This window comes from Collinsella sp. TM09-10AT (genome assembly GCF_003436275.1).
Classification (GTDB): Bacteria; Actinomycetota; Coriobacteriia; order Coriobacteriales; family Coriobacteriaceae; genus Collinsella.
In genome coordinates this window covers 1-57,671 of record NZ_QSOP01000002.1, presented here as the reverse complement: position 1 = coordinate 57,671, position 57,671 = coordinate 1, and the positions used below count along the sequence as shown (strand labels likewise).

53 protein-coding genes and 1 riboswitch (1 of these 54 running past the window's edge) are annotated in these 57,671 nt (G+C 59.1%); of the genes, 28 read left to right on the top strand and 25 right to left on the bottom strand.

Features of this window, described 5'->3' with window-relative positions; translation table 11 throughout:
* Nucleotides 1-1,110 carry the 3' portion of a hypothetical protein gene (locus DXD77_RS01225; protein ID WP_117647425.1) on the top strand. Its footprint begins 579 nt before the window's first position, so the window shows 1,110 of its 1,689 coding nt (coding positions 580-1,689); its start codon lies beyond the left edge, outside the window; it ends in the stop codon at nt 1,108-1,110.
* A gap of 207 nt (nt 1,111-1,317) precedes the next feature.
* Nucleotides 1,318-1,983: an alpha/beta hydrolase gene (locus DXD77_RS01220; protein WP_117647423.1), complete on the top strand. Its 666-nt coding sequence runs from the start codon at nt 1,318-1,320 to the stop codon at nt 1,981-1,983.
* A gap of 61 nt (nt 1,984-2,044) precedes the next feature.
* Here the strand turns inward: DXD77_RS01220 and DXD77_RS01215 are convergent, their stop codons facing one another.
* The 4 genes from DXD77_RS01215 to DXD77_RS01200 form a co-directional block, all read right to left on the bottom strand.
* Nucleotides 2,045-3,379 (bottom strand): uracil-xanthine permease family protein, encoded by a 1,335-nt coding sequence (locus DXD77_RS01215; protein WP_117647422.1) that lies wholly within the window; start codon nt 3,377-3,379, stop codon nt 2,045-2,047.
* Between the two features lie 123 nt (nt 3,380-3,502).
* Nucleotides 3,503-4,636, bottom strand: a complete 1,134-nt coding sequence (locus tag DXD77_RS01210) for a 5-methyltetrahydropteroyltriglutamate--homocysteine S-methyltransferase (RefSeq protein WP_233506682.1) — start codon at nt 4,634-4,636, stop codon at nt 3,503-3,505.
* A 155-nt stretch (nt 4,637-4,791) separates the two neighbouring features.
* Nucleotides 4,792-5,688 (bottom strand): LysR family transcriptional regulator, encoded by an 897-nt coding sequence (locus DXD77_RS01205; protein WP_117563541.1) that lies wholly within the window; start codon nt 5,686-5,688, stop codon nt 4,792-4,794.
* A gap of 10 nt (nt 5,689-5,698) precedes the next feature.
* Nucleotides 5,699-6,607, bottom strand: coding sequence for an HAD-IIB family hydrolase (locus tag DXD77_RS01200; protein WP_158549063.1), 909 nt, complete (start codon nt 6,605-6,607; stop codon nt 5,699-5,701).
* A 163-nt stretch (nt 6,608-6,770) separates the two neighbouring features.
* Nucleotides 6,771-6,881: riboswitch (TPP riboswitch) on the top strand.
* Between the two features lie 51 nt (nt 6,882-6,932).
* Here DXD77_RS01200 and thiM point away from each other — a divergent pair.
* The 3 genes from thiM to DXD77_RS01185 are packed head-to-tail and all read left to right on the top strand — an operon-like array spanning nt 6,933 to nt 8,809.
* Nucleotides 6,933-7,772 (top strand): hydroxyethylthiazole kinase, encoded by an 840-nt coding sequence (gene thiM, locus DXD77_RS01195; RefSeq protein ID WP_233502662.1) that lies wholly within the window; start codon nt 6,933-6,935, stop codon nt 7,770-7,772.
* Between the two features lie 3 nt (nt 7,773-7,775).
* Nucleotides 7,776-8,117: a thiamine-binding protein gene (locus DXD77_RS01190; RefSeq protein ID WP_233502661.1), complete on the top strand. Its 342-nt coding sequence runs from the start codon at nt 7,776-7,778 to the stop codon at nt 8,115-8,117.
* Nucleotides 8,114-8,809, top strand: coding sequence for a thiamine phosphate synthase (locus DXD77_RS01185; RefSeq protein WP_006234517.1), 696 nt, complete (start codon nt 8,114-8,116; stop codon nt 8,807-8,809). The genes DXD77_RS01190 and DXD77_RS01185 overlap by 4 nt, the downstream gene beginning before the upstream one ends.
* Before the next feature lie 101 nt (nt 8,810-8,910).
* On the opposite strand, the gene DXD77_RS01180 is transcribed toward DXD77_RS01185, so the two are convergent.
* Entirely contained in the window at nt 8,911-9,780 is an 870-nt protein-coding gene (locus tag DXD77_RS01180; protein WP_199408980.1) for a patatin family protein, read from the bottom strand.
* Between the two features lie 324 nt (nt 9,781-10,104).
* Between DXD77_RS01180 and DXD77_RS01175 the strand changes: the two genes are divergently transcribed.
* The 7 genes from DXD77_RS01175 (at nt 10,105) to DXD77_RS01145 (ending at nt 18,701) form a co-directional block, all read left to right on the top strand.
* A complete protein-coding gene (locus DXD77_RS01175; protein ID WP_117647417.1) occupies nt 10,105-12,822 on the top strand; it encodes an EAL domain-containing protein in 2,718 nt (905 codons plus the stop codon).
* A gap of 124 nt (nt 12,823-12,946) precedes the next feature.
* Complete coding sequence (locus tag DXD77_RS01170) at nt 12,947-14,479, top strand: diguanylate cyclase domain-containing protein (protein WP_117647415.1); 1,533 nt, start codon at nt 12,947-12,949, stop codon at nt 14,477-14,479.
* 111 nt (nt 14,480-14,590) lie between these two features.
* Nucleotides 14,591-15,214 (top strand): flavodoxin family protein, encoded by a 624-nt coding sequence (locus tag DXD77_RS01165; protein ID WP_117647413.1) that lies wholly within the window; start codon nt 14,591-14,593, stop codon nt 15,212-15,214.
* Nucleotides 15,215-15,231: 17 nt separating this feature from the next.
* Nucleotides 15,232-15,573, top strand: coding sequence for an arsenate reductase family protein (locus DXD77_RS01160; protein ID WP_022093957.1), 342 nt, complete (start codon nt 15,232-15,234; stop codon nt 15,571-15,573).
* Nucleotides 15,574-15,659: 86 nt separating this feature from the next.
* Nucleotides 15,660-16,790: a GTP-binding protein gene (locus DXD77_RS01155; protein WP_117647411.1), complete on the top strand. Its 1,131-nt coding sequence runs from the start codon at nt 15,660-15,662 to the stop codon at nt 16,788-16,790.
* A 99-nt stretch (nt 16,791-16,889) separates the two neighbouring features.
* A complete protein-coding gene (locus DXD77_RS01150; protein ID WP_117647409.1) occupies nt 16,890-17,489 on the top strand; it encodes a tRNA (cytidine(34)-2'-O)-methyltransferase in 600 nt (199 codons plus the stop codon).
* Nucleotides 17,490-17,600: 111 nt separating this feature from the next.
* Nucleotides 17,601-18,701, top strand: a complete 1,101-nt coding sequence (locus DXD77_RS01145; RefSeq protein WP_117647509.1) for an AAA family ATPase — start codon at nt 17,601-17,603, stop codon at nt 18,699-18,701.
* A 42-nt stretch (nt 18,702-18,743) separates the two neighbouring features.
* On the opposite strand, the gene DXD77_RS01140 is transcribed toward DXD77_RS01145, so the two are convergent.
* From DXD77_RS01140 to DXD77_RS01125, 4 genes are all read right to left on the bottom strand, one after another.
* Nucleotides 18,744-21,239, bottom strand: coding sequence for an excinuclease ABC subunit UvrA (locus DXD77_RS01140; RefSeq protein WP_233506679.1), 2,496 nt, complete (start codon nt 21,237-21,239; stop codon nt 18,744-18,746).
* A gap of 10 nt (nt 21,240-21,249) precedes the next feature.
* Nucleotides 21,250-22,368 carry an ATP-binding protein gene (locus DXD77_RS01135; RefSeq protein ID WP_117647406.1) on the bottom strand — a complete coding sequence of 373 codons (1,119 nt, stop codon included), beginning with the start codon at nt 22,366-22,368 and terminating at the stop codon, nt 21,250-21,252.
* 93 nt (nt 22,369-22,461) lie between these two features.
* A complete protein-coding gene (locus DXD77_RS01130) occupies nt 22,462-24,465 on the bottom strand; it encodes a translation factor GTPase family protein (RefSeq protein WP_117647404.1) in 2,004 nt (667 codons plus the stop codon).
* 306 nt (nt 24,466-24,771) lie between these two features.
* Nucleotides 24,772-25,260, bottom strand: coding sequence for a GNAT family N-acetyltransferase (locus tag DXD77_RS01125; RefSeq protein WP_117647402.1), 489 nt, complete (start codon nt 25,258-25,260; stop codon nt 24,772-24,774).
* A 150-nt stretch (nt 25,261-25,410) separates the two neighbouring features.
* Here DXD77_RS01125 and DXD77_RS01120 point away from each other — a divergent pair, with 150 nt between their 5' ends.
* The gene (locus DXD77_RS01120; RefSeq protein WP_226798279.1) at nt 25,411-25,635 is read left to right on the top strand and encodes a hypothetical protein; all 225 of its coding nucleotides are present in this window, start codon (nt 25,411-25,413) and stop codon (nt 25,633-25,635) included.
* Between the two features lie 48 nt (nt 25,636-25,683).
* On the opposite strand, the gene DXD77_RS01115 is transcribed toward DXD77_RS01120, so the two are convergent.
* Together DXD77_RS01115 and DXD77_RS10330 are read right to left on the bottom strand one after the other, a co-directional pair.
* Entirely contained in the window at nt 25,684-26,388 is a 705-nt protein-coding gene (locus DXD77_RS01115) for a class I SAM-dependent methyltransferase (RefSeq protein ID WP_117647401.1), read from the bottom strand.
* 63 nt (nt 26,389-26,451) lie between these two features.
* Complete coding sequence (locus tag DXD77_RS10330) at nt 26,452-26,595, bottom strand: hypothetical protein (protein ID WP_158549061.1); 144 nt, start codon at nt 26,593-26,595, stop codon at nt 26,452-26,454.
* Between the two features lie 478 nt (nt 26,596-27,073).
* On the opposite strand from DXD77_RS10330, the gene DXD77_RS01110 reads away from it, so the two are divergent.
* The gene (locus DXD77_RS01110; RefSeq protein WP_117647399.1) at nt 27,074-27,913 is read left to right on the top strand and encodes a transporter substrate-binding domain-containing protein; all 840 of its coding nucleotides are present in this window, start codon (nt 27,074-27,076) and stop codon (nt 27,911-27,913) included.
* Nucleotides 27,914-28,098: 185 nt separating this feature from the next.
* Here DXD77_RS01110 and DXD77_RS10455 read toward each other — a convergent pair whose 3' ends face one another.
* Nucleotides 28,099-28,455, bottom strand: coding sequence for a hypothetical protein (locus tag DXD77_RS10455; protein ID WP_199408978.1), 357 nt, complete (start codon nt 28,453-28,455; stop codon nt 28,099-28,101).
* On the opposite strand from DXD77_RS10455, the gene DXD77_RS01105 reads away from it, so the two are divergent.
* Both DXD77_RS01105 and DXD77_RS01100 read left to right on the top strand, forming a co-directional pair.
* A complete protein-coding gene (locus DXD77_RS01105; RefSeq protein ID WP_199408977.1) occupies nt 28,438-31,008 on the top strand; it encodes a mechanosensitive ion channel domain-containing protein in 2,571 nt (856 codons plus the stop codon). The genes DXD77_RS10455 and DXD77_RS01105 overlap by 18 nt on opposite strands.
* 60 nt (nt 31,009-31,068) lie before the next feature.
* Complete coding sequence (locus tag DXD77_RS01100) at nt 31,069-31,467, top strand: hypothetical protein (RefSeq protein ID WP_117647395.1); 399 nt, start codon at nt 31,069-31,071, stop codon at nt 31,465-31,467.
* 184 nt (nt 31,468-31,651) lie between these two features.
* Here the strand turns inward: DXD77_RS01100 and DXD77_RS01095 are convergent, their stop codons facing one another.
* Nucleotides 31,652-32,587 carry a LysR family transcriptional regulator gene (locus DXD77_RS01095; protein WP_158549060.1) on the bottom strand — a complete coding sequence of 312 codons (936 nt, stop codon included), beginning with the start codon at nt 32,585-32,587 and terminating at the stop codon, nt 31,652-31,654.
* Nucleotides 32,588-32,782: 195 nt separating this feature from the next.
* Here DXD77_RS01095 and DXD77_RS01090 point away from each other — a divergent pair, with 195 nt between their 5' ends.
* Nucleotides 32,783-33,184 carry a hypothetical protein gene (locus tag DXD77_RS01090; protein WP_117645806.1) on the top strand — a complete coding sequence of 134 codons (402 nt, stop codon included), beginning with the start codon at nt 32,783-32,785 and terminating at the stop codon, nt 33,182-33,184.
* 128 nt (nt 33,185-33,312) lie between these two features.
* On the opposite strand, the gene DXD77_RS01085 is transcribed toward DXD77_RS01090, so the two are convergent.
* Nucleotides 33,313-34,128 (bottom strand): putative RNA methyltransferase, encoded by an 816-nt coding sequence (locus DXD77_RS01085; protein ID WP_117647391.1) that lies wholly within the window; start codon nt 34,126-34,128, stop codon nt 33,313-33,315.
* Between the two features lie 163 nt (nt 34,129-34,291).
* Between DXD77_RS01085 and DXD77_RS01080 the strand changes: the two genes are divergently transcribed.
* The gene (locus DXD77_RS01080) at nt 34,292-35,674 is read left to right on the top strand and encodes an MATE family efflux transporter (protein ID WP_117647389.1); all 1,383 of its coding nucleotides are present in this window, start codon (nt 34,292-34,294) and stop codon (nt 35,672-35,674) included.
* A gap of 27 nt (nt 35,675-35,701) precedes the next feature.
* On the opposite strand, the gene DXD77_RS01075 is transcribed toward DXD77_RS01080, so the two are convergent.
* Nucleotides 35,702-36,541, bottom strand: a complete 840-nt coding sequence (locus DXD77_RS01075) for a LysR family transcriptional regulator (RefSeq protein ID WP_158549059.1) — start codon at nt 36,539-36,541, stop codon at nt 35,702-35,704.
* 185 nt (nt 36,542-36,726) lie between these two features.
* Here DXD77_RS01075 and DXD77_RS01070 point away from each other — a divergent pair, with 185 nt between their 5' ends.
* A complete protein-coding gene (locus tag DXD77_RS01070) occupies nt 36,727-37,629 on the top strand; it encodes a DMT family transporter (protein WP_117647385.1) in 903 nt (300 codons plus the stop codon).
* Nucleotides 37,630-37,717: 88 nt separating this feature from the next.
* On the top strand, nt 37,718-38,443 hold the full coding sequence (locus DXD77_RS01065; protein ID WP_117647383.1) for a uracil-DNA glycosylase: 726 nt from the start codon (nt 37,718-37,720) through the stop codon (nt 38,441-38,443).
* A gap of 50 nt (nt 38,444-38,493) precedes the next feature.
* On the opposite strand, the gene DXD77_RS01060 is transcribed toward DXD77_RS01065, so the two are convergent.
* From DXD77_RS01060 to DXD77_RS01050, 3 genes are all read right to left on the bottom strand, one after another.
* On the bottom strand, nt 38,494-39,174 hold the full coding sequence (locus tag DXD77_RS01060) for an SDR family NAD(P)-dependent oxidoreductase (protein ID WP_117647381.1): 681 nt from the start codon (nt 39,172-39,174) through the stop codon (nt 38,494-38,496).
* Nucleotides 39,175-39,183: 9 nt separating this feature from the next.
* Complete coding sequence (locus DXD77_RS01055; RefSeq protein ID WP_233506677.1) at nt 39,184-39,906, bottom strand: VUT family protein; 723 nt, start codon at nt 39,904-39,906, stop codon at nt 39,184-39,186.
* Between the two features lie 156 nt (nt 39,907-40,062).
* On the bottom strand, nt 40,063-41,676 hold the full coding sequence (locus tag DXD77_RS01050) for a peptide chain release factor 3 (RefSeq protein ID WP_117647379.1): 1,614 nt from the start codon (nt 41,674-41,676) through the stop codon (nt 40,063-40,065).
* Nucleotides 41,677-41,891: 215 nt separating this feature from the next.
* Between DXD77_RS01050 and DXD77_RS01045 the strand changes: the two genes are divergently transcribed.
* From DXD77_RS01045 to DXD77_RS01030, 4 genes are all read left to right on the top strand, one after another.
* On the top strand, nt 41,892-42,272 hold the full coding sequence (locus DXD77_RS01045; protein WP_117647377.1) for a GntR family transcriptional regulator: 381 nt from the start codon (nt 41,892-41,894) through the stop codon (nt 42,270-42,272).
* A 62-nt stretch (nt 42,273-42,334) separates the two neighbouring features.
* The gene (locus DXD77_RS01040; protein ID WP_233506676.1) at nt 42,335-43,177 is read left to right on the top strand and encodes an ABC transporter ATP-binding protein; all 843 of its coding nucleotides are present in this window, start codon (nt 42,335-42,337) and stop codon (nt 43,175-43,177) included.
* Nucleotides 43,174-43,872, top strand: coding sequence for an ABC-2 transporter permease (locus DXD77_RS01035; protein WP_117647374.1), 699 nt, complete (start codon nt 43,174-43,176; stop codon nt 43,870-43,872). Before DXD77_RS01040 ends, DXD77_RS01035 begins: the two co-directional genes overlap by 4 nt.
* A gap of 68 nt (nt 43,873-43,940) precedes the next feature.
* On the top strand, nt 43,941-44,816 hold the full coding sequence (locus tag DXD77_RS01030) for an EamA family transporter (protein WP_117647372.1): 876 nt from the start codon (nt 43,941-43,943) through the stop codon (nt 44,814-44,816).
* Between the two features lie 94 nt (nt 44,817-44,910).
* Here DXD77_RS01030 and DXD77_RS01025 read toward each other — a convergent pair whose 3' ends face one another.
* The 3 genes from DXD77_RS01025 to DXD77_RS01015 all read right to left on the bottom strand — a co-directional run bounded on the left by DXD77_RS01025 (nt 44,911) and on the right by DXD77_RS01015 (nt 47,330).
* On the bottom strand, nt 44,911-46,209 hold the full coding sequence (locus DXD77_RS01025) for a chloride channel protein (RefSeq protein ID WP_117647370.1): 1,299 nt from the start codon (nt 46,207-46,209) through the stop codon (nt 44,911-44,913).
* Nucleotides 46,210-46,335: 126 nt separating this feature from the next.
* Nucleotides 46,336-46,869: a TIGR00730 family Rossman fold protein gene (locus tag DXD77_RS01020; protein ID WP_117647368.1), complete on the bottom strand. Its 534-nt coding sequence runs from the start codon at nt 46,867-46,869 to the stop codon at nt 46,336-46,338.
* A 35-nt stretch (nt 46,870-46,904) separates the two neighbouring features.
* The gene (locus tag DXD77_RS01015; protein WP_035136976.1) at nt 46,905-47,330 is read right to left on the bottom strand and encodes a potassium channel family protein; all 426 of its coding nucleotides are present in this window, start codon (nt 47,328-47,330) and stop codon (nt 46,905-46,907) included.
* Nucleotides 47,331-47,569: 239 nt separating this feature from the next.
* Between DXD77_RS01015 and DXD77_RS01010 the strand changes: the two genes are divergently transcribed.
* A complete protein-coding gene (locus DXD77_RS01010; protein WP_158549054.1) occupies nt 47,570-50,374 on the top strand; it encodes a transporter substrate-binding domain-containing protein in 2,805 nt (934 codons plus the stop codon).
* A 41-nt stretch (nt 50,375-50,415) separates the two neighbouring features.
* The gene (locus tag DXD77_RS01005) at nt 50,416-50,895 is read left to right on the top strand and encodes a pyridoxamine 5'-phosphate oxidase family protein (RefSeq protein WP_117647363.1); all 480 of its coding nucleotides are present in this window, start codon (nt 50,416-50,418) and stop codon (nt 50,893-50,895) included.
* Nucleotides 50,896-50,964: 69 nt separating this feature from the next.
* On the opposite strand, the gene DXD77_RS01000 is transcribed toward DXD77_RS01005, so the two are convergent.
* The 4 genes from DXD77_RS01000 to DXD77_RS00985 form a co-directional block, all read right to left on the bottom strand.
* Nucleotides 50,965-53,157 (bottom strand): ATP-binding protein, encoded by a 2,193-nt coding sequence (locus DXD77_RS01000; RefSeq protein WP_117647361.1) that lies wholly within the window; start codon nt 53,155-53,157, stop codon nt 50,965-50,967.
* The gene (locus DXD77_RS00995) at nt 53,154-54,023 is read right to left on the bottom strand and encodes an ABC transporter substrate-binding protein (protein WP_117647360.1); all 870 of its coding nucleotides are present in this window, start codon (nt 54,021-54,023) and stop codon (nt 53,154-53,156) included. The genes DXD77_RS01000 and DXD77_RS00995 overlap by 4 nt, the downstream gene beginning before the upstream one ends.
* Nucleotides 54,024-54,165: 142 nt before the next feature.
* Nucleotides 54,166-55,380 carry a MalY/PatB family protein gene (locus DXD77_RS00990; protein WP_117635836.1) on the bottom strand — a complete coding sequence of 405 codons (1,215 nt, stop codon included), beginning with the start codon at nt 55,378-55,380 and terminating at the stop codon, nt 54,166-54,168.
* 112 nt (nt 55,381-55,492) lie between these two features.
* Nucleotides 55,493-56,230 carry a tRNA (N6-threonylcarbamoyladenosine(37)-N6)-methyltransferase TrmO gene (locus DXD77_RS00985; RefSeq protein WP_233503087.1) on the bottom strand — a complete coding sequence of 246 codons (738 nt, stop codon included), beginning with the start codon at nt 56,228-56,230 and terminating at the stop codon, nt 55,493-55,495.
* A 140-nt stretch (nt 56,231-56,370) separates the two neighbouring features.
* On the opposite strand from DXD77_RS00985, the gene DXD77_RS00980 reads away from it, so the two are divergent.
* Both DXD77_RS00980 and DXD77_RS00975 read left to right on the top strand, forming a co-directional pair.
* Nucleotides 56,371-57,198: a TipAS antibiotic-recognition domain-containing protein gene (locus DXD77_RS00980; protein WP_117647358.1), complete on the top strand. Its 828-nt coding sequence runs from the start codon at nt 56,371-56,373 to the stop codon at nt 57,196-57,198.
* A 51-nt stretch (nt 57,199-57,249) separates the two neighbouring features.
* Entirely contained in the window at nt 57,250-57,495 is a 246-nt protein-coding gene (locus DXD77_RS00975; RefSeq protein WP_117635838.1) for a glutaredoxin, read from the top strand.
* Nucleotides 57,496-57,671 lie beyond the last annotated feature (176 nt).

Genomic DNA, 57,671 nt, shown 5'->3' with positions numbered 1-57,671 from the left:
AGCGGAGCCGTCACCGCCAGGGCTACCAAGGACAAGGGTATTGGAACCGACAAGAACCTCACCATAAAGGGTGGCGGGGCAGTCGAGGCAAGCTCAGCCGATGGTGAGGCCCTTTGGAGCGGCGGCAATATCAACATCTCGGACGGCAGCCAGGTCAAGGCAAGCTCCGAGAAAGACGCTGCCATCGAGGCCAAGGGCAGCCTCGCAGCCACAAACGCCTCCCTCAACGTAAACGGTGTTGAATATGGCGTCTATGCCCACAAGGGCATCACCCTCGATCATGCAAACGTGACGGTCCGTGCAAGTAAAGGCAGATACGGTGGCGCCATCGCCCTCTTCACCTACCAGGACGACATCGTCGTCAAGAACGGCTCCACCGTGGACGCGTTTGCGGAAGGCGAGGTTTCGGCTGCATTCTCCACCAGAAACGATCGACCCAACGAGAAGGGTGGCCACATCTACATCAGCGACTCCGTTGTCAAGGCCATAGCCCGCTATGTCGAGAACGGCGACGGCCCCATCCCCTACAGCGAAAACCAAGATGGCGAGACGAGGCGCGAACCCCAAGGCGAGAACATCGGCATCATCGCCCAGACCAGCGAGGGCGTCACACCCGCAGTCATCTCGATCATCCGCAGCAAGGTAACGGTCGAAGGAGATACAGCGGCAATCTTTGCCCGTGCCATGAGCGCTGACGGCAAGACAATCGGCACCATCAAGATTGAGAACGCCGCCATCCAGACGCCCGAAGGCGGCAAGGTCATTGACTATCGCAAGCTCCGTGACGGCATCTACGAAGCAGGCCAAGCCATCGGCACGGGCGACGCCACGGTCGACTCCCTCTATATCAAAGCAGTCGCCAAAAGCACGACCATCGCACCTCCCGAGGTAGCCAAGCCGGAAGACCCCAAGCCCGACGAGACCAAGCAGAACCCCAAGCCTGAGGGCTCAAAGCCGACCAAGGCCGTTGCGGCTTCAACCACGAAAGCCAAGACTACCGGCGTGCTCGCGGCAACCGGCGACACCTCGGGTGCGGCCATCGTGGCAACCGTCCTTGCGGGAACAGCCGCTATCGCCGCAGGCACCATGGCGAGCCGTAAGCGCTCTTAGACGCCTCTGCGCACATGGCAGCTCCCGCGAAGGCCCCGAGCCCCAGCACCGTTTAACAACGCCACCGCCGAGCTCCCCTCCGGCGGTGGCGTTTTCCATATGCGTCCGCAGGGGATGCACGAGATTGTCTTTGGTCTAGCCCAACCGGCATACGCTGGCGTGCGACAATTGGGGCTGCCGATATCACAACACTGAGAGAAGCCCGTCATGGAAGCGCATCAAAAGCAGATAACCGTTCATGCACAGCATGCCGAAAGCGCACCAGTCATCTATCTTCCCGTGGTCATGGGCGACGGCACGGAGGTTTATGAACGCTGCCGAGAGCTCGACTGCCCGCCGTTCACCCTTGTCGCCATTGGAGGGCTCGATTGGAATCACGAGCTGAGCCCCTGGGAATGCGACGGAACTATACGAGATGCCGAGCCCTTTGGCGGACAGGCTGCTGGTTTTCTTGACGAGTTGTTGAAGCAGATAATCCCAGAGGCCGAATCATCGCTCCCGCAACCGCCCGCCTGGCGCGGCGTTGCCGGCTACTCCTTGGCGGGTCTTTTTGCACTGTGGGCACTTTGGCAAACAGATGTCTTTGAGCGCGCGGCAAGTGCATCGGGGTCGCTGTGGTTCCCCGGCTTTATCGACTACGCGCGCGAGCGCACGATGACAGCTACGCCCGACGCCGTCTATCTGTCGCTCGGTAAAAAGGAGACCAAGACTCCCAACCGCATGATGCGGCACGTACTCGACGATACGCGCGCAATGGAAAAGCTGCTCGGCGAACGTGGTATTCCCACGACGCTGGAGCTCAACCCCGGCAATCACTTTTCCCAGACCGACTTGCGCATGGCCCGCGGCATCCACTGGATACTGACGCATTAAAAATGGTGCCCACGCGCATATACGCATGGGCACCATATCTTGTTTTAGCTGGACGCAGTTGTTACTCAGCAGCCTCCTCAAGCTCGGAGACGTCAAACTCAAAGTCGTTACCCGGCAGGATGGCGTTGAGCACGATGCCCACCAGCGAGCCCACGGCAAGGCCGGAAAGCGAAATCGTCACGCCGCCCAGCTCAAGCACGATGGCGCCGGCGGTGCTGTACGCAATGCCGAGCGAAAGCACGAGCACCAGGGCGGCCACCAGCACGTTGCGGTTGTTTTGGAAATCGACCTGGTTCTCGATGAGGTTGCGGACGCCCACGGCGCTGATCATGCCATAGAGCACGAGCGACACGCCGCCGATTACACACGCCGGCATGGCCGCAATGACAGCCGCGAACTTGGGGCAGAACGAGAGCGCAATGGCACAACATGCGGCAATGCGAATCACGCGCGGGTCAAACACACGCGTTAGGGCAAGCACACCGGTGTTCTCGCCATAGGTGGTGTTAGCCGGAGCGCCAAAGAGCGATGCGAGAATGGTCGCCAGGCCGTCGCCAAGCAGCGTGCGATGCAGGCCAGGATCGGCGATGTAGTTACGCTCGCAAGTGGAGCCGATAGCCGAGATGTCACCGATATGCTCGATCATGGTCGCAAAGGCCAGCGGCATAATGGTGATGATGGCCGTCGTGGCAAGACCGCTATCGAACTGCGGGCCAAAGAGCGCAAACACGGTGTTATCCCACACGACGGGCAAGCCAACCCAGGGAGCGGCTGCGACGCCCGAGAAATCAACCTCGCCGAGCGCAGTCGCAACGGCATAGCTCACCACAACGCCCAGCAGAATCGGCACGATCTTGACCATGCCACGGCCCCAGATGTTGCAGATGACGATCACCGCCACAGCGACAACGGCAACAAGCCAATTGGTCTGGCAGTTGGCGATGGCAGAGCTTGCCAAGATCAGGCCGATGGAAATGACGATGGGGCCAGTCACTACCGGCGGGAAGAAGCGCATAACGCGCTTGGCACCAAACGCGCGAAACAGGGCCGCCAGCACCGGATAGAGCAGGCCGGCACAGGCTACACCTAGGCAGGCGTAGGGCAAAAGCTCGGCCTCGCCGTTGGGCGCGATGGCGGCATAGCCCGCGATAAAGGCAAACGAAGATCCCAAAAACGCTGGCACCTTGCCGCGCGATAGGAAGTGGAAGAGCAGCGTGCCCAGGCCGGCAAACAAAAGGGTCGCCGACACCGAGAGACCGGTGAGCACGGGTACGAGCACCGTGGCACCGAACATCGCGAATAGATGCTGCAGACCGAGTAGGAACATGCGCGGGCGACCGAGCGACGACGCATCGTAGATGGCATCGGCGACGGCGGGCGTCGAGGATTGGGACATGGATGTCCTTTCATAATGGAAGGGCGCTCGGGCATATCGGATTACCTGCCCGAACGATACGATCCGAACCATTGTACGCGATGCATGCCGCTCCGACCACGACGCCCCCTGCGAACGGCAGCACTACTTCCAGATGCGCTCGGCGATGCGTTTGACCAGGGCGATCTTTGCCCACTGCTCGTCCTCGGTCAGCTTGTTGCCAATCTCGCAGCTGGCAAAGCCGCACTGGGGAGACAGATACAGGTTCTCGAGCGGCACGTACTTTGCGGCTTCGCGGATGCGCTCGACGATAACATCCTCGTTCTCGAGCTCTGCCGCCTTGGTGGTCACCAAGCCCAGCACGACCTTCTTGCCGGGAGCAACGTACTTGAGCGGCTCAAAACCGCCGGCGCGCGGCGTATCGAACTCCAGGTAGAATGCGTCGACATCCTCATGTGCAAACAGGTACGGCGCGATGGGGTCATAGCCGCCCTCGAAAGCATAGGTAGAGTGGTAGTTGCCGCGGCACACGTGCGTGTTAATGACGAGGTCGTCGGGCTTGTCCTCGATGGCGGCGTTGTTGAGCGCCACGCCCAGCTCGCTCACCCTTTGCAGGTCAACCGGGCTCATGCCAGTCTTGGACACAAAGTCGGTATCGCAGTAGATGCCCCAGGTGCAGTCATCAAACTGGATGTTGCGGCAGCCCGCGGCATACAGGTCAGCAATCACGGTGCGGTATGCTGCGGCAATGGCATCGACGAGTTCTTCGTCGGTCTTGTAGACGGCGTGCAGACTCTCCTGCTGGCCATCGCAGCGGTCGAGTGTGACTTCGGAGAACGTCTGGATCGGCGCCGGAATGGTCTGGCGCGCGACCTGGCCCTCTCCCTCGAGCGACTTGATAAATTTGAAGTGCTCGACGAACGGATGATTCTCACCGCTAATGGGACCGGTTACCACGGCGGTGTCGGCGGTAGTCTCCTCATCGTGGAACATGTAGCCCGTGCGCGAGGCGCGGCGCTCAATGCCGTTGAGGCCCCACATAAAATCGAGGTGCCAGTAGCTGCGGCGGAACTCGCCATCGGTAATCACCTGCAGGCCGGCAGCCTTCTGCTTGGCCACTAAGTCGCGGATGGCCTCGTCCTCGACGGCCTTAAGGCCGGAAGCGTCGAGTTTACCCGCGACATAGGCGGCACGGGCGTCCTTTACAGCCTGCGGACGAAGAAAACTGCCGACGATATCGGCACGAAACGGCGCGTTCGGTTGAATCGAAGTGCTCATAGATATCTCCCTTTGCATTGGTTGCTTTACTGGGACAGAGTATGAGCGCTCATATGGACATCGTAAAATATGCGTTTATATCAGTTTGATATAGATGCTTCCTATATTAGTTGGGACTGCCATAAAGAGATTTGACCCGTGCAGAACGCAGCAGTCTAGATGTGCTGACGAATCGCTTCGATATAGGCCTGCCCGTAGCGCGTAAGTGTCGTGTTCTTGCGCGTGATGATGCCGATCTCCATGTACTCGTCTACATCGAGCGGAATGGAGATAATGCCGGGGCCGTTAAGTTCATGGCTGATCACGCCCGAACACACCGTGTAACCGTTAAGGCCCATAGCTAGGTTGAACAGCGTCGCACGGTCGCGCACGCGGATATTCTTGCGGCGCTCAAAGGTCGAGGTCAGCTCCTCGGAATAGTAAAACGAGTTGTAGCTGCCCTGCTCATAGGACAGGAACGGGTAGTCTTCCAAGTCCTCGAGCGTCACACTCGAGCGACCCGCCAGCGGATGGTCGGAGCACACAAAGACATGCGGCGTAGCGCAGAAGAGTCCTTCGAATACGAGCTCGTTGGCCGCCAGCATGCGCTCGATGACCTCGCGATTGTGCTCCGACAGATACAGGATGCCGAGCTCGCTTTTCATATGCGCGACGTCCTCGATAATCTCGTGGGTCTGCTCCTCGCGCAGGGTAAAGTCGTAGCGCGCGGCATCGAACTCGCGGATCACATCGACAAATGCATTAACGGCAAAGGAATAATGCTGGCAGCTCACACTAAAGTGCGGCACCTGCTCGGACGTGCCTTTGTACTTGCCCTCGAGCAGGTCGGCCTGGTCGAGCACCTGGCGCGCGTAGCCCAAGAAGGTCTCGCCTTCCTCGGACACAATGACGCCCTTGTTGGTGCGCTCAAAGATGTGTACACCCATCTCGTTTTCGAGATCGCGAATTGACGCGGTAATCGAAGGCTGCGACACAAAGAGCCGGCGCGAGGCCTCGGTGATGCTGCCGCATTCGGCAACTTTGACGACATATCTGAGCTGCTGGAGCTTCATGGCTTTCTCCCTAGACGTTCGTGACGTCGAAACCCGTCGCGTCCATCTGACGCATAAACGACGGCATCTCCCCCGTCGCGGCGCAGGCGGCAATCTGATGCAGAGCCCCGGCAACCGCATCATCTGCCGCAGCGCCGATATGCCAGCGCGCGGCAGCCGTGACGGCCTCGTTGGCATTGGCGACTGCAACGGAATTGGGAACGGCATCGATCATGGGCAAATCGTTATCGGAATCGCCGAATACGGCCACCTCGTCGGGCGTCAGGCCCAAAGCGCGCGCCAGCTCCAGCGCAGCACAGCCCTTGTCCCAGCCGGTCGGAAGAACGTCGAACAGGCGCACGCGGTTGTTGGGAAACACGAGCGAGAGCTCCGGCACCTCGGCGGCAACACGCTCGCGCAGCTCGGCGAGCTCCTCGCGCGAACGGGCACTCCAGATATTCGCCTTGTATACCGGGGCATCGTCAACGACAGGGCGACAGGGAGCCTCTTCGCCCTTGAGCCACGCGTTGCCGCCTGACTCCATGGCGCGACGCACACGCTCGGGATCGCTTGTCACGCAATAGGCGTCGTTGTCCCAAAAGTCATCACCCAGACGGTAGACCTTCAAATAGGTATCGTCGGTCTCTTGCTCCAGGTAGTCGGCCAGGCGCATAAGGGCATCGTTATCAGTTGCGCGCGAGGCAACCGCCTCGCCATCGACAAACATCACCTGGCCGTTGCAAAACGCACCGGTCGAGAAGCACTCGGAGCGATTGCGGAACATCCAGCTCATCGCGGACGGCTGGCGACCCGAAACCGGGCCAAAATGCAGGCCCGCCGCCTGCATGGCATGAATGCCCTCGATGGCGCAGTCGCTGGCGCCATCGTGTCCAGCAGGAATCAGCGTATCGTCCATATCGGTCAGAACAAGTTTGATCATAAGGTCCCCTCGGTCATTCTTTATCCCGTCTATTGTAACGACCTGCCAATAAGGGACAGGTTTATCTTGGCAGGTTTTATCTGGGAAAATGCAGCGCCCCTGTTGCCACCTGCCAAAATAAACCTGTCCCATATTGGCAGGTGCGCTAGTATAGGGAACAACAGATTCGATGCGGGAGTGCCGGCGGTGCAAACCACAAGGCTGAGAGGGCATAGGGCCCAATCCTTTGAACCTGTCAGTTAATGCTGGCGTAGGGAGCATGCCGCCTTTACAGGGGCGCTGTCTATGCACAGCGCCCCTTTTCTATGCCAAGGAGGCATGTGCGGTGATTGATTCGGAACAGCTTAAGCAACATATGGTCAAGGCCGTAGAGGAGATTCGAGCCACCAATCCGATGGCCGGCTCCATCACCAACACGGTGACGATCGACTTTGTCGCCAACGCGCAGCTCGCCGTGGGCGGTTCGGCCGCCATGGTCTATCTGCCCGACGAGGGCGAGGCGCTCGTTGCCGGCGGCGCCGCCATCTATCTCAACATGGGCACGCTCTTCCCCATCTACGAGCAGACGATTCCCCGCGCGGCCAAGGCGGCACACGACGCCGGCAAGCCCTGGGTGCTCGATCCGGTGGGTCTGGGCATCGGTAGCCTGCGCACCCAGCTGGTAAACGAGCTCAAGCAGTACAAGCCCGCCATCGTACGCGGCAACGCCTCCGAGATCATCGCACTCTCCGGCCTGTGGGGTCTTGAGGGCGAGTCGGCCGATCTGAGCCGCGTACGTGGTGTCGATACCACCGACACGGTCGACGCCGCCCGCGATGCCGCCGTGGCGCTCGCTCGCTACACCGGCGGCGCCGTTGTGGTCTCGGGCGAAGTCGACCTGATTACCGACGGCACGACCGTGGCCAAATCCCACGGCGGCAGCCCGCTCATGTCCAAGATTACCGGCTGCGGTTGCTCGCAGGGCGGCGTGCTGGCCGTGTACGCCTGCGCTGCCGATCCGTTTACGGCAGCCGTCTGCGGTACCGCCGTCTACAACGTCGCCGGCACGCGTGCCGCCGCCGTCGCCGATGCCCCGGCAAGCTTTAAGGTCGCCTTTATCGACGAGCTCTACCGCGCAACCGCCCAAGACATCGCCGATAACCAACTCGAGCTCGAGGAGGCATAAGCCATGTCCGAGCCCGCAACCAATGCCGGCATGAACACGCTCGTCGCTGTGGCCATCGCCCCGTGCGGCACCGGCGATGAACTGTCCGCCGAGGTCGCCGAGGTCGTGCGCGTCATTCGCGAGAGCGGCCTTCCCAACCGCACCACCTCGATGTTCACCGAGATCGAGGGCGACTGGGACGAGGTCATGCAGGTCGTGCGCGACGCGACCTTTGTGTTAGCGAACAAGGGCATCCGAACCGAAGTCGTGCTCAAAGCCGATATTCGACCTGGATTTACCGACACCATGACCGGCAAACTCGAGCGCATGGAAGCGCAGATCAAAAAGCAGGAGGAAGCACGATGAGCATCCGCGACAACCTTGATATCTCGGCCTATCTGGTGCTCGGCCCCGAAAACACCCTCGGACGCCCCGTGGGCGATGTGGTGGCCCAGGCGCTCGACGCCGGCTTTACCTGCATTCAGGTGCGCTCCAAGGTGGCAAGCGCCCGCGAGATCATTGCGCTGACCGGCGACGCCGCGCAGGCAATCGCACAGGCCGGCAAGACCGGTCAGGTCGCCTTGCTGATCGATGACCGCCTTGACTGCGTACTCGCCGCACGCGAGCAGGGCATTGCGGTCGACGGCGTGCACGTGGGCCAGAGCGATATTCCCGTCGAGGTCTGTCGCAAGCTGCTGGGCCCCGACGCCATCGTGGGCCTTTCGGCCCGTTGCGAGGAAATGCTCGAGTACGTCAAGACCGCCGACATGAGTCTGGTCGACTACCTGGGCATCGGCCCGCTCCACGAGACCGAGACCAAGCGCGACTGCGGACGCGCAGCCGATGGCTCCATCATCACCAAGAGCTTTGAGGACCTGGCCGCACTCCACGCGGCAAGCCCCGTGCCCATCGTGGTGGGCGGCGGCGTTAAGACGGCCGACTTGCCGCAGCTTAAGGCAACCGGCGTCGACGGCTTCTTTGTGGTGAGCGCCGTCTGCAGCGCCGACGATCCCTACGCCGCGGCCAAGGAGCTTGTCGACACCTGGCAGCAGGCATAGGCATAGGCCGAACAGCTGATTCGCAGCCTCATATCTTCAGCAATGGAAAGCGCATCCCAGTTTGGGCCTCCATTCCGGGATGCGCTTTCCGTATGCGACCCTTACCCCGCCAGATACGCTTCCAACGCCGGCAAAGTCGCCTCTGCATCGTGGCGGCCGACCTGGTAGATGCGCTCGAGCTCATCCGGTTCGCGGCACAGCGACGGCACCTTCACCGATTCGCTCGGCCGCACCACAAAGACCTCGCCGGCAGCCTCTCGACGTGCCAGGTCATCGAGCGTGGCATTGTAGACCTCATGCCGATGCTCAAGCGCTGCAACAAACTCCGGATAGTGACGGAACACGCGCCGCAGCATGGGCATCACGCTGTTGGGCTGCTTCACAAAGCCCGCCGGCTGCGTGAGTACCACGATATTGCGGTCATACCCCTGCGCAAACAGCCATGCGCTGGGAATAGAATCAGCCACGCCACCATCCAGATACTTATGCCCGTCAATAGCAACGGGACGCGTCGCCACAGGAATCGCCGACGATGCCCGGATCCACTCGATATCCCGCTCGTCGCCATAGGGCAGGTCGTGGTAGACGGCCTTGCCCGTCTCGATATCGGTGCACACGCACGTAAACCGCATGGGGCAGGCGCGATACGCCTCCAGGTCGATGGGATCGCGCTCGATGGGCACCTCGTGATAGGCAAAATCGGCATTGAACATATCGCCGGTTCGCAGCCAGCTGGTCACGCTCGCATAGCGTTTGTCGGCGCAATAGGCCTTGTTATAGCGAATGGCGCGGCCGATCTGGCGCGATTTAAAGTTGTAGCCAAATGCCGCGCCCGCCGAGACGCCCACCATATGGTCGCAGGTCAAACCGTGCTCCATCCAAACGTCGAGCACGCCCGCCGTATACATACCGCGGTAGCCGCCTCCCTCGAGCGCCAGCCCCACCGTGCGCGTCATATTTGACTGTGCCATGCGACCATCTCCGTTCCTGCGTTTTAAAACGGAACAAGTATACCCATCAACAAATATCGTCTCAGTCGCATTTTCATCGAACATCGCATCGTCGTGTTACCGCTTGGCAAATAATTGTCACCCATAGTATTGGCACCCCTATATAATTTTGTACTGTTGTTTATACTACTCAGCAGTTATCAACAGCGAACATTAGCCGGCAAAGTAACCCAACAACGCCGCAAGGCGGAGGCCTGGATACACGCAATACGCTGAGCAACGACGCGTGTACACAACGAGCTCGCCCGACGCAATCCGCCCCGACCTCAGAAAGCCGCTTAGAACATGGATACTGTCAGCAATTACACCGAAACGCTCGAAAAGACCATCCGTGACCTTCTGGAGCGTCAGGACGATCTGATCAGGACCGCCTTTACCGACGAGCTCACCGGACTTGGCAACCGCGGCGGCTTTACCCGTTCCTTAGAGGAACTCTGGGAGCAGGAACTGCCCGTGACCATGGCGTTTATCGACATCGATTACCTTAAGCACTGCAACGACATCTTTGGACATGACGAGGGCAACCGCTATATCTTGCAGGTGAGCCTCTATCTCAAACTGTATATGAAGGTGGACGAGGCGGCATTTCGTCTGGGGGGCGACGAGTTCGCCATCCTATCTACGATTGCGACCGAGGACGACCTTGCCGAACGTCTGGAACACTGCCGAACGGTACTGCTCGAAAACAACGCTTCCAAGATGCCTCACTCGTTTAGCTACGGAGTGGCACACGCCGACCCCGCCCTGGGCGAAGCCCCCAATCGCTTGACGAACGATGCCGATCATCGCATGTACGACTACAAGCTACGTCATGCCGTGCACCTTGATCGACGCAATATCGCACAAGCCCACACCGACGACTTCGAAATAAGCGATCGCATTTTCGACGCCCTTTCGATGCTCAACGAAGGCCGATATTTCTTTATCGAGAACTTGGACAAACATCGAACCCTTTGGTCACAAGGCGCCTTGCGCGATCTTGGTCTTCCTTCGGAGCATATAGACAACTGCCACGATTACTGGAAAACGCGTGTCCATCCCGATGACCTTGAGGCCTATACCAACGACATCGACCAAATCTATGACGGCTCCAAACATCGCCACGTCATGCAGTACCGCGTGCGCAATGCCGCCGGCGACTACATCCTCGGCCGTGCTCGCGGGTTTCGTATCGACGGCGACGGAAATGTCCCCTCGCTCTATGTCGGCGAGCTCGTCAACCACTCGCTTGCCGAGACCGTCGACGCCGCCACGGGTCTCGGAACGCAGCGCACGCTGATCAACGCTATCGATGCCTGCCGTCGCGACCGTTGCGAGACGGGGCTTATAGCAGTGCGCGTTCGCGGCACGGCCAAGCTCAACGAGCTCTACGGGGCCGAGGCCGTCGACAACATGCTCGCCGAATACGCAGGCCGCATGCTGTCGATTACTCGCGGCAGGAGTCGCGTCTTCCGCTCACGCAACGCCCAGTTCGTCGTGCTTAGCAACAATTTGGATCACGAAGCATTCGAGCAACTGATCCAACATCTCAAAGAGGCCGTTTTCGCTCCCGTTCGAATCGCGGACGACACCATTACCCCCGTCTGTCTTGTCGTTCCGGCCTTTTACGAGCACCTGACCAATCAAACGGCCGCCGTTTTAGGCGAACTCGACCGTCGCATTCGCACGGCCGGCGGGCTTGTTCCCAACGACAGCCTCCCCATACCCGAGGTGGAGCGCAAAAGCGCCATCGCCGAACGCATCGATCCGCTCACGGGTCTCTATCGACCCAGCGAGTTTATGCGCCGCGCCAACGAATTTCTCGAGACAAGGCGCAACGGCGCCTGGTGTGTCGCCACCGTCGATATGGGACACATGCGACTGTTAAACGAATGGCACGGACAGGCCGAGGGCGACCGCATGCTCGCCGATGTGGGCACGGTCCTCAAAGACATCGAGAATGCCGACATGGGCGTCGCAGGGTACTGGGGCCAAGACGACTTTTGCATACTCATCCCCTTTGAACACGACACCGTCCATCAGATCTATAGCCGCGTTCGCCAGGCCGTGGCCAAGTATGATGACGGCGTGGGATTCTGGCCGTCCATGGGCGTCTACCCCATCGACTCCAACGAGAAAATCACCATCGATGCGCAGGCCAAGGCCATGTTTACCAATCGGCGCGCAAAAAACGACTTTAAGGAGCGTATTGCCATTTTCCGCCCCGAGGAGTACGAGCGCGAAATCGCGTTCCACCGCATGCTGACCGAATTCCAATATGCGCTCTCCAACGGCCGTATTACCTACTACCTGCAGCCCCAGGTCGACATGGAAACCGGCGAGATCATTGGCGCCGAAGCGCTCACGCGCTGGATCGACAAGGATGGCTCCCTCATTTCGCCCGCCACCTTTATCCCCACTCTCGAGGAAAGCGGTTTTGTGGTGACGCTCGACAAATACGTTTGGCAGGGCGTTGCCTTGTGGCTGCGCGAGCGCATCAATCGGGGGCTTCGCGTGGTTCCGATCTCGCTTAATGCGTCGCGCGTGGATATCCTTGCCTGCGACGTTGCCGAGCATATGGGGGCGCTCGCCGCCCAATACAACCTGCCGCCCGAGCTCATGCGCATCGAGATCACCGAGACAGCTTATACGGGAGAGTCCGAGGCCGTGAATAAACTAACGGCCGACCTGCACACCCGCGGCTTCTCGACCTATATGGACGATTTTGGCACCGGCCAGTCCACGCTCGCGATGCTCAAGAACGTCAACGTCGACGTCATCAAGCTCGATCGCACGTTTGTGCCCGATAACGGCGATGAGGGCCGCAGCGTGCAAATCATCTCATCAATGCTCGAGATGGCGCAGTCGCTCCATCTGCCCGTTGTGATCGAAGGCGTCGAGACAAATGAGCAGGCGAACATGCTGCGACAGATGGGCGCCCGCTACGCTCAGGGCTTCCTCTACTACCGCCCCATGCCGGCGAAGGATTTTGAGGCATTGCTCGATGGTGGCAATAACAACTAATACGCTCGCGCGTAAACGCCACCGTCGAGGGAGCGTTTGTTCCCATGAGCTAACTAATACCCCAATCTAAACCGAATTGGGAGTAAGATACAAACCATTGTTCCATCCAGGGAGGTCATCCATCATGAACGAGTCGTATCGCCTGGGCGAGCAATCGATTATCGCTCATCTTCAGCGACTTGCGAACGGGGCCTCAACCACCGAGCTCGATGTTGCCGCGCTGCCCCCGGAGCTGCGTGCCATCGGCGAGCAACTGCAGAAAACGCTCGCCATCCTGCAACAAGAACGCGAGCTGCTTGAGCACGGCGCCTATATCGACTCGCTCACCAATCTTGGCAACCGTGGCGGACTCGACCGCCATGTCGATCAGCTCTGGCGCAAAGGCACCCCCTTCACCTGTGCCTATATTGACATCGATCGCCTCAAGCATTGCAACGATAAGTTTGGCCACACCGAGGGCAATCGCTACATCCTGAGCATCTGCCGCGCACTCACCGAGACAATGGAGCACGATGAGTTGCTGTTCCGTATCGGTGGAGACGAATTTGTACTTATATCCCCCACGACAGACGAAGCCGAGCTCGAGCAGCGCCTGGAGCGGACGCGTGCCAATCTTATCGAGGCAACATCGGACGGCAAGGCGCCCATGATCGCCAGCTTTAGCTTTGGCTGCTCGCGCGTCGACCCACTTGCAGGCGATACGCGTCGCCAGATGACAAAGGACGCCGACCGCAAAATGTATCGCTACAAGCTCATGTACCGCGTGCAACAACCGGAAGAAGGCGATGCGCCGCAACGCCCGGTCACCGAACAACCCCCCCCCTGCAACGACCGAGTGTTCCAAGCGATCTCCATGAGCTCCGAGACGCGCTATCCGTTCATCATTAACCTCGACACCGGCGAATCGCAATGGTCGGTTAATGCCGTGCGCGATTTTGACCTACCCTCCCAGCATCCCTACAACTCGCTCGATATATGGCTTGCCCGTGTTCACCCCGAGGACCGCGACAACGTACGTGCCGAGCTCGATATGGTGGTAAACGGCACGTGGCACTTCCACTGCATGCAGTATCGCGTCATGAATACCGCCGGAAAATACGCGCTTTGCGACTGCACGGGTTACCGCCTGGACGGCACCGACACCGAGCCCAACATGTATGTGGGCATTGTCACCAACCGAAGCTTGGCAGATACGACCGATTCCGTGACCGGTCTGGGCGATATCCACGCCCTGGTCAACGCCATTGGCGAGATGCGTCGCGTGGCACGAAACGCGGGCTTGATCGCCATTAAAATCGACGACATCGCCAAGGTCAATGCCCGCTTTGGCTTTGATGCAGGCGACCGCGTTTTGGCAGAAAGCGCCGCCTGCCTCATGGATTGCTCGCGCGGCAAGGGTCGTCTGTTCCGCTCGACCGGACCGATGTTCGTGGCGCTCTTTGACGAGCTTGATCCCGAAGAGACCGACGCGGTTGCAGACGAAATCGAACGGTTCTTGGGATCGCCCGTGCTCCTTGGCTCATTTGAATATCAGCCGCCCCTTCGCGTGGCGACGCTTCATCTGGACGCCGTCGACCGACAGCCCGTTTCCATTTTGAACGAACTTAATGCGCTGATTAGAGAGGCGCCACAGGTACCGGGCACCAAGCTGGACTAGCGTTATGGGGCGCGATGCGAAACACAGCCCGTTTCGCATCGCGCCCCACGCCATCTGCCCGCTCGTGCGATAATCCTCCGCAGAAGTCACCGACAGCAGAGGGAGTTTGTGATGAAGGTTCTTTTGGTCAATGGCAGCCCCAAGGCAAACGGCAACACGGCCCGCACACTCGCCGAGGTCGCCGAGCAGCTCAACGCCGAGGGTATCGATACCGAGATGTTTCAGCTGGGCGCCAAGCCCATTCGCGACTGCATCGGTTGCGGCCAGTGCGGCAAGCTCGATTGCCGTTGCACCTTTGACGACGATATGGTCAACGAGCTGATTGCCGCTGCCGAGCAGGCAGACGGCTTTGTCTTTGGTTCGCCCGTCTACTACGCGCACCCCAGCGGACGTATCCTCTCTGCCCTCGACCGTGCATTCTATGCCGGCAGCAAGGCCTTTGCGCACAAGCCGGGCGCCGCTGTCGCCGTTGCCCGTCGCGGTGGCACGTCGACCACCTTCGATGTGCTCAACAAGTACTTCACCATCAACCAGATGCCCGTGGTGGCATCCACCTACTGGAACAACGTCTTTGGCGCCATGCCGGGCGAGGCCGCCCAGGACGCCGAAGGCCTTGCCACCATGCGAAACATCGGCAAAAACATGGCCTGGCTCCTACGTTGCATCGAGGCTGGAAAGGCCGCCGGCATCGAAGCCCCCCAGGCCGATCGCGCTAGGACCAACTTCATCAGGTAGAACGGCGGAACATAGATATGAATATTCAAATTTTTGGGACTAAGAAGTCCTTCGATACCAAGAAGGCCCAGCGTTATTTTAAGGAGCGCCGCATTAAGGTGCAGTTTATTGACCTTAAGGAAAAGGAGATGAGCAAGGGCGAGCTCACGAGCGTGATGCAGGCGGTTGGCGGCATCGACAAGCTGCTCAACCCCAAAGCCAAGGACGAGGAGACGCTCGCACTCATCCAGCACCTCACCCCCAGCCAGCGCTTTGATAAGCTGCTCGAGAACCAGCAGGTTCTGGCCGAGCCCATCGTGCGCAACGGCAAAAAGGCCACCGTCGGTTATTGTCCCGACGTGTGGGGAGCCTGGGAGTAGCCTGTGTTATTTGTCGGCGCGTGGGTATAAGAGCAGGCGTTTGGCATAAGATTCAACTGTAAGCCATGTCTAACAAAGGAGGGCACATGCCCAACAAACCCGTGAAGATCATCATGCTTACCGGATACCTCGGTGCCGGCAAGACCACGCTGCTCAACCACATCCTCGCCAACGACGGCGGCATCCGCGCCGCCGTGATCGTCAACGATATCGGCGAGATCAACGTCGACGCCAGCCTCATCGCCGACGGCGGCCTTTCCGAGACCGACGACCTTATCCCGCTCACCAACGGCTGCATCTGCTGCACGCTTTCGGACGATCTGGCCAACCAGCTGCAGGGCATCGCCGATTCGGGCAAGTTCGACTACATCATCATCGAGGCCTCGGGTATTTGCGAGCCTATCCCCATCGCCTACACCATCTCGAGCTTCTGCGACGAGGCCAAGGTGGGCGGCGAGCCCAAGCTCGCGCTCGACAACATCGTGGCCGTGGTCGACTGCGCCCGCATGTACGACGAGTTCAACGGCGGCCGCGACCTGCTGGCCGAGGATATCGACGAGGACGACATCGAGAGCCTGCTCATCCAGCAGATCGAGTTTTGCTCCACGCTGGTTCTTAATAAGACTGACACCGTCACCCCCGAGCAGATCGCAGAGCTCAAGGCCATTGTGCGCAGCCTGCAGAAGGACGCCGTGATCGTCGAAGCCCAAAACGGCGAGGTCCCCATGGAGGAGCTGCTCGACACCGGCCGCTTCGACTTTATGCGCGCCTACAACTCCGCCGCTTGGATCGAGGCCATGGAGCATCCCGAGGAGCACGACGACCCCGAGGTGCTCGAGTACGACATCGAGACCTTTGTGTACTCGCGCCGCAAGCCGTTTGACCTGCAGAAGTTCACCGATTTTGTTGAGCAGGAGTGGCCCGACGAGGTCATTCGCGTCAAGGGCCCGCTGTGGCAGACCGGCAATCCGGACATGTGCTACATGTTTGAGCAGGCCGGACACCAGATGCGCCTAATGGAGAACGGTCTGTTTGTCGATTCTGCGCCCGAGGGCGAGAAGCAGAAGATTATCGACGAGAACCCCGAGATCATGCAGATTTGGGACGACGAGACGGGCGACCGCATGACGAGCCTGTGCATCATCGGGCGTCACATGGACAAGGACGCGCTCATCGCCGCCCTCGATGCCTGCCTGGCCGACTGGCACCGCGCCTAGGTTATCAAAGCGGGCGTTTTCCGCCCACGTAACCGCCTAACCACCACGAAGGTGCCTGTCCCCTTCGTGGTGGTTTTTCATTCTGAGCCAAGGAGATTCATGTTCAATATCGTGCTGTATGCACCCGAGATTCCGGCCAATACGGGCAATATCGGCCGCACCTGCGTGGTTACTGGCGCCCGCCTGCATCTGGTAGAGCCGCTGGGCTTTTCGCTCGACGACAAGACGGTGCGTCGCGCCGGCCTGAGCTACTGGCAAAACTTGGACGTGACGACCTATGCCAGCTGGGAGGATTTCCTTGTGCGCAACGACCTCTCCCCTGCCGACGAGCGCCTGCATCTGCTGACCAAAAAGGCGCGCCGCACCTATGCGCAAAGCACCTACCGCGACGGTGACTATCTGGTCTTTGGCAGCGAGAGCTCGGGGATTCCCGAGTCACTGCTTGCCGCGGCGCCCGCGCGCTGCGAGCGCATCCCGATGCTGCGCGATTGCGACTCACTCGATAACGCCGAGGCTTGGGAAGCCCACGAGGAGGCGCTCGGGCATAGCGAGAGCGGCCACGAGGCCATCCTTCAGCAGGATATCTGCGGCAACTTTGTAGACCCGGACGACTACCGCATCAGCGCCCTCAACCTCTCCAACAGCGCCGCCATCGTCCTCTACGAGGCCCTCCGCCAGACAGGCTTCCCCGGCATGTGACAAAGGGACTGTCCCTTTGTCACATTGATGCACCAAATAACGAGCCGTCGCTTTTAATCAGAATTAACTAGAATAAAATGGAGTTAAACGGCGATGCGAAAGGAGAGCCTTGTGGAATATCTCGAGAACCCGTTTACTCCCAGTTTTGGTGAGGTTCCTGCCCATCTCGCCGGCAGACAACAGATTATTCGGGATTTGGACCGTGCCTTCTTGAGTCAGCGTAGACGCCCGGAATTGACCTCGATCTTCTCAGGCGCGCGTGGAACCGGTAAAACCGCTCTCATGTCGTCGCTCGCGACAAGGGCGGAATCTCACGGCTGGATAGCCGTAAAGACGACCGCGCTCTCGGGAATGCTTGAGGAAATCGAGTTCGGGGCGAAACGTGCCGCAGCCCATCTCATCGACTCGTCCAGCCACTTCGAAGTCACCGGTCTCGGAATTGCACCGCTCGGCAGCATCGAGGTCAATCGCGTTCACGATGCCTCAACCTGGCGTTATCGCATGAGCGACATCATCGACCAGCTCAACGAGGCGGGCACCGGCCTGCTCGTTACGGTTGATGAGGTCGACCCGACGCTCGACGAGATGATCCAGCTCGCAGCCACGTATCAGCACTTTGTGACCGATGGGAAACGCGTCGCGCTGCTCATGGCGGGACTTCCTAACAACGTCTCGACGTTGCTGAACCACAAGACGGTCTCGTTCCTTCGTCGCGCCCAGCAATATCATCTGGGGCGTATCACCGACTACGATGTACGCGAGGCCTTGATTCGCACAATCCAGGAAAACGACCGTTTGGCGGATTCCGAGGGAATCGATAAGGCCGTTCGCTCGATTTCGGGCTTTCCTTTCCTTTTGCAGCTTGTGGGTTACCGCGCCTGGGATCTCACGAGCAACTCGAGGGAAATATCATCTCGCGACTTTGACCAGGGAATCAAAATCGCACGCGATGAAATGGACGACCGAATCCTCGCAGCGACTTACCGGGAACTCACTGCAGAGGACAAGCGATTTCTCATCGCCATGCTCGATGACGAAGAAGAGTCCACCACCGCTGACCTTGTCGAGCGCCTTAAGCGTTCGCCGCAACAGGTCTCCCGCTACCGACGCCGCATGATAGACGCCGGCATCATTGGAGAACGCGGGCGCGGAATCGTCGCTTTTGAATTACCGTTCTTCCGCGACTATCTCGCCGCTCAATGCGTGAAATAGGCATCGGATGTGACAAAGGGACTGTCCCTTTGTCACATTCTGCTAGAGGTAGCGGCCAGTGATGCTCTTGGAGTAGGCCGCGATGTCGCCCGGTGTGCCGACGCAGACGATTTGCCCGCCGGCATCGCCACCGCCCGGGCCCATGTCGATCACATAATCGGCGTTACGGATAAGGTCGAGGTCGTGTTCGATCACGACAACCGTGGCGTCCTTGGCAACAAGGCCGTCAAACACACTCAGCAACACCTGAACATCGAGCGGATGTAGTCCGATTGTGGGCTCGTCGAACACAAACACGGCATCATCCTGCACGCGGCCCATCTCGCTTGCAAGCTTAAGGCGCTGTGCCTCGCCGCCCGAGAGCGCCGGCGTGGGCTCGCCGAGTGTGAGATAGCCCAGCCCCAGGTCGTGCAGGGTCTGCAGACGCGTCTGAACTTTCTTGAGTCCCAGTGTGGCATCGAGGGCCTCGTCCACGCTCATGTCCATGAGCTGCGGCAACGTAAGCAGGCTCCCGCCCCTGCCCTCACGATGGATATGCGAGGCCGCGTCTGCATAACGCGAGCCGCGACATGCAGGACAGACGATCTCGACATCGGGCAAAAACTGCACGTCAAGTGATATCGAGCCCGTGCCATCGCACGTGGGGCAACGCAAAGCGCCAGTGTTGTAGCTAAAGGCACCCGCTTTATATCCTGCCGCCTTGGCCTCGGGCGTACGGGCGAAGGCACGGCGCAGCTCATCATGGATGTCGGCATAGGTCGCTACCGTCGAGCGTACGTTGGCGCCGATGGGCGTGGCGTCAATCAGGTTGGCGCGCGCGATGCCCTCGGCATCGACCCAACGCACGTGCCTTGGCAGGCGCTCGCCGGCCGCTTGCGCCTTGAGCGCCGGGATGAGCGTCTCGAGCACCAGTGTCGTCTTGCCCGAACCCGAAACACCCGTCACCGCGACAAGGCGGCCGCGCGGGATATCGACTTCGAGTGGTTTGACGGTATGGATGGCATCGGTCGCCATGCGGATATGGCCTAGGTCGAACAGTTCGTCGTCAGCCACCTGCGGGCGCAGACGCTTGGGGTCCGAGCGCAAGAACGGCGCGATGCGGCTGCCCTGCGATTGTTCGACCTCGTCTACCGTACCGGCGGCGATTACATGGCCGCCGCCTGCTCCCGCAACGGGGCCCATCTCGACCAGATAGTCGGCTTCTGCCAGCACGCGCGTGTCGTGGTCGACAACAACCACGGTATTGCCGTCGACCACCAGATCGCGCATTACGCCTACCAAGCCGTCGACGTTCGCGGGATGTAAGCCAATCGAAGGCTCGTCCAGCACATACAGCACGCCCGTCGAGCGGTTGCGTACCACGCGGGCAAGCTGCACGCGCTGGCGCTCACCCGTGGAGAGCGTGGCACCGGCGCGGTCGAGTGAGAGGTAATCGAGACCCAGGTCAACCAGGCGACGGGCCGCGCCCAAAAACGAGTCGCAGATATCCGTTGCCATGGGCCGCATCTCGGTCGGCAAGGATGCAGGCACCCCGCGTACCCACTCAATCGCCTCACCCAGCGTCATGGCCGCGGCCTGCGCCAGATTGATACCGCTCACCCGGGGCTGGCGTGCCGCCTCGGAGAGACGCGTGCCACCGCAATCGCGGCATGGACCCTCGCGCAAAAAGCGAGCCACGCGTTTAAGTCCCTTATCGTCCTTAACCTTGGCGAGCGCATTCTCGACCGTATAGACGGCGTTGTAATAGGTAAAGTCGAGCGGCGTGGCGCCCTCGCCGTTTTTGGGAACGTAAAGAATGTGCTTCTTAACCGCCGGACCGTGGAACACGATGTCGCGCTCTTGAGATGTGAGCTGGTTAAACGGCACATCGGTACGCACGCCCATCTCGCCGGCCACCTGCTTCATCAGATCCCACATGAGCGTACCCCAGGGAAGCACTGCGCCCTCGTTGATGGTCTTTGACTCGTCGGGCACCAGGCTCGCCTCGTCCACCTCGCGCATGACACCGGTGCCGCCACAGGTGGGACATGCACCGCCGCTATTGAAAGCCAAATCCTCGGCACTCGGCGCGTAGAACTCGCGGCCGCATGTCGGACACGTGAGTGACAGGCCCGCAGCCACGTTAAGGCTCGGCTCCACACGCGCCCCGCAATGCGGGCACACGTGATGGGCGCAACGGCTAAAGAGCAGACGCAGGCTATTGTTGAGCTCGGTCATGGTGCCAAAGGTCGAGCGTACGCCTGGCACACTGGGGCGCTGATGCAACGCGAGCGCCGCCGGCACGTGCAATACCTCATCCACCTGGGCGTGCTCGGCCTGCGTCAGACGGCGACGTGTATAGGTGCTGAGCGCCTCCAGGTAACGGCGCGAGCCCTCGGCATAAAGAACTCCCAGCGCCAGCGAGCTCTTGCCCGAACCCGATACGCCGGCAATACCCACGAGCCTTCCCAGCGGAATATCGATATCGATGTCCTTAAGGTTATGGACGCGCGCGCCACGCACCTCGATAGCTTGCGGGCTCATCTTCTGTTCCGTCACCTTTATCACCCTACTCATGCCATAAAATGCGGTCGCGAATGTACTTGCTCAGCATGGGCACGGTAAACCGGACGAGACCGTATCCGGCAGCCTCGATGACGCGCTCGCGAATCAGGCTTGCGCGATATTTACTCGCCCAGCTCTGGGTACGGTCGCAGCGCTCAATGATATCCGCCATGCGCGTCGGCTTGTCCTCGTCAACCGCCATGGCCTCGATAAAGAGACGCTGTGGGGTGCGCAGTCCGTAATACAGAGGCGCGTCAACCGCTTCGTAGAACTCGGAGACGGCATCCGCATGGCCATCCTCGACATCGCGCCTTTCAATGACTTGCGAGCCACGCCGGACAGCAGACCGCCACATGTAATATCCCACCAGCTGAACCATATAGGGATGCCCCATGCTCTTGTGCGCTGCAAGGTCCGCCGTTCCCGCATCAACGCAAAGACCGGCACACTCGACCGTCTGGATATACGAATCGCGCACCTTGGGCAAAGAAATCGTCCCCAACGTACGCTGCTGGGCACGTCGCAAAAACGTCACGCTCGGCTCTTCGAGCAGATCGTCAACCATGCTGGGCAAGCCGGCAAAGACCAGCGCAAGACCGCGCTGGTCGCTATCGGGCAAGCCCGTGGCATCCTGATCTCCCAGCACCTGCTGATAAAGAACGGCAAGGGCCGCCAGCTCCTCAATAGACGCCGATTGAGCCTCGTCAATCGCAAACAGGATGCCCTTACCTGGACCGAGTTTCTTGAGACGTTCGTTGACCAGCCCTCGCAACGTCTCGCCTTTTGCCCGCGCCGCCTCAACCGACATCCGTCCAAACGATGGGCCAAACTCCATTGACGTCACAACGGGCTTATTCGAGCGGAGTGCGTCGGCCAAGCGGTCGCATAAACCAAGCGAAGCGGAATCGGAGACAACCGCCCATCCGCGCTCACTGGCCAGACGTTGCAGCTCCCGCAGGAGAACTGTTTTGCCACAGCCGCGGTTTCCTGTAATGAGCATGAGCCTGCCCGGCGCCCCGGCGCCGTTATCGAGCCCTTCCTCAAAATCTTCGATGACCGACTCGCGACCGATGAGTAGCGGAGGCCGCTTACCAGCCGTTGGCTTAAAGGGATTTGGATTCATGTCGGCCTCCTCGAATTGGCAAAGGCTGGTAATAGTTATACCAACTTATACCGAGTTACACCAACTGAATGTGACAAAGGGACTGTCCCTTTGTCACATGTGGCCGAAAAACTCGGCGTCGGCGGGGCGATAGGGGCGGAAGGTGGCGGGATCGATCTTTACGTGTGCCGCGGCGGGCACGTCGTACCATTTGACCGTATAGCCGGCGCCGTGGGCGCAAAAGACCGAATCGGGCGTGTTGGGCAGATCGGCCTCGGGCTCATAGGCGGCCGCCTCGATGACGCGCTCGGCATCATGGCAAGCCGCATAACCGGCGAACTCAAGGTACAAATGCCCGCGGCCGCTCGTGTAGGCAGCCACCTCCAGCGCGTAATCCTGCACCTCGGATACCGGCACGCGACCCACAAGCTTCGCCCGGTCGGCCGCCATCGCCGGCGGCTCGTACTCGGCGCCCATGCGCGTGACATCCGAAAGCGCCCTGCCCACGCAATCTCCCGGCACCTCGAGCTCAAAGTGGTACCACGGCTCCAACAGCACCGCCGCACCCGCCTCGCGTGCCCGCATCAAACCCTGACGAATCGCGCGGTACGTGGCCTGACGAAAATCACCGCCCTCGGTGTGTTTGGCATGTGCACGGCCACCCGTAAGCGTGATGCGCACATCGGTGATGGGCGAGCCGGTCAACACGCCCAGGTGATCGCGCTCCATGGCGTTGGTGAGCGCCAGGCGCTGCCAGTTCAGATCGAGCTCGTCAGTCGAGGTAGCGGTACCAAATTGCACGCCTGAGCCCGCCGGCAGCGGCTCAAGGCGCAGGTGCACCTCGGCGTAATGGCGCAGTGGCTCAAAGTGGCCCACACCCTCGACCGGCTGCGAGATCGTCTCCTTATAGAGAATGCCGCCGGACTCAAACTCAATCGTAAGGCCAAAGCGATCGGCCAACACCCGCTGCACGACCTCGAGCTGCACGGCTCCCATCAACTGCAAGTGAATCTGCTCAAGATGCGTATTCCAGCTTACGCCGAGCATGGGGTCTTCGTCCGCCAACTCGGTCAGTGCTTTAAACACCGCATGGACATCGTGTTCGCCCGGTAGCACCGTATAGGTGAGGACCGGCGCAATGACAGGTGCATCGCCCGCGGGCTCCGTGCCCAGGGCGTCCCCTGGGCGAACGTGCGCAAGACCCGTCACGGCGCAAATACCGCCAGCAGCAACTTCTTGGGCAAGCTCATACTTCTCGCCGTTATAGATGCGTACCTGATCGACCTTCTGTTCCCACGCCTCGGCACTGGAATGCCCGCTGATCATCTGTTTTGCGCGCAGCGTGCCGCCGGTCACTTTAACCCAAGCCAAGCGCTCGCCACGATCCCCGCGGCTGACACGATAGACGCGCGCGGCAAACTCCGGGAGCCACGCCTGCTCACGCATCAGCGCGCATATACCATCCAGTAGCTCGTCAACGCCTTGGTCCTTGAGCGCCGAGCCGGCAAAGCAGGGAAAGAGCTTGCGCTCAACAACCATGCGCGACAGCGTTGCGACAGAAAGCTCACCCGCTTCAAGAAACTCCTCGAGCGCCGCTTCGTCCAACGCAGCAGCGTCCTCCTGAACGGCGCCGCCCGCCAGCAGCTCGTTGGCATCCAGGCAGCCCTCGGAAAGACGCTGCCCAAGTTGCGCCAGCAAAACATCGCGGCCGGGATTCTCCAAATCGATCTTGTTGATGAAGATGAACGTCGGGATGTCATAGCGTGCAAGCAGGCGCCACAGGGTTTCGGTGTGCCCCTGCACGCCATCGTTGGCGCCCACCACCAGAATCGCGTAGTCCAGGGCACGCAGTGTGCGCTCCGCCTCGGCAGAAAAATCGACATGGCCGGGAGCATCCACGAGCATGACGTGGGTATCGCCGTGGTCGAGCACGGCCTGCGACGAGAAAATCGTGATGCCGCGCTCGCGCTCGATCGTGTTAGTGTCCAGATGCGAATCGCCATCGTCCACGCGACCGCGCTTGCGAATGCGGCCCGCGTTGAACAGCATGGCCTCGGCCAACGTGGTCTTACCGGCATCGACATGCGCCAAGATTCCAACGACCGCTTGCTTCGACATGGCTCTCCTCTTATTGCAAGCCCATCGCACGCGGCAACGGGCGTCCTCGTTCCACACTGGATGATACAATTTACGGGCCGGCGGGCGAAGCGGGCCCTATCCCCCGACCGAGCTCATCGCCCCGCGTTGCCGCGCGGCGATTTTCGTAGGTTCGCGCCTTGCGAAAGCCGGCACCTCCCCTTTTTGTCTGCCCGGGTTCATCTGGGGCGGTAACAATGCGAGTCCCACAACGACGCGTTTTACCAAAAATGGCCCCACTCGGGGCCATTTTTTATTTGAGCTGGGTGATGATACGTGCCTTGGCTCCTACGCCTCGCGCAGCCAATCAAACGCGACACGCGCCGTGCCGTCAGACACATAGACGATACCGACACGCTCGAACCCCGCCTTGGCGATGGCGCCCTGCATGGGCAAGTTGTCCTCGTGCGTGTCAATACGCAGGTGATCGGCACGCTCTTTGGCAAAGGCGAACATCGCAGCCGCGATACCGTGCACGGTGCCGTCGGATGCCACACGGTGCAGCACGGCGTACGGAGTGTCGCTGCGCCACCGACCGTCCTCAATGACGTCATAGCACTCGTCCGGACCCGGTAAAAAGGCAAACGTCGCTACCACGTGACCGTCAACTTCGCACACATAGCTGCCACCAGCGGCGATATCGGCAGCCAGCTGCTCGGCCGAAGGCGTGCCCTCGGGCCACTGCGTGGCGTTGCCATGCGCGCGCATAAAGGCGCGGGCCGCGTCATAGATAGCCATGACGGCGGGAATGTCGGTATCGAGGGTTTTTCTGATCATCACGCGGCGACCTCACGTTTATTGGTATCACTTTGACTGAGCAATGATACCAACGTTTGGAGAGGGGCGCGAAGCGGATGGGAAGCAAAAAGCGAGCCGCCTGGTCAAAGGCCAAAAGCGAGTTTTTTGGGCGCTGCCACCGGCGGCGATATGAGCGATCTGTTTGCGCGCGAAGACGAGCGCCGCGACGCCCTGGACGCCGAGCGCGATGAAGCCTGGCGCTACAAGTCGTGCGAACGCAAAAACCGTTACGACACGCGCGCCGAGGCCGAGGCAGTTATGGCCGACTGCGAAAACCGCGGGCGGCGCGGCCTTGCCTGCTACAAATGCGAATACTGCGGCGGATGGCATCTGACGTCGCACCCCTGGAAATAGACCCCGCATCGGCACGGCGCTGGCGAAGCGCCGGCCATCGTGCGCAAGCTACGGGCGCGGCGGCACCAAAACATCGTAGCGAACGGCCTTGCCCGCGAGCTGATAGCTCGGCTTAACGCCGGCAAGCAGCGGCCCCTTCACCGGCCGCTTGATAACGACCTTACGCGGGTGCACCGCAAGCGCGGCTTCGACCAGCGTCTCCTCATCGGCACACGGCTGTTCCAGATGATGCAAGAGTTGGAACTTCTTTTTGACCGCCGCGCTCTTGGTGCGCTCGGGAAACATGGGGTCCAGATACACCACGTCGGGAGTCGCGAGCTCGCCCCGCCCGATCAGCTCAGCTACATGGCGAAGACCAGCGATGCTGTCCTCGCCCGCATGCAAGCGCATGCGCGACACGGTAGCCGCAAGCGCCGGATCGTCTGCCGCGCGATCCAAGGCATCCTTGAGAAGCGCCGCGATCACGCAATCCTGTTCATACAGATCGACGGTAAAGCCCGCGGCCGCCAGCAGCAGCGAGTCCTCGCCAAAGCCTGCTGTGGCATCAATCGCCCATGGTTGCTCGATGCCTTTTGTGCGCGCAGCCTTCACCAGTAGCTCTTGCTGCAAACGGCCCTGCTTGAGCCGTGGAAGCATGCGGCCAAAATCGGCACGCAACTCCATCGTGCCGTCGGTGAGCGTAAGGCCCTCGGGCTTCCCGATCAGCTCAAGCCCCGCGGCCCGAGCAACAGAAAAGGGATCGACGACGCCCATGGGTACTCCTTAGCAAGCAAAGCGGATACGTGAGCGCCGCATGTGTCGGCACCCAATCGTCCGCTATTGTCCCACATGCGACATGGCCCACAGCATCCCAATGCAAAGCACCGCCATCAATCCCGTGCACACGGCAGCGATCACAGAATCGCTCATGCGCCTTCCCAACGATTGCGGCTCGCGCGCCTGCCCTGTTCCGTACATCATGGCTCCTCCTTAGACCAGCTCCTTGTTACGACTCCATCATCGCAGCGCTGCGCATGAGCTGCCATCGATTTGGCTTACGCCCGGCTTTCCTTTTTGAAAGGTTGAGGTGCGCAGGCCTAAAGCGCTTTCAGGCCGTGCTTACCCATCCCGCAATCAAGCAACTAGAAAGGGCCGATCGTGCAGCAGCGCGGTCGGCCCTTTACGTTTGCCCAGATAAAACCTGCCAAAATAAACCTGTCCCTTTTTGCAGGTTTTAGCTGTGGCGGTACTCGGCGATGATGAAGTCGATATCGGTCTGAAGGGTGTCCAGGACCTATCGTCCATCGCAGCATGCTGACATCTATTTAGCAATAAAGTGTCCGATACCGACAGATTTTACCCTCCACCTCAACCATTTGTTTACCTGCCGCTTCACGACTATTCCACAGTTACCCGTCCATATCATTAAAGAACTGGACAATCGTCGTGAGGAATGCAAATGGACCATTCAGTCACACGCCGGAATGCCTGCCGGCTGGCAATCTCGGCAACTGGAGCCGCACTTGCAGCCATGTTGCTACCAGCCTGCTCAAACAGCAATTCCGGCATGTCTGGCAAGGGCAAGCTGAGTGTAGGCGTCCGCGCGGATATCGTTGGGTTTAGCGAACGCAATCCCAACAACGGCAAGTACTACGGATTCGAAATCGACCTCGCCAACGAGCTGGCAAACCGTCTCGGTTATGGAGACTGTTCGTTTATAACCGTAACGCCCGAGACGCGCGAAGAAATGCTCTCGTCGGGAAAAGTCGATTGTCTGATCGCTTGCTACTCGATAAGCGACGAACGTAAAAAGCTGTTTGACTTCTCTCCCGCCTATTACACCGATTCGGTAATTCTTGTTGTCGAAAACACATCGCTCATTCAATCCTTTTCCCAGCTTGAAGGCGAAACAATTGGCACGGTAGCCGGAACGAACGCCGCACCTCAACTTGCCGCGAAGTTTTTGGAACTGGGACTTTCGGACGGCATACCCCGGCAACAGGATGCCGAGAGCGGCAGCATCGACTACGACACATGGCATCTAAGCCAATACGCAAGCTACGCTGAGCTTTCCCAAGCATTGGAAGCCGGCGACGTCGACGCCATGGCGACGGACGGCGCGATTGCCAAAACCTATCTCGATGGCGAGCGCACCGTCCTGCCCGATTTTGGCATCAACCCACAGCGTTATGCCGTCGCAACGCAGAAGGACTCTGAGCTTTCGCCCAAGATTGCCGCCAAAGTGCGCTCAATGCTCAAAGACAAAACAGTCGATAAGTTCATCAATAAATGGAACTAAGGGAGCCACCCATGTCCAAGCGACTAAAGAAGAAATCTATGGCGCTTGCCGTTGCCGTAACCGTCTGCGCGTTGGCGATGGGACTCCTACTCGCCTCGATGCAAACGCGTCTATCGCAAGAGGAATACGCTCTGGAATTCGATCGCGTTGCCGCCGAACTCCCCGATCTCGTTAAAATGGCTCGGTCAGAAACGGAAGACAACACCCAAACATTTGATGACCTGTATCGCACGCGCGCCGCAAGCATCGCATTTATGGCGGCCAACGATGCCGGTTATGAAGCGACCGATGTCAAAATGGCCGAGCTCAAGGACCTGCTCAAGGTCGATAACGTTCTCGTCGCCCGACGCGACGGTTCCATCATCGCCAAGGCAGCTGACACCAAAGCCGATTTTAGCCGCGCCCGCTTCAACCAGCTGCGTCAGTGCTTCGAGACCGGCAGGCCCTCCGATCCGGTTGAGGTCGATCTTCCCGATCAAGACTGGCTTATGCGATACTATGCCGCCAAAATCGATGACGACACCATGGTCATCGTAGAACAAAATCCCCAAGAGCTGCACGCCCTTGTCAAGGACACCGGATCGACCGAGAGCATGCTCAAGAACATCTCACTCGGCAGCCACGGATTTGTCCTCGCCGTATCGGCAAAAACGCATCTGATCACCTACCATCCCGACCAGAACATGATAGGTACCGATGCACTCGACAACGGCATCGACATTGACAATCTTGAGGACGGCAAGACATTCTTCACTTCCGTCAAGAACACAAGCCTGTACTGTCGCGTCAAGTTGGTCGATGACACCTATTACGTTCTCGCCATTCCCGAAAGCGACACCGCCACCGCACGCAACATCACCGTGGGTGTCATCCTCTTTGCCTTTATCTCAATCGTCGCCGCCGTGGCGCTCTATGACCTGTTTGTCCTTGCGGATGACGAGCATAACGACCACGGCGATCACGAATACGTCAAGATCGGTCGCAACCTTAGGTTTAACCCCGCCGTGGGCAGGCGTGCAACAGCCTTGTCCATTGCAGGACTCGTCTTACTTTTGGCAGTAACCTTCTATATGCAAACGCTCTTTGCCCTTTCGAGCCAAGCGACGGTCAATCGAGAGCGTGTAGAGCAGATTGATCAAACGCTCAAAAACAATGCGATGCGCGAGGATGAACTTACGAGGCAATATAGTGAGCACTACGCCACTACCTGCCATATTATTGCCTACATCGTTGAGCACAATCCAGAGCTCGCCACGCGAGCCAATCTGCACAGCTTGGCAGAAACGCTTGGCGTCGAGTCAATTTACCTCTACGACGGCGACGGCAATATGACGAGCTCGAGCACGTCACAACGATCCTATAGTCTTTCGACCAAGTACGGCGACTCCTCCTACGAGTTCCGCTCGCTTTTGGGCGGCAAGGATGAGTATATACAACCTCTCTCTATCAACAGAACCACTGGCGAGACATATCAGTACATCGGCGTCGCGCTCTACGATCAAGATGGCATTGCAGACGGAATCGCACAGATTGCCGTGCGCCCTATGCGCCTAGAGGAAATGCTCAAGAGCACCAAGATCGACGCAGTGCTCGATGGCATCAAGGCGGGCGCCGGAGGCTTCGCCTTTGCAATCGAGAAAAAAGAGGGCACCGTTGCATATCATCCCAACAATCTTCTTATGGGGAAAAAGGCGTCCGAAATAGGATTAGCCGACGAGCACCTTGCAGACGGCTTTAGCGACTTCATTTACATCGACAACCAAAAACTCTACGCCTCCTGCCTGGAGACTGGCGACTATTACGTTTACGTCGCGGCACCCGAAGACTCTTTTATGCACCAGCGCGTTCCGCTCACCATCGCAACCGGAATCATCGCCGCTATATGCTTTGTCCTCATCTACCCTCTGCTGACGCTCGACACTATAAGAGGCGAAGAAAAACGTTCGAAGCGCGAAGACGATTTCACGGCAAGACGGTACAACATCACCGTCACGACGTCCGATGGCCGTATTAAGCACAGCGAAAGTGCCATTGGCCGATGGCTCAACATCTCCTTTAAATGGGAAGACAAAACCCCCGAGCAAAAACTCGGCACAGTCCTCAGATGGTTTACCGGCATCGGAGTATTTATCGTCTTTTTGGCCGTCTTGTTTAAAGACACGCTGTTTGGCCCGCGTTCGGTATTCACCTACATCCTGGGTAATGACTGGCAGCACGGCCTCAACATATTCGCGCTCACCGCTTCAATCATGTACGCCTGTGTGGCTCTCACAGTGTGCGCAATCGTGCAGGCGCTTCTTCGTATGCTGTCCAATGTGCTTGGAGCGCGCGGCGAGACGATATGTCGACTTCTCTCGAGCCTGACAAAATACGGGACTCTCATCGCTATGCTCTATTGGTGCCTCGGTGTTTTGGGTGTCGATACCGCAACGCTTTTGGCCTCGGCAGGCATCATCACGCTCGCCGTCTCCTTTGGAGCCAAAGACCTCATCACGGATATCTTGTGCGGGCTCTTTATTATCTTTGAAGGCGAGTTCCGCGTTGGAGACGTCATCTCGGTTGGCGGCAATACCGGCACCGTTATGGAAATTGGCGTGCGAACAACAAAGATCAATGACGGCAACGGCAATGTTCTACTGCTGCGCAATAGCTCGATTTCGAATGTCACCAACATGACCAAACTTAATTCTTACGCCAGCATAGACATCACCATACCGGTGGGAGAATCTCTACCCTATGTCGAAAAGGTGCTTAAAGACGAGCTCAAAAGTGTGCATGACCGCGTTCCCGCCATTATCGAAGGCCCCTTCTACAAGGGCGTGGTCGACCTTAGCAGCACCGCTATGACCATTCGCGTTGTCGCCACCTGCAAGGAGACAGACCGCGGCAGCGTCATGCGTTCTTTGCGCCGTGAGGTAAAGCTTATGCTTTCCCGCCGCGACATCGCCCCCTATCAACTCGTTTTCGACCATTGCGACGCCGTTGAGTCCGCTCCAAGGGCGGCCACCGCCGAGGAACTCGCCGAAGCGGACGAGTTTAATGAAGAACAGGAACTCGCCTCGCAAGATCTGGGTAACGAACCCCTCAATCAGTAATTCATGGTGCCAGGCAATACGTGCACGGTGCCATAACGGCTCAAGGGAAAGGAACTGAACATGAGCAACAACCGTAAAGTCCTAAAGGTCATGTCCATCATCTATTTATTGGGAGGTGTTTTCAGCATCGCCGCAGGCGCGTTAGCGCTCACGTCGGCTTCGAGCGACGCCAGCGGCGACCTCTCGGTTTACAGCGTTGTCGTCATCGTGATGGGCGTCATCGAAATCATCGCTGCCGCGTTGGGCATCCGTGCCTCAAATAACCCCAGCAAGATTGGTATCGTTTGGGTCTGGGCTATCATTTGCCTGGTATGCGCCGTTGTGAGCCTGCTGCTTTCCGAGCCCTTCTTGGGCGGAGTCGGCACCAGCGCCACCGATGTAACCGCCGTGGTCATAAGTGCCGTGTACTTCGTTTTTGCTAACCGCGTTAAAAAGGAAAATCAGGAGCGCCTGAGCTAGGCATCGGGTCCAACTGTACAAAGCGCCACGCATAAAAAACCGCCCTCCGTTTCTCAGACAGACGAGAAACGGAGGGCGGCCTGCTATGAATGGCGCTTACATGCTGTCGAGTGCGGCACCGGCACAATCGACAGCATGTTGTCAGGCAGCCGAGCTGACAGCGACGAGCGTATCGAAGGATATGCTAGCGAGCAGCGGACCCGTTGGCGCAACCTACCATGCGAATCAAGTAATTTTCTACGACGTGATAAGCTTGGGGCTTTTCATCTTTAAGGGAAACCAAGCATACCGGAACTGTCAGGGCCCCTTCACCCACAATGGGGACAACCTCGAACCCGCTAGCAATCTGGCCGGGAACGGGAAGAATCGCATTTAAGAAAAAGCCGTGCTCTGCCGCCAAAAACGACCCAAATTGAGCGGGACCATCGATAACGCGCGTCTCACCAAGGACACCGCGGCTTTCGTACTGCCAAAAAATCGAATTATTAAAGTTATCAAACGCAGCCGACTGCCCTGCCGGATATGAACCCAGATCAGCCACAGTCACAAAAGGCCTCTTAGCGAACGGATGGTCGGCGGCGACGACAATACCCGTGGGCAAGGTTCCCAGCTGCTCGCAATCATCAGTGGTATTGTCATATGTGCCCACCGTAAGCAAGGCGTCGAGGTCGCCCTGCTCGAGCTCCTGCTGGGCAATTCCGGGATGCACGGTACAGAACTTCACGCGCACGCGGGCGCCACGCATGATAAGCGCAGACAACCCCTTATATAGCTTATCGTCGTTATCGAGTGCGGGAACGCACAGGCCAATCGAGAGCTCCGGCATCACCTGTGCCCCAGAGGCCGACAGGACGGTCAGGTCACATCCAGACGGGTCAAAGCTTTCAACCTCTCGATACGCCTCGACGGCGTGGCGAGCCTTGGCATAAAAGCTGCGGCCGGCCCGAATCGGCTTTACGCCACTATTTCCACGCTCAAAAAACTGAACGTTAAACAACTGCTCGAGCTCGCTAATTGACTTGGAAATGGCCTGGACGGTCACGTTGCACTGGTGTGCCGCAGCGGTAAAACTCTTCGTCTCAAATACGGCGATAAAATAGCCAACCTGCTTGATATTCACCATTCACCTCAAATAAATGCACAGTATGATCCAGTTAAGTAAAAACCTAGCACAACGCAAGTGCCGGCATGTCGCGAACGGAGCGTTCAACTATTGGATGAACGTACGCAGCGCCTTGTTGAATTACAATATGCTTCGCGACATGCGCCATGCATGCGCATCAAATACGTCATGTCCACTTCGAAAGGACCAGCCATGAGCTACACTCGCAAGACACTCAAAGTCCTTGCCCTCATTTACTTTGTTTTGGGCATCGCCAGCCTCGTCATCGCCGGCGTCGGCATCGCCAAGGGCAGCCTCGATTCCACGTACGGGTCGAACGCCATGCTCGCCGCGGCCGTACTTGTCATCAAGGGTCTTGTCGATCTTGCCGCAGGTGTTGCGGGCATCAAGGGCGCCAACAAGCCTTCGCAGGTGGATGGTGCGTTTAAGCTCGGCATCGTCGCCGCAATCGCCACGATTGCGCAGGCCGTGCTCACGCTTCCCGCGTTTGGCGGCGACGCCATCAACTTTGGCGCCTTTGTCATCGTGGTGTACGACCTGTTCTTTATTCAGCAGGCACACGACATTAAGGCCGAGAACAAGGACCGCCTGTAAGCGCTCGCTTCTCATAACCTTTGTAGCCAAGCAACTAAAAAGGGCCGATCGCGCATCTCCGCGGTCGGCCCTTTACGTTTGCCCAGATAAAACCTGCCAAAATAAACCTGTCCCTTTTTGGCAAGTTGTTAGCTGTGACGGTACTCGGCAATGATGAAGTCGATATCGGTCTGAAGGGTGTCCAGGTTTGCCAGGCGCTCTTTATCGGCAGGGCGCGTGCGGTAGTAGTACGGCGTCATCTGGAACACTGCCTCGATGTCGGCCTGCGTCTGGAGCGTAATGTTCGCAGATACCCGTTGCGTTCCCACCAACTCGAGCTCGGTCGTCTTCGGCAGCTTCTCATCGTTGAGATATGGCGTGTCGTAGAGCACCTCCTTGAGCCCAAACAGATGCCGAGCACCCGGCACCACGGTGTAGAGCGAGCCCTCGGGCGCCAGCACGCGGGCAAATTCGCGCTCGTTAAAGGGGGCAAAGAGCTCGGTCACCATATCGAAGGCGCCATCGGCCACGGGGATAGCCTTCATGTTGGCCACGAAGTAGGTCGCATCGCCGCGCTTGGCGGCCAGGCGCACCATCTCTTTGCCCAAGTCGAACCCGAAAGCCTCCACGCCCGGCACCGCACCCATGGCGCTCGTGTAGTAGCCCTCGCCGCAGCAAATATCGAGCAAGGTCACGGGAGCGTCCGCAGACGCCAAACGCCCGGACACCCGCTCGCGCACCAGCTCGACCATCGCATCGCGCAACGGCGCGTAGTATCCACGGTTCAGAAAGTCACGACGGCTGCGCGCCTGCGACTTGGGATCGCCCATGGAATCGCCGCTCTTAGACGAGCGCAGCAGATATAGATAGCCCTCGCGCGCACGGTCAAATCGGTGTCCGCCCGCGCATGCGGCACCGCGCTCGTCGTCCACCAACGGTTCATGGCAAACGGGACACAACAACATGGCAACTCCTTAGCGCGGACAACACAACGCCCACCATTGTCGCACGCCTTCCCCACCTAGTCATTGGGGACGTTCTTAAATGACTAGTCGATTAGGAGTATCATCGTCTGCGCAAATAAGCACGAAAGAGCATACGAAAGAGCATATTAGAGATTGAGAGCGTATGGCTGATACCGCATCTAGGCACATTGACATGACCACCGGCTCGCTGTGGCGCAATATTCCCCTGTTCGCCTTTCCCGTCGCCGCCACGAGCATCCTTGAGCAGCTGTCGAACCTCATCGCCACGGTCATCATCGGTAACTTCTCGGGCGACCAGGGGACCCTCGCCATGGCGGCGGTCGGCTCCAATGTTCCGCTTACCAGTCTTATGATCAACCTGTTTATTGGGCTGTCGCTTGGCTCCAACGTGGTCATCGCCAACGCCATCGGCCGCAACGATCAGAACATGGTCAAGCGCGCCGTCCATACCTCGATTCTGATGGCACTCGTGGGCTTTGTCGTCATCGCGCTGGGTGAGATCTTTGCCGAGCCCATGCTCACCGCGCTCAATGTCCCTGCCGAAACTATGCCGCTTGCATCGCTTTACCTGCGCGTCTTTTTACTCAGCATGCCCTCGATCTTGCTCTACAACTTTGAGGCCGCAATCTTCCGCTCCGTCGGCATCACCCGTATGCCGCTGCAGGCGCTTGCCGTGTCCACCGTCCTCAACATTGGCCTGGACCTCATCTTTGTCCCCGTGCTCCACTGGGGTGTGGCGGGCGTCGCCATCGCCACTGCCATCGCCTACACCGTCAGCGCCGTCACGCTCTTTGTCCGCCTGCTCAAGACCGACTCCGTCGTTCGTGTCACCCTGGGCGACCTGACCATCGACCCCGTCGCCCTCAAACGCATTGTCAGAATAGGCCTGCCTGCCGGCATCCAAAGCGCCGTCTTTGCCGTCGCCAACATCATCATCCAGTCCGCCATCAACAGCCTGGGTACTGAGGTCATGGCGGCATCCAGCGCCGCCATGAGCCTAGAGTATGTGTGCTACAACCTGCTCAACAGCTTTAGCCAGGCCTGCACCACCTTTGTGGGACAAAACCACGGCGCTCGCCAGATCGACCGTTGCACCAAGACGCTCAAGGTTTGCCTGGTTGAAGGCGGCATCGTTGCGCTCACCACCATCGTCATCATCGTCGGTCTGGGACGCGAGATCCTGGCGCTGTTCAACAGCGATCCCAACATCGTCTCGATCGGCTATATACGCGTGTGTTCGATCTTCCCGGCGTACGCCTTTAGCATGTTCTACGAAAACATGTCCGGTTACCTGCGCGGCTTTGGCATCTCGCTCATGCCCGCCCTTATCACCATGATCTGCGTCTGCGGCATCCGCTTCTATTGGGTATTCTGCGTGTTCCCGCACTTCCGCACCTTTGCGAACATCATGATGGTCTACCCCATCAGCCTGGGCACCACAGCATTCTTTATGGTCGTGGCGGTGCTACTTTGCCACCCGGCACGCACCTACCGTCTAGCACAAGCCAAAGCGACAGCCCGCTAATCACCACGCTCAACGTCACGCCAGTCATTAATTGACAATATGCGAGCTCATATAGTCGATAAAGTGCCTCGTGGCGATAGGCATGGTGTCCCAGCTGCGCCAGGCCGCCACTACGTCGCGCGAGGGGGCATGCACGATGGGACGTACGCGAATATCGGCCTGCATGCCCTCGACGGTACGGCGATACAGCATGCTCACGCCTAGGCCCTCCTCCACCATCGCCATGATGGTGTAGTCGTCGGTGACCTCACTCGTCACGTGCGGCGACAGCCCATGCGCGGCAAACGCATCGAGCACCAGGCTCTGCTCGCCCTCGTCCAGCAGCACAAACGGCTCGGACGCCAGGTCGGCGAGCGTCACCTTTTCCTTTGCCGTCAGCGGATGCGCGGTCGGCAGCAGCGCCACCAACTCGTCGTGATAGACCACGCGCTTCTCGAGCCCCGCGGTAAATCCGCGCGCCGTAAAGCAAAAGTCAACCACGCCATCGTGCACCCACTGGGCGTTGCGCGTGTAATCGCCCTGCTTGAGGGTAAAGTGCACGCCCGGGTGCAGGGCCCCAAAGTCGCGAATCACGCGCGGCAACACGGTACGGCTCACGTTGGTAAACGTCGCAATGCGAATATCGGTCGAGGAGAGTCCCAGCAACTCCTGGCGTTTGCCCTCGAGCTCGGCCTCGGCAGTTACGATCTGGCGCAGATACGGCAGATACTGCTTACCGTCGCGCGTAAGCGAGACACCCTGCTTGCCGCGCTCGATAATCGTGGTGCCCAGCTCGCGCTCGAGCGCCTTGACGGCCTGGCTTACCGCACTTTGCGTATAGCCCAGCTCGTCGGCGGCACTCTTAAGACTGCCGTGATCGACCACCATACAAACAATCTGATACCGCGATGCCATCGTACCTCCACATCGATGTAGCCGTAAAACGTTTTGCCAGGGCTTTTTCTTCCAACATTAGTATTTCTTAATCATACTGAAGATACATTCGCTTTACTACATCCATATCTGGGAGCAGAATCCTTTTTGCGAAACCGTTCTGTAACAAAAGGAGTCCCATGGATCGCAAAAAAGCAATCGCGCTCTCATTTTCCGTTCCCGTCGCATGGGGCTTTTCGTACCCCCTCATGAAAATCGGCATGGACAGCATGAACGCCACGAGCATCGTCGCGCTGCGCTGCATCATCGCCTTTGCGGCCTGCCTGCTGCTCTTCCACAAGCACGCGGTGCGCATCAACCGTGACCTGATGGTCCGCGCCGCCATCATCGGCGCCATCATGGCAACCGAAATCACCTGCATGTGCCTGGGCTCCAGCCTCACCTCCGCCTCCACCGCCGGCTTTTTGCAGAGCCTGACGGTCGTGATCGTGCCGTTTGCCAACGCAGCCCTGCTGCATCGCGCCCCCGAGCGCAAGGTGCTCATCGGCACCGCCATCGTCACCTGCGGCATGTTGCTGCTCTCGGGCGCCGACTTTACCAGCCTGAATCCTGGCGCGATCATCATGCTGCTCTCGGCCTTTATCTATGCCGGTCACATTATCATCGCCAAGCGCTTTGTCGAAGAAGTCGATCCGTTGGCTCTGGGCGTTTGGCAGCTGGGCTTCGGCGGCTTGTTCTCGGGTATCGCCGCATTTACCTTTGGCGGCTTCACGCTTCCCAGCACGCCGAGCGAGATCGTCGTTATCGTTGCGCTCGCACTCATCTGCTCTGCCTACGGCTTTATCACCCAGACGCTCGTACAGCCCCACGTACCTGCCGAAACCACTGGCTTCGCCTTCTCGCTCGAGCCGGTCTGCTCCGCCGTCTTCTCGTTTTTCCTGGTCGGCGAGGTCCTGAGCCCCATCGCCTTCCTTGGCGCTGCCCTCATCCTCACCGGCGTCATGGTGGCAACTGTCGAGCTTCCGCGCTTTCGCGCACATGGGCATGCTCATATGGCGGCAGCGCCCGAGCACGTCTCGTAGACCCCACTCCTCATACAGCCGCGACATACAGGCAACCGGTGCGCCTTTACAATGGATGCCGACATAGCATCTGCCCTAAAGGAGCTCCATGGACACCGCAACTCGCGACCGCAACATAGCAACTTGGTTGGGCGATGCGCCGCAGCCGGTACGTGACACGACGAACCAGCTACTCGAGCGCATCGCCCTTCTGCGTGCCGAGCAGACCATCTACCCGGCACAAGACGACATCCTCAATGCCCTCGCCTACACGCCGGCCGACCAGGTCAAGGTTGTCATCTTGGGCCAGGACCCCTATCACGAACCCAACCAGGCCATGGGGCTGTCGTTCTCGGTGCCCGCTACGCAAACCAAGTTGCCGCCGAGCCTGCGCAACATCTATAAGGAACTCAAAGCCGATCTGGACTGCCCCATTCCCGCCACGGGAGACCTAACCCCCTGGGCACAACAGGGCGTCCTACTCCTTAACACGACGCTCACCGTGCGCGAGCATGCCGCGAACTCGCACGCCAAGCTGGGCTGGAGCACGCTCACCGACTACGTTATCGAACGCTGCTGTCAGCTGCCCCAGCCGGTCGTCTTTTTGGCATGGGGCCGCTTTGCCCAGCAGATGGTCGACGGCAAGCTCGCCGTGACCGGCACAGGCAAGGCAGCCGGCAAGTTCTGCCTGGCCTCTACGCATCCCTCGCCGCTTTCGGCAAACCGCGCCACAGCAGAACTCCCCGCTTTTATGGGGTCGCGCCCCTTCTCCGCTGCCAATCGGCTACTCGAACAGCACGGCTCGACCCCCGTCAACTGGACTTGCCTCGGCTAAAAACCGATACATCAAAAACGCGCCCGACGGCTTTCCGTCGGGCGCGTTTCCTATTCGGGCCAAATAAACTGGGTGCGGCCGGCCTCGCCACCGTCAATGAGCAGACTCTGCCCGGTCATAAACCGGTTGGTCGCGCCCACAAAGTAGATCCACTCGGCGATCTCTTGGGCACTGGCCCAGCGCTTGAGCGGCGTGAGCTCCATAATCTGGTTCCACAGATGCTCGTCTTCCATCACGCAACGGTTGAGCGGCGTGATGACGCCGCCCGGGTCCACACTGTTGGCGATGGCCTGCGGCGCCAAGCGGTTTGCAAGGTTTTTGGTGTAGGCGATAACGCCGCCCTTGCTGGCAGCATAGGCGGGAAACTCCGATCCCGTATGCCCGCTCGCCGAGCCCACATTGACCACGGATTTGATAGCCGGCGCGGGCTTGGCGGCAAGTCCCTCCCCCACAAAGGCGTAGCGCTCAGTCACGTTGATGGTGCCACATAGATTAGCAGCAATGTCGTCGGCCGAATCTTGCGTACCGGCAACGTTTACGATCACCTGAGGCTCAAGGTCGTCTGGAAACGAGTCCGGCTCGCGCACATCAACGATCAGATGGCGATAGCGCTCGTGCTCGACTGCCGCCGGCAGCAGATCAAAGCCCACGACCTCGTGACCCTCGTCCAAAAAGCGCTGCACGCACGCGGCTCCAATACCACCCGAAGCACCCGTGATCAAAACCCGCATACTTGCTCCTTAGGCGATTGCGTGGCGCTCGAGGTACTCGGCGCCCACATTCTCACGCTCCCAGCCACGCACGACCTTGTAGCCCACGGGGCTCAGGAAGACCTCGCACAGCAGCTCGGCAACAGCGCCGGTCAGCGAGCACATAAGGACCTGTACCCAGGTCCAACCAAAGAACGTGTGGCTCACCACAATGGCAAAGACCAGGTTGTCGATAAACTGGCCAACACCCGTGGACACATAGGAGCGGAAGGCAAAGCTCGCAAAGTTATTCTTTTTGAGCACACGGCCGAGCGACTGGTTGAGCGTGGAGTTGACCACGGCAGAAACGAGCATGGCGAGCGAAGAGCCCAGCACCACGTACCAGGTGCCGCCGATGGTGGCGTTAAGGGCGGTGTTGACCTCGATCATGCCCGTGTCATAGTAGGCGCCCCACATGCCAGGCGTGAGCGAGCATGCCCAAAAGCACAGGCTCACGGCCAGGTTGACCAGCAGCGCGAGGATAGAGATTTTGATGGATGCCTTGGCGCCAAAGCGCTTGCAGATCATGTCCTGGCACAAAAACGAAACCCAGCTCACCACAAAGCCGCAGTCGAGCGCCAGATATGGCAGGCTGATAAGCTCTTTGTTGGCCAGCAAGTTCATCATGATGACGCTCACGAAAAACAGCGAAACCGTTGCCGCGGGAATGCTCCGCAACAGGACCTTGTAGTCCTCCATGACCTTCTTGATCATTATGTACTCCTTTGGTTTTAGGTTTAACGAGCAGGATATCGGACCCGAACTGCTCGGACGCCCCGGTCTTGAGACGACGGTGGGTATGATAGCCGCTCACACGGCGGCAGGCAAGCAAAAGGCGCGGCAGCCCCGCAGGACCACCGCGCCGGCGCACTAAAACGTTACGTTGCCAAACTCCGACAGGACAAGGTCGGGGTTGTGGTCGGTCGCCCAGTCAACGTTCCACGGGCTCGTGAACAGCAGCAGCTTGCCGCCGCGCATGTCCTCGACGCGCAGCGTGTCGCGCGTGAGCGAAAGGGCCGGGATATCGATGGTATCGGGGTCGTTCTGGATCCAGCGAATGTCCGTATAGGGCAGCGGCTGACGACGAACCTCGACACGGTACTCGGCCTTGAGGCGGCGCTCGAGCACCTCAAACTGCAGCACGCCGACCACGCCCACGATGACGCTCTCCATGCCGGCACCCAGCTCGCGGAAGATCTGGATGGCACCCTCCTGGGCAAGCTCCTCCATACCCTTCACAAACTGCTTGCGCTTGAGCGTGTCGACCTGCGTAATGCGAGCGAACATCTCGGGGGCAAACGTCGGGATCTGTGGATACTGCACGTGGCGCTTACCGGAGCACACGGTGTCGCCGATGCTAAAGATACCCGGATCGAACAGGCCCACGATATCGCCCGCGTACGCCTCGTCCACAATGGCGCGGTCATCGGCCATCATCGACGTGCCCGTGGCCAGCTTGAGTTTACGGTTGCCCTGCATGTGGAAGGCGTCCATGCCGCGCTCGAACTTGCCCGAGCAAATGCGCAGAAAGGCGATGCGGTCGCGGTGGTTCTTGTCCATGTTGGCCTGGATCTTAAACACGAAGCCGCTAAAGTCGTTCTCGGCGGGCGCGACCGGCTCGCTGGTGAGCGTATCGGTATAGGCGCGCGGCGTCGGGGCCAGACGCAGGAACTCTTTAAGGAAGGGCTCCACACCAAAGTTGGTGAGTGCCGAGCCAAAGAACGCCGGGCTCAGCTTGCCGCAGGCCACGGCATCCAGGTCGAGCTCGTCACCGGCGCCATCGAGCAGCTCGATGTCGTCCATCAGGTTCTTGTGGTTCTCCTCGCCAATAAGCTCGTCCATGGCCGGATCGCCCAGCTCGGCCTCGACCTCGGCGACCTTCTTGGTGGCGTTGGCGTGGCCGTCGCCCTCAAAGGCGATGACGCGACGGGTCTGACGGTCGAACACACCGCGGAAGTTGCGACCGCTGCCGATTGGCCAGTTCATGGGATACGTATTGATACCCAGGACGTTCTCGATCTCTTCCATGAGCTCAAACGGATCGCGAGCCTCGTGGTCGAGCTTGTTCACAAAGGTAAAGATGGGAATATGGCGCAGCGTACAGACCTTAAAGAGCTTTTTGGTCTGGGCCTCGACGCCCTTAGCGCCGTCGATGACCATGACTGCGGCGTCGGCGGCCATAAGGGTACGGTAGGTATCCTCCGAGAAGTCCTGGTGGCCGGGGGTATCGAGGATGTTGACGCAGGCGCCGTTGTAGGTGAACTGCAGCACCGAGGAGGTAACGGAAATACCGCGCTCCTTCTCGATGTCCATCCAGTCCGAGACGGCATGCTTGGCCGAGCTCTTGCCCTTGACCGAGCCGGCGGTCTGGATGCTGCCGGTATAGAGCAGCAGCTTCTCGGTAAGCGTGGTCTTACCGGCGTCCGGGTGGCTGATGATCGCGAATGTGCGGCGCGACGAGATTTCATCCGACAGGCTTGCCATGCGGATCCTTTCTTGCATTGAGTGCATTACGTCGTTGTAACCGCACCATTGTAGCCGCGAAATCCCGCCATAGGGCACCTATCAGGACAAATTCATCAGTTGGGGCCTGGGTAGCCGGCCCAATCCGAATTTGTCTCTTGCGTAACTGTACATAGTGTATATATACTGTGCTTACCGGTTATATACACGTGTAGCCCAACAGCTAAAGAGCCGCTGTGGACATTATCCTATCCAATTCGAGCGACAAGCCCATCTATGAGCAGATCTCCTCGCAGGTCAAAGCGCAGATCCTTTCGGGCGCGCTCGCTGCGGGAGCCAAACTACCCAGCATCTGTACGCTCGCGAGCGACCTCGGCGTGAGCGTCATCACCACCAAGCGCGCCTATGCCGACCTGGAGCAACTCGGTTTTATCTGCACCGTGCAGGGCAAGGGCTGTTTTGTCGCCGAGGGCAACCAAGAACTCTTGCGCGAAAACCAGCTCTGCCATATCGAAGAGCTGCTTGCGAAAGCGGCGAACCAAGCCGAAGCCCTGGGCGTCACGCGCGACAAGCTGCACGAGATGCTCGACCTTGTAGCCCCCGAAACCATGCAGTAGCCATCTGCAAGAAAGGCTATACCATGCAAACCCTGCTAGAACTCAAAGGTGTATCGCGCCGTGTGAGCGACCGTTTTTCGTTGCGCGACGTCACGCTTGCCGTGGATCCCGGCCAAATCGTCGGCTTTGCGGGCGCAAACGGCGCCGGCAAGACAACGACCATTCGCGCCGCGCTCGGGCTTATAAAGCTCGATGCCGGCGAGGTACATCTGCTTGGACAGCGCTGCGATGCCAACGCACCCGACGAGACGCAGCGCCACCTGCGCTCCCGCGTCGGCCTTGTCCTGGACACGTGTCCCTTCCCCTCCACGCTCAAGGTGGGCCAGATCGAGACGCTCGTAGGCCCAGCGTACCCCACATGGAGTCGCGAAACGTTCGCCGGATTCATCGACCGATTTGGCCTCGATCCCAAGACGAAGGTCAAGGACCTCTCCCGCGGCATGGGCATGAAGCTGCAACTCTCCTGCGCGCTCAGCCACCATGCCAAGCTGCTCGTTTTGGACGAAGCCACCGCGGGCCTCGATCCCATGGCACGCGAAGAGCTGCTTGACGAGCTGCTCGCCTTTGTTTCCGACGGCCAGCGCAGCGTGCTGCTCTCGAGCCATATTACGTCCGACCTCGATCGCGCCGCCGACCGCGTCATCTGCATCGATAACGGCTCGATTGTATTTGACCTGCCGCGGGAGGACATTACCGACCGCGCCGGCATCGCCCATTGCACGCAGGCGCAGGCGTCCGAGCTCATGGCTTGCGTCGAAGGCGCCCATGCCGCCCGCCACGCCTATAGCGTGGACGTGCTCGTGCCCAACCGTCGCGAGGCGCTCGAGGCCTTCCCCGAGATTCCCTGCGACCGGGCAACCACTGATGATTACCTGCGCCTTATGCTGAAAGGGGCTTCGAAATGAAACGCGCCTTTATGTCCGAGCTCGCCATCGTTCGCTCGCTTGTCCCAAGCATCGCGGGCGTCGGCCTGTTCATCTTCGTCGTGTTGACCCTCGCCAACGCATCGGATGGCGATTCCGGCATGAGCGCCGGCGCCTGCGCGGTCAGTGCCATGTCGCCCATCATGGTTATGAGCTCGCTGGCCGGCTTCGACAATCAAAACGGATGGGAGCGCTATCGGGCAACGCTGCCCATCTCGCGCAAAGACATCATCTGCGCACGCTACCTGAGCATCATTGTCTTCTCAGCCGTCATGGCGTGCGCCGGCGCGCTTTTGAGCATCATCACCCTTCCGTTCTTCGATCATACGGGTATGCCCTCGACGGGACAGTTCGTCTTTGAGACCACAATAGCCTCCGCCGCATCGATGCTCATCTCCCTCATGATGGTGTTTTTGGCACAGCCGCTGTTCTTTCGATTTGGACACATGGAGGCGCTGCGCCTTTCCGTCGGCCTGTTTGCCCTGCTCGGGTGCCTTGCCATGGCAGCGTTGAGCTCCTCCAACCCCATCAGCAACTGGCTCATATCGATTGCCGGGGCGAATCCCGATCCCGCCGTCCTCGGCTGCCTGTGCGCAGGAATTGCGGTACTGGCCCTCGTGCTATGTGCACTTAGCTGCATCGTCAGCGCCAAGATCTACCGGACACGCGACCTGTAGGCAAGCGCGGTATCATCGGGCATGCGCCGCAGATCTGGCGCGGTCTTTTATGAGGAGGCGCTCAACCCGTGTCGTGGGTTACAGCAGCATTTGCATCAGCTTTCTTTGCCGGCATCACATCCATTTTGGCCAAATGCGGCATCAGGCACACCGACTCCGACGTTGCAACCGCCATCCGTACTTGCGTGGTGCTCGTATTTGCCTGGGCAATGGCGGGCATTTCTGGATCCATCGGAGCAATCGGCGCCATTCCCGCCAAAGCCTGGCTATTCCTCACCCTCTCGGGACTCGCCACCGGCGCCTCGTGGATCTGTTACTTTAAGGCGCTCAGCATCGGAGACGTCAACAAGGTTGTACCCGTCGACAAGATGAGCACTGTGCTCGCCGTGCTTATCGCCATAGTGCTTTTTGGTGAGACAGGCAACCTGGCGGTCAAGCTCGTGGGAACCGCCGTCATCACGCTCGGCACGTTTTTGATAATCGAGAAAAAGCAGTCCATCGGCGCAGAGCAAAAGCAAGACCGAGCCTGGCTCGCTTACGCCCTCGGCGCCGCCGTGTTCGCGGCACTCACCTCCGTCCTCGCCAAGATCGGCATCGAAGGTGTCGAGTCAAACCTGGCCACGGCGATCCGTACCTGTGTGGTACTTTTTATGGCATGGGCAATCGTGGCTGCCAAGGGAAAGCTGGAGCAGGTCGCGCGCATTGACCCGCGCGAACTCGCATTTCTCGCGGCATCGGGCATTGCGACCGGCGCGTCGTGGCTGCTGTACTACTACGCCATCGCTGCAGGCCAGGTGAGCGTCGTCGTGCAAATCGACAAACTATCGATTGTCGTATCGGTGCTGTTCGCACGACTGGCCTTCAACGAAAAGCTGTCGCATCGAAGCGCCATCGGCCTTTTCCTCATCGTGCTGGGCACCGCCGCGCTCGCGATTTGGAAGTAGCGTCGGTGCCAGGCGAGATTCAGTCCACCCGCAAATCCGTGACACAGCGCCCACACCGGGCTTGAGATGTTTGTATTGCCCGCGCGCCACCGTGCTACTTGCGCAGCGGTTTGGGCAGCGGAATGCCGGCGGCGATAACGGCGGCGATGATCATACAGACGATACCCTTGAGCGGGAAGCACATGAGCAGCAGGCCCACGACCATGACGGGCTGACGCATAACGGCGCCCATCGTCGAGGCGGTGCAGACGGCAACGCAAAAGACCGGATCGGCGCCGGTGAGGATGGCAAGGCCATAGCCCAGACTTACGCCCGAGAAGATAACCGGGAAGAAGTGACCGCCGCGCCAACCAAGGTTGATGAGGGCGGGCGTCAGCATGGCCTTGACCAGACCGGTCGCGATAAGCACGCCGGCGGGAATGGTGAGGTAGGTCTCCATGAGCACGTCGGCCTGGGTCTCGCCGGCAAACATGGTGTAGGGCAAAACCGTGCCGCAGATAGCGAGGGCCAGACCAGCCAGCATCGCCTTGACGACAGGGCGCTCCCCTATGGCATGGGCAAGCGCTTCGCTCGCGTGCTCCGAGACAAAGTACAGCCAGCCGCATACGGTACCGACCAACGCCAGCGGAATGAGCCAGGCAAGCTCGAGGTTACCCACCTGGGCAGCCTCGAACCTCGGCATGCCCATGCCGCCACCCATGAGCTGGCCGAGCAGCAGATAGGTGCCCAGACCGCCGGCAATCGCGATGCCGTAGACCACGGTCTTTTGTGCCTTGGGCAGCTTGATGGTGATCTCGTCGGACGCGGAGTCCTCGCCAGCGCCCTGGCCGTCGGCGCTACCGGCGAGCGGCGCCACAAAGCCAAACACGGGCGCGGTAAAGAGCGCCGTCAGGGCAGCCTGGGTGCCCAACAGCGTGAGCTCCCTAAACTCGGCGCCAAAGCGACGCATGCGGTCGCCGACCCAGCTGCACAGACCCGCGATAACGCCGGTCAGGCCGGCCTCCGGTCCAATACTTCCGCCAAACAGCAGCGGCAGCAATGCCGCGAGTGAAAGCTTGCCCAGGTTGTCGTACGGGTAGCGACCGTCTTGTTTAACCTTGGCCATCACCTGGTTGAGGTCATCGGTCTTGGTGCCCGTCATCTTTGCGTACAGACCAATCAGCAGACCGCCCAGCAGGCAGACGAAAAACGGGTACGGCAAAAAACCGAACGGACCGCTTGCGAGCTCAGGCGAAGCGACGCCCAGCATATGCGGAATCTCGGTCCATAAATAGTCGATACCGTGCTCCATCGCAAAGAAGAACAGCCAGACCGCGGCGCCTGCAAACGCACCGGTCACAGCCACGCTCACTAAAAACAGCGCACGGTTTTTGGGTTTTGCAAGGTTGTCCATCGGGACCTCCCGTGGTCAAAATCGACAAAGATACGTTTTATTGTAAGACGGGCACAGCGCGGACGTGCCGACCATCCACGCCGCAAACGGCGCCATTGGGCGCCGCATGTGCGATAGGCCTACGGCTTAGTTGCCGATAATCGATGCGATCTCGTGCAGGTCCTCGGCAAAGTAAATGCCTTGCTGGCGCCTCGGGCTCGAAAGCCCCTTATCAATCATGTGCTCGAGCAGCGCCTTGAGATCGTTGTAGTAACCGTCCAGGTTATACAGGATGCACGGCGCGCTCAGATGCCCCAGCGACACGGCCGACATGACCTCGGCAATCTCCTCGAGCGTACCCGTCCCACCGGGAAAGGCGATGAACGCGTCGCCGAGCTCAATCATCTTGGCCTTGCGCTCGGCCATATCGCTCGTCACGATGAGGTCGTCGATACCGTCATGTTGAAACTCGGCCTCGATAAAAAAGCTCGGCTCCACACCGGTCACGTGTCCGCCGGCATCGAGCACGCTATCGGCGAGCGCGCCCATCAGCCCCGACTTGGACCCGCCGTATACCAGCGCGTGGCCGTTGGAGCCAATCCATGTGCCGAGCTGCTGCACCGCAGGCAGAAACGCCGGGTCGTTACCGACGCTGGCGCCCAGGTATACCGTGATATTCATATTCAGCCCCCTTGTTGTGACGCGCGGCGCCCGCCCTAGCGTTGGCGTCGGCGATATTCGCGCACGCGGCGCGACAGGTCGGCGAGCTCATCGCGATCGAGCTCTTCCAGATGCTCAAGATCGTCCATAAAGCGCGCCATGGTGTCCTTTTGGCGCATCTTGATGAGCGTATTGCAGTAGTTCACCGCCACGCCCGTGAGCATGGCGATGTAGAAGATGCTGATGACGCTCAGGACAACGGTAATCGCGCGGGCAACCGGCGTCTCGGCCGGGATATCACCGAAGCCGATCGTCGATACGGTCTCAAAGCTAAACCAGAGGCCGTCGCCAAACGTAAGGGTCGTGGGCTCGGACAGCCAGACAGCCGTCGAGCACAGCAGATAGAAGATAAGGAACAGGCCCGTGATGCGCGCAAAGCCAGCCTGGCGCAACACGTCGGCAAGCGTCCTCAACTTGTTCATCGCGACCCCTTTTCCCAGACGCCCCATCACGTTGCTCGGTATTGTCGCACATCCGGCACCTGGGGACGTTCCTTTTGTGTCGAACAGATTGGGAGCGTCCCTAAGCGCCAACCCCGGCAAAGAGTGTCCCCAGCGACTAGTCGTTTAAGAACGTCCCCAATGACTACCCATCTGCCGGGTGTTAGGGTGGCTGAGCTGGTATCCTTATGCGGTATTATCTCGACTCGATGGGATTGCATGTGAAACCTTCCGCCGTCCTTCGCTTAGCTCTATATCGCACCCTAGCCGTCGCGCTTGCTGCGCTCACACTACTGAGCGCCGTCATGCCCACCCCGGCCTTTGCCGCCGACTCCGACCAGCAGGTCAAGACGGTCCGCGTCGGCTGGCTTGTCAACAACGAGGGCTTCCAGGAAGGCACACCGGGCGAGCGCCTCTCGGGATGGGGCTACGAGTACCTCCAGACCCTCTCGTACTACACCCCTGGCTGGCAGTACGAATACGTGTCCGGCACCTTCACCGAGCTCATGGACATGCTCGAGAAGGGCAAAATCGACCTCATGCCCAACATCTCGCATTCAGTAGAACGCGAGCAAAAGTTACTCTTTTCCTCAAACCCCGAGGGCACCGAGCGCTACTACATCTACGCCAAGCCCGATCGCGACGATCTGGCCAAGGGTGACCCCCAGGCACTCCAAGGCCTCACCATCGGCTGCAACTCTGGCGTTATGCAAACCTTCGTCGGCCAGCAGTGGCTCGCCAACGAAGGCGTCACCTGTACCTATAAAGAAATCGACACCGGCGGCGCCCTCTTTGAGGCACTTTCAGACGGCGAGGTTGACGCCGTCATCATGAACGACACCATTTCGTCGCCCGATGCGTCGCCCATGTTCTACGTAGGCTCGAGCGACTACTATTTTGCCGTCCCCAAAAGCCGCCCCGATCTGATGAACGACATCAACTCGGCCATGGCGGCAATCAACCGCACCAACCCGCGCTACAACGACGAAGTCAAATCCAACTACTCGGCGCAAAATAGCGGATCCGCATCACTTACCAACTCCGAACGGTCGTGGCTCAAGGCCAATAACAACACGCTTACACTTGGTTATCTCAACAACAATCTCCCCTTCTGCAACCAAGATGCAAACGGAGAAATGGAAGGGTCACTCGTCTCACTCGTTACGACGCTCCACGACAAATTTGGCATTACCGTACACACGCTCGCTTTTTCAAGCAACCAGCAAATGACGGAAGCGCTCTCAAAGGGAAATATCGACATCGCCCTACCGGCATTTCGCGACTACTGGCTTGCCGAGCAAATGGGGACCGTTCAATCGATTTCGATGGGAACGATCTCTCTTACCGCCATCCACGCCACCAGCGATCTCAACAAGGATCTCCGCAATATCTGTTGCACAGGGTTTTCCATCGTCAACCGCAGCGAATTAAAAACTATGTTTCCAAATGCAAATGTAACCGAGTATCCGTCTGCAGACGACATGCTTTCTGCCCTTAAGGACGGAAGATCAAGCTGCATCGTTGTTCCCAACGCACGGCTGGAAACCATCCGAGATAGCTACGATATCAGAGACTACGAGATACAGGAACTCTCACGCACGGCCGAACTCTCTTGCCTTATGCAACGCGGAAATCCCGAATTATTGAGTATCGTCAACAAGGGCATCATCAACGCCGGAGAATCGCTTTCTGCGAGCAATTATTCCTCTACGTCGTATAGCGCACAGGAATCAGACGCGTTCAGGTTTATATATCGTCATCGTAGTTCGATTGTCGTCATCATCGTCGGTGTACTGTTGACTGGGATAGCGGTTCTAACCTGGGCCCTGCAGCGAGCCAGAGTAGAGCAAAACAAGGCACTCGCCGCCAATGCGGCCAAAACGGCCTTTCTCGCCCGCATGAGCCATGACATCCGCACGCCGCTCAACGGCATTCTGGGGCTCATCGAGATTGAAGAATTGCACGAAGACGATGTCGATGCCGCCCGTAAAAACCGAACTAAGGCGCGAATCGCCGCCAACCATCTGCTCTCACTCATCAACGACATTCTAGAAATGGGCAGGATTGAAAATGGTAAGCTGACGCTTGAGCATGTCTCATTTAACCTCGAAGATCTCTGCAACGATGCAATCGTGCTGTGCAAGCTCCGCGCTTCCGATCGCAATATTACGATGCAGGATCAAAGCGCACATCCCCTCTGCAATCCACATGTAATGGGAAGCCCTACTCATGTACGTCAGATTATCATTAACCTGCTCGACAACAGCATCAAGTACAACAAAGATGGCGGAACTGTCACTTTTACATCGCAGATTAAACCGATCGATGATAGCCGAGTGCTCTTTTGCTTTAACGTCTCGGACACCGGCATCGGCATGTCGCCCGAGTTTCTTAAGCACATCTACGAACCGTTTGCCCAAGAAGGCAACGATGCCCGCAGTAAATTTCAGGGAACTGGCATGGGCATGCCGATCGTCAAATCACTTGTCGACGCCATGGGGGGGACAATCGAGGTAACGAGTGAGCTTGGAACTGGATCGACATTTTACGTTCGGATCCCACTCGCTATCGATAAGTGTCCTCAGATTCAAGCACAGTCGGATGCGAGGGCACCCAAGGTCTCACTGACCGGCATGAGCGTGCTACTTGCCGAAGACAACCAGCTCAACGCCGAGATTGCCCAAACTCTGCTCGAAAGCGAGGGCATTGTCGTAACGCGCGCCGCCGACGGCAACCAAACGGTCGACCTATACGTCGGTCGTCCCGCCGGCAGCTTCGATGCGATCCTGATGGATATCATGATGCCGGGCATGGACGGCTACGAGGCAACCCGCGCGATCCGCCTGAGCGAAAAGGCCGATGCGGCCGACATCCCCATCATCGCGCTCACCGCCAACGCCTTTGCCGAAGACGCCAAGGCGGCACACGACGCTGGCATGAACGCCCATCTGCCCAAACCGCTCGACTTTAACAAGCTCAAAAACATACTCGCCTGTATCAAGAAAAACGGGGCTGTTTCGCTATAGTTTGTGCTCAACCACCATGCGCAGTAGAAAGGAAGCCAACGATGTTTAGGCCCTTACGTCGAAAGAAACGCGCCATCACCGACGAGGAAGCGCGCGAACTGCTCGCTACCTGCAAGCGCGGCGTCTTTGCCGTCAACGGCGATGATGGCTACCCCTATGCCATTCCCGTCAACTACTTCTTTGACGCCGAGCACGACAAGATTTATTTCCATGGCGCCAAAGCCGGCCACAAGGTCGACGCACTCAAGCGCGATGACAAGATCTGCTTTACCGTTTACGGCAACGAGTGGTACAAGGACGGCGACTGGGCTCCCTACGTTATGAGTGCCGTTGTCTTTGGTCGTTGCCGTCTGGTAGATGAGACACCTGCGTTTATCGAGGACAAAGTCCGCCAGCTCGCGCTTAAGTACTACCCCTCTGCCGAAGAAGTTGAAGAGGAAATCGCCAAAGACATCAAGGGCGTCCAACTCTACGAGATTTCGATTGAGCATCTTTGCGGCAAGCAGATCCATGAAAAGTAAGCCCAAAAACAGGTCCTGCAAATAGCAAAATGGCTCGGTTCCAACCAGTATTGGAACCGAGCTATTTGTTTATGAAGCGTCGGCGGCTATGTGCGCAAGCGCCTCAACGAGATCCTGAGAACTCACGGGTTTGCTCAGATGCGCGTTCATGCCCGCCTCGCGCGAAAGCCTACGGTCGTCGGCAAAGGCATTGGCGCTCACGGCGATAATCGGCGTGGTCGCGGCGTCCTCGCGATCGAGCGCTCGAATCTGACGCGTGGCCTCAAGGCCATCGATGCCGGGCATCATGATGTCCATCAATACCACGTCGTACTCGTGCGGCGCGCTCGCGGCAAACGTCTCGACGGCAGACTCGCCATCTTTAACATGTGTCACGACGGCACCGGCGCGGTCGAGCGTAAACTGTGCGATCTCGGCATTCAGGTCGTTATCCTCTACGAGCAAAACACGCAGGCCCTGGATCACGTCGCTGTCGCCTGCATCCACGCGAACTGCCTGGGGAATCTCGGAACTCTTGCACTTCTCAAACGGCAGGCAAATGGTAAACGTCGTCCCCCGCCCCAAGGCGCTCGTAAAGCTCATGGTTCCGCCCATAAGCTCGACCAACTGTTTGGCAATAGACGCGCCCAGGCCAGTTCCCGATGAAGCGCCTTCCACCTGCTGTTCCTCGCGGCTGAACGGCTCGTAGAGGTGCTGTTGAAACTCCTCGCTCATGCCAATGCCGTTATCGGCGATCGTGTATTCATAGACGGGGACACCGTCCACCGGCTCCACCTCGCGGCATGTCAGGCGAACATAGCCGCCCTGGCGGTTGTACTTGACGGCATTACCGGCAATATTGAGCAACAGACGCTTGAGGTGCGTCACGCTCACCCGGGCATAGGGATGATCAAGAGTCCGTTGGTCGCAGATAATTGTCACCAGGCGCTCCTCGGCTTGGCGCTCCAGAATATCGCACACCTCACGGTTGAGGGCCACCATATCTGTAGGCACGAGATTCAGGTCGACCTGCCCGCTCTCCAAGCGGCTCATATCGAGTGCCTCGTTCGCAAGGTCGAGCAACAGTCCCGACGCCGTCCAGATCTTTGAGCGGCACTCAGTCTGCTTTTGCAAGTCGTCCGCGTTGGCATTGCCCACCTCGACCATACCGCGAATGCCGTTGATGGGCGTGCGCAGGTCGTGACTCATGCGACGCAGGAACTCCGTCTTTGCAGAGTTGGCAGACGAAGCTTCGCGCGCCGCTTTTGCCAGTTTGTCGCCATAGTCGCGCTCCTGCAGCAACAGGTCGGCAAAGCGTTGGCTCTCGGCGCGGCGGCGCACCAACACAACAGTGGCTATAACACCGCCGTAGAGTGCCAACACGCTGGCAACAACAGCGGCAACAACCTCAAAGTAACGCTGCGCGGGAGCATAGGTGTACACGTAAAAATCGCGCGCTTTACCAAATGTGCCCAGATACCACTCACCGCTGTCGTTAACCAATCTGACCTTACCAGCCAGGCAACGCTCCTTAATGCCGTTGACAACGATGGCATCCGTCGCAGGCAAATCGAACACGCCTGACACGGCGGGCTCAACAGCGTTGGTCGCAACGACCTTACCGTCGTTTTCGATCACGATATTGCCGCTATCGATGGTCTCATAACCATCGAGCAAGCTCTGCAACTTGAGCGTATTGCTCGCGACCGCCTTGGCGCTCTGGTGCCTCACCGCGACAACGATGCCCTCACCGTCCCGCCGGGCCACGCAGCCAATGTCTGCGACCGAATCGTCCGCAAGCGTAATGCGAGCGGTATAGGACTTAAGCGGATGGGCTGCCACCTCCAGCACAGGCGCCTCTTTGAGATTCGCGGCGAGCGACTCGTAGCCCACGTCATCCTTCGAGGACTCGGACACCAAGTTGCCCGATGCATCCGTTACGATCAGCGCTGTCACATTAAACTGGTCAGCATATTGCTCCAACGTAGCGTTATCCACCGAGCCGTCGCGCTCCATATCGCGCGCCGCCTCTCCGGCGATCTCCATAACGCGAATCAGGTTTTTGGTCGCATAGGCGCTGTTGAACGCATCGTAGGAAAGGCTCTGTGTCGCCACGTAATCGACAACGTCGGCAAAGCGCTGCTCGGCCTGAGCTGTCGTGTAGGCGTAGCTCGTCACGCCGGCAACAATCGAGAGCGCTATCCCCAACAGGACGACGATGAGCCATTCCCGTGCCGAACGATCGCCCCGCTCCTGAGCGGTGTGGTCGGACGCATCAATCATGACAGGCCCTCCACATTCAAAAAGGGCGAAGGGTCATCAAAATACTTTGACACCAGGCGCTCCATGGTGCCATCGGCAAGCATTTCTTGGTAGGCATGGGTGAGCTTAACGTCGATGCCGCGTGTGTCGTTGATATCGAAAGCGGTGCCCAAACCAACCTCTAGCAGCGGCTCAGACAAAATGCGATACGTCACGCCATAGTCTTTTTCGTAGGCGAGCAGCGAGGACTCATGCGCGGCGATGGCGTCGACTAGGCCCTCGACAAGCGCCGGGTTCAGGTACGAGCGGTCCGAAAAGCTGTAGAGCTCCTTAATCTGCGGAACGTTTTCATTGGTGTGATTGAGCAGAATCGATTCGGGCTTGGTGGTGGACTGGACCGCCACGACCCTACCCTCAAGATCGGCAAGCGTGTAGATATCGCTTTCGGGATCGACAGCAACCACCTGTCGGCTCGCAAGGTACGGCCCCGCCCAGCGATACTCGCCTTCGCGGCCCGTCATACTAAAGCTGCCCATGACGCAATCGAGCTCGCCGCTCGCCAGCAGCTCTTTCTTCTTTTCCCAGTCGATCAGCTGGTACTTTGGCTTGTAGCCAATGCGGCCCAAAGCCTCGGTCAAAATATCGACATCCAGGCCAACAATATCGCCGTACTCGTTGCTATACACAAACGGTGGATAGAGGTCGCTGCCAACGTTGAGCGTCTTAAGGTTGTCGTCTTTGACCTGCGAGGCGGCTGCGCCTTCTGATGCAGACGCCGCGGCCCCATCATTCAACCCGGAACAGCCAGCTATCGCCACGACAAAGGCGCCCACCACTGCAAGCGCAACAAACAACGATATGGCGGCCGAGCGACGAGGTCTTTTCATCGAGCTCCAGACGATCCTGTTTACAGACTCAAGAGCAAAGATATTAGCAGACAAAACCGCGCTTGCGCTCAATGGTTACAGATGCTTTACCATACGGGGCCTTCCAGCCAATCTGGCAGACAGTCCCGCATGCAGCACTCACTTACCGTGCATTAAAAACGTAGCGGTCCAAGCGGTCGCACGCCTCCCTTACACGCGAAAGCGGCAGCGCCAGATTCACGCGAATGTGGCAAGGTCCATGGAATGGACGGCCGTCCTGATAGCCCACGCCCACACGCGCCCCCTCGTCGAGCAGCCACTGAATATCGTGCCCATGCACGCAGCACCACTCCGTGCAGTCCAGGAACACCATATAGGTGCCCTGCGGGCGCGAATAGGACACGCCCTCAAAATGCTCGTCCACGTAATCGCAGAAGTAGTCAATGTTGCCCTCGATAACCTCGTTGAGCTCATCGAGCCACTCGTAGCCCTGCGGCTGGTAGGCGCCGATAAGCGCATGCATCGAAAGGACATTCATCTCGTTGTAGTGGGTCTTATTGGACACGGCGCACACGCGGTCGCGCAGCGTCTCGTTATAGATGATGTGGTAGCTGCCGACCAGGCCCGCCAGGTTAAACGTCTTGCTGGGCGCATAGAGGGCGACCGTGCGCATGCGGGCATCCTCGCTCACCGACTGCGTCGGGATATGCTTGTGACCGGGCAAGATGATGTCGGACCAAATCTCGTCCGAAATCACCACGCAATCGTGCCGGCGATAGATGTCCATGGCGCGCTCGATCTCGTCGCGCTCCCATACGCGGCCACAAGGATTGTGCGGCGAGCAGAACACCGCGGCGTGGATGTGGTTTTGGGTGAGCTTGCGTTCCATGTCCTCAAAGTCCATGCGCCACACGCCCTGGTCGTCGAGCTTAAGCGGGCTGTGGACAATGCGATAGCCCGCGGCTTCGATGGACTTGGTAAAGCCGATGTAGGTAGGGCTGTGGACCAGCACCGCATCGCCCGGCTGGACATACGCCCGCAGGGTCGACACGACACCGCCCAGCACGCCGTTTTCGTAGCCGATATGCTCCGGGAGCAGACCCTCGACGCCATTACGTCGGCTCTGCCATTCGATGATGCGGTCGAAGTACTCGTCGCGCGGATCGAAATAGCCAAACATGGGATGCTGGGCGCGCTGAATGATGTGCTCCTGGACCGTGGGCACCGTGGCAAAATTCATGTCCGCCACCCACATGGGGATGCGGTCGAAGCCCTCGTCGGGCGCGTTCGGAGCCATGCCAGGGATCTCGCCCCAGGAGTCAACGGCGATGGCGTCCATGCCGTGGCGGTCGATAAGCGAAGTAAAGTCGTATTTCATGCTGAGCTCCCGTGCAAAGCGGATTGTTTTGATAGGCGTTATTGTCCACCAGCGTGGGCGATTTTGGCACGGGGTTTGGCGTTGAATTTGGCGAGCGCCATCGAATGGCTGGCTAGTCCCGCGCGTCGTTGACGGCGGTTACCGTCAACTTGGATCCGTCAACCGTAAAGGATATGTCGAGCCCAGCGTAAGCCAAGTGGTAAATGCGGTTTGGCTCGTGCTTGCTACCCGCGCGGCGCGGATCTTGGCGAAGGACCTCGACCAACCCGGGGAGCTTCGTGGGCGGGACCATCTCCTGCAGCGCTTGCGGGAAGTCAACGTCGAGCTCTTGCCACGGCGCATCCTCAATCCAGCCGCCGGTCGCATCCGAGTGGCAGTCCGCAAACGGAATGTAGGGCTTAATGTCGTAGATGGGCGTGCCGTCACGCAGATCGGCCCCTAGCACATGGATGATGGGGCCATCGTCGGTAAGCCCGACATGATCGAGTTTGACGCAGGTAAGCCCAATGGGATTAGGTCGAAACGGGCTGCGCGTGGCAAATACGCCCACGCGCTCGGCTCCACCCAAGCGCGGCGGACGCACGGTCTTCGACCACTTGGCGTTGGTGCCGGACCTATCCTGTGTCTTGGCATCGGCGGCGATGTCTTCGGCCGCGCCGCCGGGTGTTCCGTTTTCAAAGCGCCAGAGCAGCCACAGGTGAGAGAAGGAGTCCAGACCCTCAACTGCCGCGCTGGAGGCAAATTCCGGCTCAAAGACGATGCGTCCCTCAAGATGGGGCGCCAAAAAGCTGTTGCGCGGGATGCCGAACTTTTGCGGCAGGTCGGTATGTATGTGTGCAATAGGTTTCATGCCGGTCATTGTACGGCATGAGGGCATGCGCGATGCGCGTAATCCCTCACCGCGACCGCCCCTTTTGCAACCAACGGTTGCTTGGAAGGGCGTCGGCCGCCGCGTATGCTTAAGCCAACAAGCAGCAGAAAGGAGCCGTTATGGCCTTTGCAGAAAAACTCATCGCCGTCCGTCGCGCCAACAACCTTACCCAAGAGCAGCTTGCCGCCAAGCTCTATGTCACGCGCCAAGCCGTCAGCCGCTGGGAGCGCGGCGAAGTCACCCCGGGCATCGACATGATGAAGCTCATTGCCGCCGTAACCGGAGAACCGCTGTCCCACCTGCTCGAAATGCCCGAGCACTATTGCCAGAGCTGCGGCATGGTGCTCACACCCGACGACTGCGGCACCGATGCTGCGGGCACCGCGACCGATCATTACTGCAAGTGGTGCTACGACCACGGCAAGTACACCTACGACACTACGATGGAGGCAATGATCGAGGATTGTGCCCCGCGCCTGGCACAAAACACCGGTATGTCGCTCGACGAAGCTGTCTCGCTCATGGGCGCCGTGCTGCCGCAACTGGAACGCTGGCGCGCCGTGCAAGAAAACGAGGAGCGCTACGGCGCCGAAGCGCGGGCGCGCTATGGCGATGAGGCTATCGATGCAGCAAACGAAACGTTACTGGATATGGATCCTCAGACATGGAACGACATGAAGGAACTTGAACGCGCTATTCTGGGCCAGCTCTCGATTGCCATGAGCGACGGCGAACCGGATGGAAGCGAGGCTCGCAAGCTTGTCGCGATGCATCGTCGCTGGATTGCTCTCAACTGGGGATGCGAGCCCCAAGACGAGGCGTACTTGGGCCTCGCCCACGGCTATCTTGCCGACCAGCGCTTTGTTGACTACTACGACAAGCCCTGCGGCACCGGCGCCACGGCGTTTCTGGTACAGGCAATCGAGTCGTCGTTGACGCGTGCATAGACCGCGGCGGCTTTGGGTATTTCAATCGAAACCTCAACCGATTGGAGACCTATGGCTACTGATCACGAGCTCGCGCTCTACGTTATGACCGGCTGCCCGTATTGCATAAAGGTCAAGCGTTTCCTGGCCGATAACGGCGTGACCATCCCCGAGCGTAATATCTCGACCGATTCCGATGCCGAGCAGACGCTCATCGCCGTCGGCGGAAAGCGCCAAGTTCCCTGCCTGTTCATTGACGGCACGCCACTCTACGAGTCGGGCGACATCATCGCGTGGATACAGAAGAACCTGCTCTAGCGTTCTATTGCGGTCGGCCGGCCCCAACGCACAAACCCATACGGCACAAACATGTACGTCAGCATCCAAAGTCGATATTTTTCGACATCTTTGGATGCTGACGTACAGCTATTTGTGGGCAGTCGTTGGGTGTTCCTATAGTTTTGTCAACCGTCGGGGCTACTCCCGGTAGGGCA

Bases quoted from the DNA above. Each gene is read 5' to 3' on its own strand.
- DXD77_RS00985 (WP_233503087.1), bottom strand. From the start codon at position 56,230: ATGAAACCTATTGCACACATACATACCGACCTGCCGCAAAAGTTCGGC.
- DXD77_RS01135 (WP_117647406.1), bottom strand. From the start codon at position 22,368: ATGAATCCAAATCCCTTTAAGCCAACGGCTGGTAAGCGGCCTCCGCTA.
- DXD77_RS01110 (WP_117647399.1), top strand. From the start codon at position 27,074: ATGGACCATTCAGTCACACGCCGGAATGCCTGCCGGCTGGCAATCTCG.
- DXD77_RS01105 (WP_199408977.1), top strand. From the start codon at position 28,438: ATGGTCATCGTAGAACAAAATCCCCAAGAGCTGCACGCCCTTGTCAAG.
- DXD77_RS01050 (WP_117647379.1), bottom strand. From the start codon at position 41,676: ATGGCAAGCCTGTCGGATGAAATCTCGTCGCGCCGCACATTCGCGATC.
- DXD77_RS01175 (WP_117647417.1), top strand. From the start codon at position 10,105: ATGGATACTGTCAGCAATTACACCGAAACGCTCGAAAAGACCATCCGT.
- DXD77_RS01125 (WP_117647402.1), bottom strand. From the start codon at position 25,260: ATGATCAGAAAAACCCTCGATACCGACATTCCCGCCGTCATGGCTATC.
- DXD77_RS01025 (WP_117647370.1), bottom strand. From the start codon at position 46,209: ATGGACAACCTTGCAAAACCCAAAAACCGTGCGCTGTTTTTAGTGAGC.
- DXD77_RS01170 (WP_117647415.1), top strand. From the start codon at position 12,947: ATGAACGAGTCGTATCGCCTGGGCGAGCAATCGATTATCGCTCATCTT.
- DXD77_RS01060 (WP_117647381.1), bottom strand. From the start codon at position 39,174: ATGCGGGTTTTGATCACGGGTGCTTCGGGTGGTATTGGAGCCGCGTGC.
- DXD77_RS01165 (WP_117647413.1), top strand. From the start codon at position 14,591: ATGAAGGTTCTTTTGGTCAATGGCAGCCCCAAGGCAAACGGCAACACG.
- DXD77_RS01200 (WP_158549063.1), bottom strand. From the start codon at position 6,607: ATGATCAAACTTGTTCTGACCGATATGGACGATACGCTGATTCCTGCT.
- DXD77_RS10330 (WP_158549061.1), bottom strand. From the start codon at position 26,595: ATGATGTACGGAACAGGGCAGGCGCGCGAGCCGCAATCGTTGGGAAGG.
- DXD77_RS01080 (WP_117647389.1), top strand. From the start codon at position 34,292: ATGGCTGATACCGCATCTAGGCACATTGACATGACCACCGGCTCGCTG.
- DXD77_RS01090 (WP_117645806.1), top strand. From the start codon at position 32,783: ATGAGCTACACTCGCAAGACACTCAAAGTCCTTGCCCTCATTTACTTT.
- DXD77_RS01070 (WP_117647385.1), top strand. From the start codon at position 36,727: ATGGATCGCAAAAAAGCAATCGCGCTCTCATTTTCCGTTCCCGTCGCA.
- DXD77_RS01075 (WP_158549059.1), bottom strand. From the start codon at position 36,541: ATGGTGGTCGATCACGGCAGTCTTAAGAGTGCCGCCGACGAGCTGGGC.
- DXD77_RS01020 (WP_117647368.1), bottom strand. From the start codon at position 46,869: ATGAATATCACGGTATACCTGGGCGCCAGCGTCGGTAACGACCCGGCG.
- DXD77_RS01155 (WP_117647411.1), top strand. From the start codon at position 15,660: ATGCCCAACAAACCCGTGAAGATCATCATGCTTACCGGATACCTCGGT.
- DXD77_RS01000 (WP_117647361.1), bottom strand. From the start codon at position 53,157: ATGATTGATGCGTCCGACCACACCGCTCAGGAGCGGGGCGATCGTTCG.
- DXD77_RS01180 (WP_199408980.1), bottom strand. From the start codon at position 9,780: ATGGCACAGTCAAATATGACGCGCACGGTGGGGCTGGCGCTCGAGGGA.
- DXD77_RS01065 (WP_117647383.1), top strand. From the start codon at position 37,718: ATGGACACCGCAACTCGCGACCGCAACATAGCAACTTGGTTGGGCGAT.
- DXD77_RS00975 (WP_117635838.1), top strand. From the start codon at position 57,250: ATGGCTACTGATCACGAGCTCGCGCTCTACGTTATGACCGGCTGCCCG.
- DXD77_RS01190 (WP_233502661.1), top strand. From the start codon at position 7,776: ATGTCCGAGCCCGCAACCAATGCCGGCATGAACACGCTCGTCGCTGTG.
- DXD77_RS01115 (WP_117647401.1), bottom strand. From the start codon at position 26,388: ATGGGCGTCGTCGATCCCTTTTCTGTTGCTCGGGCCGCGGGGCTTGAG.
- DXD77_RS01035 (WP_117647374.1), top strand. From the start codon at position 43,174: ATGAAACGCGCCTTTATGTCCGAGCTCGCCATCGTTCGCTCGCTTGTC.
- DXD77_RS01130 (WP_117647404.1), bottom strand. From the start codon at position 24,465: ATGTCGAAGCAAGCGGTCGTTGGAATCTTGGCGCATGTCGATGCCGGT.
- DXD77_RS00995 (WP_117647360.1), bottom strand. From the start codon at position 54,023: ATGAAAAGACCTCGTCGCTCGGCCGCCATATCGTTGTTTGTTGCGCTT.
- DXD77_RS01015 (WP_035136976.1), bottom strand. From the start codon at position 47,330: ATGAACAAGTTGAGGACGCTTGCCGACGTGTTGCGCCAGGCTGGCTTT.
- DXD77_RS01120 (WP_226798279.1), top strand. From the start codon at position 25,411: ATGAGCGATCTGTTTGCGCGCGAAGACGAGCGCCGCGACGCCCTGGAC.
- DXD77_RS00990 (WP_117635836.1), bottom strand. From the start codon at position 55,380: ATGAAATACGACTTTACTTCGCTTATCGACCGCCACGGCATGGACGCC.
- DXD77_RS00980 (WP_117647358.1), top strand. From the start codon at position 56,371: ATGGCCTTTGCAGAAAAACTCATCGCCGTCCGTCGCGCCAACAACCTT.
- DXD77_RS01160 (WP_022093957.1), top strand. From the start codon at position 15,232: ATGAATATTCAAATTTTTGGGACTAAGAAGTCCTTCGATACCAAGAAG.
- DXD77_RS01085 (WP_117647391.1), bottom strand. From the start codon at position 34,128: ATGTTGTTGTGTCCCGTTTGCCATGAACCGTTGGTGGACGACGAGCGC.
- DXD77_RS01150 (WP_117647409.1), top strand. From the start codon at position 16,890: ATGTTCAATATCGTGCTGTATGCACCCGAGATTCCGGCCAATACGGGC.
- DXD77_RS01055 (WP_233506677.1), bottom strand. From the start codon at position 39,906: ATGATCAAGAAGGTCATGGAGGACTACAAGGTCCTGTTGCGGAGCATT.
- DXD77_RS01215 (WP_117647422.1), bottom strand. From the start codon at position 3,379: ATGTCCCAATCCTCGACGCCCGCCGTCGCCGATGCCATCTACGATGCG.
- DXD77_RS01220 (WP_117647423.1), top strand. From the start codon at position 1,318: ATGGAAGCGCATCAAAAGCAGATAACCGTTCATGCACAGCATGCCGAA.
- DXD77_RS01210 (WP_233506682.1), bottom strand. From the start codon at position 4,636: ATGAGCACTTCGATTCAACCGAACGCGCCGTTTCGTGCCGATATCGTC.
- DXD77_RS01100 (WP_117647395.1), top strand. From the start codon at position 31,069: ATGAGCAACAACCGTAAAGTCCTAAAGGTCATGTCCATCATCTATTTA.
- DXD77_RS01185 (WP_006234517.1), top strand. From the start codon at position 8,114: ATGAGCATCCGCGACAACCTTGATATCTCGGCCTATCTGGTGCTCGGC.
- DXD77_RS01005 (WP_117647363.1), top strand. From the start codon at position 50,416: ATGTTTAGGCCCTTACGTCGAAAGAAACGCGCCATCACCGACGAGGAA.
- DXD77_RS01205 (WP_117563541.1), bottom strand. From the start codon at position 5,688: ATGAAGCTCCAGCAGCTCAGATATGTCGTCAAAGTTGCCGAATGCGGC.